Origin of the sequence: Salegentibacter maritimus (assembly GCF_016236975.1) — a bacterium.
In the GTDB taxonomy this organism is placed as follows: Bacteria; Bacteroidota; Bacteroidia; order Flavobacteriales; family Flavobacteriaceae; genus Salegentibacter; species Salegentibacter maritimus.
The window spans coordinates 115343-173013 of record NZ_JAEHNY010000008.1; the positions used below are offsets into that span (position 1 = coordinate 115343).

Sequence of the window (57671 nt, forward strand, 5' to 3'; positions counted from 1 at the left end):
TTTCACGGGAAGGATAATGTTTGTTCCACTGAAGTATATTTTGCTCCTGAAGCGCTTTGGCACAGGCTTCGGTTAAGCTTTTTATTTCGGAGAGGTCGGTTATGCTTGCTTTTCTAATCATTTCTTAATTATAATAATAAATAAAAGTTCTTTGCTGAAATTTATAGAAAATTATTACATTTGCTCTCCAATTGGGGGATTAGCTCAGCTGGCTAGAGCGTTTGGCTGGCAGCCAAAAGGTCATCGGTTCGACTCCGATATTCTCCACAAAACCACCGTTTTTCGCGGTGGTTTTTTTATTTCTAAACTTTTATTTTTAAAATATCGAGAGCTTGTTGGATCTTGCCGATCTTGCATCATGAAGATCTAAATTCAGCATAAAAAAGGAAGTTGACTTAGAAGGGCTCATGGCGTCAAGCTGGTCTTCTTTCAGCTTTTAACTTGTTTAGCTTTTCAAAATCTTAGATTCTAAACTAAATTCAGAATGACGATTTATAAAAAAACGATCTTAAAAATTAATTCAAGACCGTTTTTGGTGAAAACATACTTTAGAAAAGCCTAAGAGTCGGCTTCATCATTATCTATATATTCATCTTTTAAGTCCTGGACGCTAGCAGCTAAAAACTCTGATGTCCTGTTTAAAACATGCTGAAACTCTTTTGATAATTCATCTTTATTCCACGGATGGGAAATACCAAAAACGTGATCGGCATTTTCAACTAAAAGCAATTTTGAAATTGCACTCCATTCAAATAAATTCCCGGCATCTGCAATAGAAACTGTAGTGTCGTTACTACCGTGCGCAATGAAATGAGGAATGTCTAATTTCTTAGCCGATTTTTTAATGTTTAGCCGCTCCCTATTTTCCCTAAAATTTTTGTAAAACTGATAATGATGGGGTAATTGCTGCCCTGTGCGGGTGTTTGTTATGTATTGCACACCTTTTTTCTCCCAGGCCTCCAGCTCTTTTTCTTTTGGAAAACGCGAGGCAAAGTCACTTACAGCGGCAAAAGTAATAAGTTTATTAATCCTTTCTTCTTCGGCAGCTTTTATAACCGCAATTCCACCGCCCCTTGAATGCCCAATTAGATTGATGCTCTTTACGTCTATTTGTTGTGCTTCCTGAAAATCTGGTGTTAAAACCCAGTCTATAACACTTTGTAAATCGTCTAGCTCTTTAATATAGTTGTTGTCTCCAAAAGCCTCTATATTTAAAAATTCGGTGGGATTATCGGGCGAAGTGCCATTGTGGGAGAAATTAAATTTTACAAAGAAATAACCTTTTTCGGCATAAAATTCTCCCATTTTATTCCAGGCTCCCCAATCTTTAAAACCTTTGTAGCCGTGGCAAAAAATAACGATTGGTTTTGGTTTTTTATCGTCCTTAAAAATCAGGTCAATTAAGATCGGCTTATTATGTTTTCCATCAATCTGCAGATTGGTTCTTTTTGTAATTTCCATAGACATTTATATTTCTTTTTCCTTGAAAGGAACCTGTGGATCGCAAATTTCTGTAATTAATTTTTTTAATTCCATTTCAAATGCATCCAGTGTTTCTTTATTTATAGCAGTTTCTTTATTTTTTGTTCTCGGTTTATCTTTTTTTGCGAATTTCAGGAACCCATTTTTTAAATTTTTAAACGAAATTATCCCTGCTTCAACTGGAAAATCCAGCGAATTCTGGTCATGTATCATTTTGGTGTATGCCAGTACCTGAAAACTCTTGCTGTATTTATCATAATCTGAAGTGAGATCTTCCCAATCTACAATTTCAATTTTATCCTGGGTTACCTTTCCCGTTTTATAGTCAATAATTCTGGTAATACCGTTAGTATTTTCTACTCTATCTACTTTTCCGCGCATAAATATCGGAAAATCAAGCTTCCCTATCTTAATTTCAGATCTTAAGTTTTCCTCAATTTTTAAGATCTTAATTTCTTCATTTTTAAGTCGTTCCAGTTCCTGATTTAAGAAATTACGAAGATAGCGTTTGGCCACTTCAAAAATCAATAGGTTTTTCCCCTGGTTAAGCGGCCCGTTTAAATAAGATTTTTTAAACTGAAGCGCGATTTCTTTCTCAATTTTTGCTTTAAAAGCTTCAATATCCTGTGCCGTAAGAAACTTATTCTCGAGGGGCTTGTAGAAGTTTTCTAAACTATCGTGCACGACAGTGCCCAGGGTGTTATAGGCTACCGTTTCCTCTACTTCCTGGCTGTCTCGAACGCCAAGTACGTACTGTCGGTAAAAATCCAGGGGGTTTCTAATATATGAGGTTAGGGCGGAAGGTGAGAAACCGTAAGCAGCAAGCGATTTTATTTTCTCAATAATTTCGGGCGTTTTCTTAATCTCGCGAAGTTCATTTTTAATAGCCGGTACTTTGGGGCTTACCGTGGTGTGTTTAAGCTGGTGTGCCGGCTGTTTTTCAATTTCCAATTGCGTGAGAAACCTGCTCTTTTCGCCCGAGTTTAAACCGTCGGTTTCTGTGTTGTAAAGCAAATGTATGTTTTCTGCCCGCTGTAAAAGCCGGTAGAAATGGTATGTATAAACAGCATCTTTTTCTTTGTATGTTGGAAGTTTATAAGTTTGTTTTAAATCGAATGGAATAAAAGAACTCCCCGATTTTCCCGAGGGCAAAACCCCTTCGTTAACCGAACAAACTATTATATTTTTAAAATCTAACGCACGTAATTCCAGCATTCCCATAAGTTGTAGGCCTTTAAAGGGTCTTCCCTGAAAATCCAAATTTTGAGTGCTTATTGTTTCTTTATAAAATTGGTAAAGTGAGCTAATACTTTTTAAATGCGGATAGGCTTTATTTAAATTTTCCAGTTTGTTAAATAACACGTGAAAATGGTATAAAAATTCCAGGGCAAGCTTACGTCCGCTACTCTTTAAATGACTTTTAATCTGGTTTATCATCTCCTGAAAAGCTTCCAGAGCTTTGGAAGGCGAATTCTCCCAGTTTGTAAAACAAGCTTTTACTACAGACTGTGCGGTACCTGAAAAAGCATTTATAATTTCTTTGGAAGATAAGTTTACTGTATTTTCTGACTGAATTTTTTCTATAAAATTCCGGTTTTGTTGCTTTAGTATTTCGTTTAAGGCGGGATGATTGATTACCGAAATAACATCTTTATAATAATAGGCTGAAGCTGTATGTTGATGAATTTGAAATAACTTATCAAAAAGGGAAGCTATGGGTGCGTTCTTAAGCGGGAACCCCATGGTAATATTCAAATCTTTTACATTTGGCGGCAAACTGTTTAGTACTGGAAGTAGAAGGTCCTCCTGACCCAAAACCACGGCGGTTTCCTGTAGGGTTTCTTCGTCTAATTCTGCCAGTAATTCCCCCAAATATTTAGCCTGGCCAACATTTTTAGGAATTCCGGTAAGTTGAATTTTTTTTGGTTTGTGATATTCACTTACCTGCAGCTTTGCCTTCCTTTTTTTGTAAACCGGCCAATCTTTCAAATACTGATTTATAAAAAGGGACGCATCATGTTGCCGATCTTTAACAAAAACCTCGTCGAGGTCCCAATAGATTTCGGCTATATCTTTTTCAAGTAAATGCTGAACAATTTGTTGTTCTGCTGTATTTAGTGCGTTAAAGCCAATGAAAACGTGTTTAGTGGGATGATTTTGAGCATAATCAATTATTTTTTCTGAAGCCAACCGGTAAATTAGTCCCTGGTAGGCGTTATTTTGGGAAAGTAACTCCTTTTTTAGTCCATCGTAATAAGTGGGCAAACTTTTCCAGAAGGCCAGGTAATTATTTATGAGCTCTGTTTTGGGCTCCTGAATAGACCAGTGTTTTAAGTCCTGAATGTCTGCCAGGTAATTAAAGAAGCTCTTATGGTCTATTAAGTAGCGATCAATTTCATTAAAATCGTGGATTAGGCTTTGGGCCCAGGCGGTAAAGGTTTCAAAATCTTCCTGTGCCTCTTCGGGAGTAACTGATTTATAAACCTTGTAAAACTCAAATAAGGTTATTGTATTATCTACTGTTTTTGCTTCCGAAATAATTTCGGTAAACTCTTCAATACTATAAACTTTGGGCGCAAAAATATGATACATGCCTAATGCCGAAAGTTCTTTAAGTAAAAAGCTTCCCGCTCGTTTGCTGGGAAGTATAAAAGTTATTTCTGAAATATTTTCTTCGGAAGAGATAAGTTCTTTAAGAACTTTTGAAATAAAAGATACCATAGCATAAAAATAAAAAACGCCCCGGAATCCGGGACGTTTTTGTAACATAAATATCCAATCTAATTGGAAGATTATTTATTCCATAGAAGAATCAGAATCTTTTACTTCTTTATTCTTATCTAAAGAAATTTCAACCCTACGGTTATCCTGTCTTCCAGCGGCAGTACTGTTAGTAGCAATTGGTCTTGATTCACCATAACCTTCAGAAGTCAATCTGCTGCTTTCTACACCATTTTCTTCTAACCAGGCTTCTACTGATGCGGCACGCTCACGAGAAAGTTTCTCGTTATAATCGGCGTTACCGGTACTATCTGTATGCCCTTCAATATGGAAAATTGTGTTAGGATATTCGTTCATAATGTCTGCAATAGACTGAAGTGCTTCTTCTGAATCGTCTCTAATCGTAGCTTTGTTCAGGTCGAACAATACAGTTTTAGAATATTCATTCAATTCAGAAATAACTTCTACGTCTGGCTCAGGACATCCGTTGTTAGCTGCAGTTCCAGCAACTTCAGGACAATCATCGTCTTTATCTAAAACACCATCACCATCCATATCTTCGTAAGGACATCCGTTGTTTTCAGCAGGACCTGCTTCGTTAGGACAGTCGTCTTCGTTATCGGCAACTCCGTCTCCATCGGCATCAGGACACCCGTTCATTTCAACAGAACCAGCTTCTTCAGGACATTCGTCTTGTGGATCTGGAACTCCGTCTCCATCAGTATCAGGACATCCGTCAAATTCAGCTAAACCAGCTTCATCGGGACAGTTATCCATACGGTCTTCAATACCGTCTCCGTCAGTATCAGGACATCCGTTAAATTCAGGTAAGCCTGGAGTTTCAGGACATTCGTCGTCTTTGTCGTAGATTCCGTCACCATCAGAGTCGGTACCACCAAACATGAATTTTATACCACCGGCGTGTTGAAAGTGGGTTGCACCATCATTATCAAAAACGTGCTTGTAGTTTGATTCAAGTGTTAAGGCAATGTTGTCGTTAAACCAGAAGTTTAAACCTACTTTACCGTTAAGTGTCGCTGCACTAAGGCCTGAAATTGGAATATCACCATTATCAGCAATGTTAGTGTAACCACCACCAATACCAACAACAGGATCAATCCAACCATCGTTTAGTAATGCTCTTAAGCTATAGTTGAAAGACCCATCAACAGCATAGTATGCCATTTGGGAAACTCCCATATCACCATAATTTTCAATTTGGTTTAAAGAACCCGCAAGTTCAAAAACGAAACCGCTTCCAATATAGCGTCCTACAGATAATCTTGATACAGAAGGTAAAATATTCCAGTGATCTCCTGTATTAAAATACTCGTCGAAAGTCCCTCCTAATGGAGCATCTTCACCAGTAGGGTAAAAATCTACCGCATTGGTCTGGACACCAATAGCCCAGGGATTGTTAGCATCCTGTGCCTGCACCGAAGTGATACCCAGAACCAACATTGTAGCGAATAAAATTTTGCTAAGATGTTTCATATTCAATAGTTTAGTTTTAAGTGTTAATTGTTAACAAAAGTATACCGTTGAAGCTTATCAACAAAGCTTAAAATAATAAAGTTTTCTTAATAATCCCTTTGATAGTCTGCTTTTTGAGAGCTTTTTAAGAATTGTAGACCTTTATTTTTGATAAATTTTCATTACAGTTTTCCCCCTAAAACACTATCTCTTAAATTACTCCTAATTCTTTCCCAACCCTTGTAAATGCTTCAATAGCTTTATCTAAATGCTCCTGCTCATGCGCTGCCGATAGTTGTACTCTAATTCTTGCTTTTTCTTTAGGAACAACCGGGTAAAAGAACCCAATTACATAAATACCTTCTTCCAGAAGTCTATCGGCCATTTTTTGCGATAATTTGGCATCATATAACATTACAGGGACTATAGCCGCTTCACCATCAATAATATCGAAACCTGCATCTTTAATTCCCTGTTTGAAGTATTTGGTGTTACTTTTTAGTTTTTCACGTAGTGTATTATCGTTTTCCAACATATCAAAAACCTTGAGGGATGCGCCCACAATGGCCGGTGCCAGTGAATTTGAGAACAAATAGGGTCTTGAACGTTGTCTTAATAATTCTATGATTTCTTTTTTCGCGGTGGTGTAGCCTCCCATTGCACCACCAAGGGCTTTACCCAGGGTTCCTGTAATAATATCTACTCTATCCAAAACCCCTTTTTCCTCCAGGGTACCAATACCTTTTTCACCAATAAACCCGGTAGCATGGCATTCGTCTATCATAACCAGGGCGTCATATTTATCGGCCAGGTCACAAATTTTGTCTAATGGAGCTACAAGGCCATCCATAGAGAAAACACCGTCGGTTACAATAATTTTAAAGCGAGCACCTTTTTCGTTGGCTTCCTGAAGTTGTTTTTCCAAATCGGCCATATCACCATTTTGATAGCGATACCTGGCTGCTTTACATAAACGTACCCCATCAATAATAGAGGCATGGTTTAGTGAATCTGAAATTATCGCGTCTTCTTTGGTTAAAAGTGGCTCAAAGATTCCGCCATTGGCGTCAAAACAAGCAGCATAAAGAATAGTATCTTCTGTTCCGTAGAAATCGGCTATTTTTTGTTCTAATTCTTTATGAATATCCTGGGTTCCACAAATAAACCTAACACTAGACATACCAAAACCGTGACTGTCCATAGTATCTTTTGCGGCTTTTATAACCTCTGGGTGGGAGGATAATCCTAAATAGTTGTTAGCGCAAAAATTAATCACTTGCTGCCCGGTAGAAATATTGATTACCGCATCCTGAGGGCCGGTAATTATTCGTTCTTTTTTAAAAAGACCGTCTTCTTTAATTTGCTCGAGTTCTTTTTCTAAATGTTGTTTTATCGATCCGTACATAATTCTATTTTTTTTACAAACTTACATTTCTTTTATACAAGGCGCACATTTAGCCTTTTATTTGTATACACAAGATTTTTACTGTTTACCGTATAACCCATGTCCTCCAAAACCTTAGCATAATTATTAATTTGTTTTTCGTGGGTAATATTAAACTTCCCGGTTTTGTAATCTATAATGTCCACTTGATTTCCCGAAAAATTAATTCTATCTGGTCTTAGCCTTTTGCCATCGGGAGTTAAAATATCCCGTTCATTATAATTTTTTGCTTCTTTGGTATAAAATGATAAAAGTTGTGGATGATTGGTGATTTCATAAAGTAAGACCTCTATTTTTTCTGCCGAATCTTTAGTAATTACACCTTCATTTACCGCCTGTTCAACAACCGGTTTAACCTGTTCTTTATAGTTGATTTTTGCCAGTAACTCGTGTAAAATTTCTCCTTTTTCAATCGCTTCTTCTTGTTTGCTGTCCCAAAGCATTCCCGATTTCGTAACGATATTAACCGCTTGATTTTGTGTTGCAGAAGAGTAAAAACTTTCTAAAACAATATTTTTAGAATTTGTTTCTTTTGAAGTATCAGGATTTGCTATTTCCCCAAATTCATAGGTGTTTTTATTAACATCCCACTTTCCGATTTCTTTTAAAAAGCCAATTAATAAGCCTGATGTCTTATGAGCTTTTTCATTGCCTTTTGCATCTATTTCCTTTTTGCTTAAAAGATAGAGTTGTTGCGAGGCACGCGTGCAGGCTACATACAGAACATTTAGTGTATCCAGCTCTTTTTGATAAATTAAGTTGGAGTAAATGTTTGAAGCCTTTGGACCCCAATTTAGCATTTTGTCTGTTGCGCTTAAATAGTTTACAGGAATATCATCTAAAGGTGGTTCCATGGGAAGCCAAACTGAATCCATTCGTGTGCTTTTGGAATCTGAATTTGCATAGGGGTAAATTACCACCGGGAACTCCAGGCCTTTAGATTTATGAATGGTCATTATTTGTACAGCATCTTCAGCTTTAGGAACCACTATACTTAAATTTTCTACCTCCTGTTTCCATAAATCAATAAAATCGGCTATTCCGGCAGTAGCCTTTTGCGTACTTTCAAAGATAAAATCAAGAAAAAACTGAACATAAGCATTAGAAGTCTTTACAAGTGAGAAACATCTAATAATATACTCGGCGGCTTCGTAGACAGAAAGTTGCTGTATTTCGTCCAGGTTAAAATTGATATTATAGTCTTTTAACCAATTAAAAAATAGTTTTCCGTCTTTTGGCAAATTAGCCGAAATAATAGGGTAGCGGTCTTCTATTTGTAGAAAATTGGCAAGAAAATCAAAAAGTTCAAGTTTTAAGTTGTTGTCTTTAGGATTTAGAGAGAATTCCAGTAAATGAGCAATAAAATTTACCTCCGGCGAATTCCCCACAAGCAAAGTTTCTGATGAAACCACCGGAACTTTATGTTCACTTAAATAATTTGCAATCGTAACCCCTTCTTTCTTTTTACGGGTTAAGATGCAGATATCCCCTTTTTTAAAATTCTCATGCTCCAGGTTTTGAATGATTTCCAGAATTTTTTCTGGATAGATCTCATCTTCTTCTGTAGAATTTTCAGCCTCTATAAAATCGATGTTTACATAACCAAAGTCTCCTGCCTGCGGACTTTGATTGCTTTCCTTGAATAAATTAGAGTAAGAAGGGTTTTGTAAAGTGCCCGCTGCATAATTAAATAAACTATTGTTGAAGTTTACAATTTGGCTTCCGCTGCGATAATTATTGGGAAGGTTTTCTACCTGCTTTTCTATACTAAAGGGGTTTGTATCCAAACACAGGTCTATAAATTGCTCGGCTTTTCCACCGCGCCACCTGTAAATTGATTGTTTAGCGTCACCTACAAGCATGGCATTGGCAGAATCCTGCGCGTTTTCTGAAGAAAGCTTATGGTCTATTAGAGGGATAAGGTTTTCCCACTGCATCTGTGAGGTATCCTGAAATTCATCTATAAAATAGTTTTGATAACGTTCCCCAAGTCTTTCGTAAATAAATGGAGCTGGCTGGTCTTTAACCTGGGCACTAATTTTAGGATTGAATTCTGAAATAAGAATTAGGTTTCGCTCTTTTTTTATAAGCTCTACTTCCTGGTTTATCGCATTGAGTAGCGAAAGTTGGGTTAGGTTCTTTTTGATGGCTTCTAGAAAATCAAGATTTAGATAAGCTCTTTTAGAAAGCTCAAAAAGGCTAACAATAAGTGGCTGAATACCGTCTAATGAATCTTTTACAGCTTGATTTTTATTAGATTTAGCATAAAGGGGGTCGCTTTCCAGTTTTATCATCCAGGCTTTTTCAAAGCCATCTATAGTTTTTTGATCTCTTAATTTTACAAAGTGTTTATAAACCAAACCACGACTAAAGTCTTTTTCTTCAATATTATTGCTTTCAACAAGCTCAAAAAATTCTGAACTGGTTTCTGCAATAATAGCTTTGGTTTTTTTAATTTCTAAACTGATTTTTTCCTTGAATTTTTGAAAATCTTCAGTAGTTTTTCCTTTGAGTTTTTTTAAGGCTTCCTGGTGGTTTTCCCCAATGAGCAATTCAGAAATTTCAAATAAATCTTTAGCAATATCCCAGCTTTTATCATCATCGGTTTTATTGATGGCAAAAGCCACCAGAACCTTTGTGAGATCTTTATGAGTCCCAGCTTTGGCAATAAGTTTATCTACTGCCTCTAAAAGAATTTGTCGCGTATTAAGTGCGATCTCAAAATTTACAGGTAAGCCTAGATCTTTGGCAAAAGTTCTAAGAACCCGGTGGGTAAACCCATCTATGGTAGATACTTCAAAGGCCGCGTAATTGTGGATAATGCTTTTAAGGATTTTTGCAGCTTTAACTTTAAGTAACACCTCAGTTAGCCCGGTTTCTTTAGCAACAGCTTTAAAGAGCGGATTATTTTCAGAAGTCGTCTCTTCGTCAGTAAAGCTTCTTAAGCTACTAATAATTCTAGACTTCATCTCATCTACCGCCTTGTTGGTAAATGTGATGGCCAAAATGTTTCTATAAGCGTCGTTTTTTTCGCTTTTAAGTAATAAAAGTAAATATTCCTTGACCAGGGTGAAAGTTTTTCCCGATCCTGCAGAGGCATTATAAATGGTGAAATTGTTTGTCAAAAAAAGAATTTGGTATTTGTGAGTTTTTTCAATTTTAAAGGTAAAATAAAAATGTTTGTTGGTTTATATAGGCTTTTAAGTATTTTATAACACTAAAATGTTTTGATTAAATCGCTTAATACCTAAATTTGATCGAATTTAATACTAATCACTAAAAAAATATATTCAAATGGCTTTTGAGTTACCAAAGTTAAAATATGCTTTTGATGCATTAGAACCACATATAGATGCGAAAACCATGGAGATTCACCACGGGAAGCACCACGCAGGTTATACCAGTAAATTAAACGCTGCGATTGAAGGTACAGACCTTGAAGGAAAGACTATAGAAAATATCCTTGAAAATCTTGATAAATCGAATAATGCTGTAAGAAACAACGGTGGAGGTTTTTATAACCATAGGTTGTTTTGGGATATTATGTCTCCAGATGGTGGAGGAAAACCAGAAGGCGAACTTGCTAAAGCAATAGATGCCGCTTACGGTTCTTTTGAAGCTTTCAAAGATGAATTTTCTAAAGCAGCTGCAGGACAATTTGGTTCTGGATGGGCGTGGCTTTGTGTTCATGAAGGCGGAAAAGTAGAAATTTGTTCTACTCCAAATCAGGATAACCCTTTAATGCCAGGAATTGGGTGTGGAGGAACTCCTATCTTAGGATTGGACGTTTGGGAACACGCATATTACCTAAACTACCAAAACCGTCGCCCAGATTATATTGACGCTTTCTTTAATGTTATTGACTGGAAAGAAGTTGGAAGCAGATATGCTAAACAGAAATAAAAAATAGTTATTTCTATAATATTAAAAAGGCCGCCATTAGTGCGGCCTTTTTTATTGGTGCCGCCAAAGGCTGTAATACCTTGAGGTAGTATACTTAATTTTATCAATAAAAAAAGGCGGGAATAAACCCACCTTTTTTTGCCCCAAATCTACCATGAACTTAACCTACTTATGTTATGGTGATTCTAAAGTAGAGTGAATAAATCTTGATTACAAGTTTTTTAGATGAAAGGGCTATTTTCTTGTTAAAGTATTGATAGTGAGGGGGAATTGTAAGAAAAAATGAATTTTATGTACGTTGTATCGTGGGAAAAACTTTTTGGATGAAAGCTTTAGAAAATACAAAGGGCATAAAAAAAGGCAGATCATAGATCCACCTTTCTTTGCCCCAAATCTACCATGAACTTAACCTACTTATGTTTATGGTTCTGCTAATGTATGTAAAGTTTGTCCTGCTAGAAATCATTTTAGATGAAAGGCAGAAATACTAGTTAAAATGCATTTAGTAGGCTCTACCCTCGTTACCTTCATAAAAATTAATGAAAGCTCTATTCACAACCCGGTTACCTCCAAAGGTTGGATAGTTCCCTGTAAAATACCAATCTCCAAGATTTTTAGGGCAAGCCTTATGTAAATTATCTACAGTTTGGTAAATCACTTTTACCTTGGCATTTACATCGGTATCGCAAAGCAATTCTGAAATTTTATCTGAAATCTGTTCATCAGTAAAAGGTTCGTAAATTTCTTTTACAAAATTTTTCACTTCTTCATCGGCCAGGTTCACCTGTAGTTTACATTTTTCATATACTTTTTCTACGATATCATACTGGTTGTTATCTTTTAGAAGCTCTAGTGCTGCTCTAAAAGCTACAAGACCTTCCAGGCGTGCCATGTCAATTCCATAACAATCAGGATAGCGAATTTGCGGTGCTGAAGAGACTACTACAATTTGTTTGGGGTTTAACCTGTCCATCATTTTAATGATGCTTTTCTTTAAAGTGGTTCCCCTTACAATGCTATCGTCTATAATAACCAGGCTGTCTTCGGGTTTAATCACTCCATAAGTTACATCGTACACGTGGGCTACAAGATCGTCCCGGCTACTGTCTTCTGTAATAAAAGTTCTAAGCTTTACGTCTTTAATCGCAATTTTTTCGGTACGTAACCTATGAGCCAGGATTTCTTGCAATCTGGCATCGGTTAAAGTTTCTTTTTCGGCAAGAATAGCGTCATTCTTTTGCTTGTTAAGTTCGTCCTGTGCGGCTTCCACCATTCCATAGAAACTTGTTTCTGCTGTATTTGGAATAAAAGAGAAAACGGTATTTATGGTGTCGTGGTTTATAGACTTTAATACTTCGGGCATCAGTAAACGCCCAAGCATTTTACGTTCTTTATAAATCTCGGCATCACTTCCTCGTGAAAAATAAATACGCTCAAATGAACAGGCTTTTCGTTCTAAGGGTTCTAGAATTTTCTTAATATTTACCTCTCCACTCTTTTTGGTAATAATAGCATTTCCGGGAGGCAGCTCATGTACATCGTCAAAATTTACGTTGAAGGCAGTTTGAATTACCGGTCTTTCTGAAGCCACAACTACCACTTCGTCGTCTTTATAGTAATAGGCAGGCCTTATTCCGGCGGGATCTCGTAAAACAAAAGAGTCTCCGTGACCAAGCATCCCGGCCATCGCATAACCACCATCCCAGTTTTTGGAAGACTTTCTAAGAATTTTAGCGAGGTTTAATTTCTCTGCGATAAGAGGGGAAGCAGCTACTTTTGAAAAGCCTTGCTTTTTTAATTTTTTATAAAGTTTTTCTACTTCAGAGTCCAGGAAATGGCCAATTTTTTCCATTACGGTAACGGTATCTGCTTTTTCTTTTGGGTGCTGCCCAAGTTCTACCAGGTTATTAAAAAGCTGGTTTACGTTGGTCATATTAAAGTTTCCTGCCACAATTAGATTACGGTGCATCCAGTTGTTTTGTCTAAGGAACGGGTGTACACTTTCAATACTGTTTTTCCCGAAAGTTCCGTAGCGTACGTGCCCAAGGTAAACTTCACCTACATAAGGAATGTTCTTCTTTTGTAGGGCAACATCATCGGCATATTCGGGATTGGCTTTGATTTCGTCATTAATCCTGCCATTAATTTGTTCAAAAATATCCTGAATTGGCTGGGCTTCGTTAGATCTAATTCTACTAATATAGCGATCTCCGGGAGCGGTATTTAACTTGATATTGGCAAAACCGGCACCATCCTGGCCGCGGTTATGCTGCTTCTCCATCATTAAATACATTTTGTTTATTCCGTAAAAGGCAGTACCATATTTTTCTTTATAATACTCCAACGGTTTTAACAATCGTATTTGGGCAATCCCACATTCGTGTTTTAAGGCGTCACTCATAATTAAAGGATTTGAATCCTGTTTTATATAAAAAATGCCCTGAAAATTCAGGGCATAGGTTTAGGTTAATGCTATTTCAAACTGAGTTAATTTTTTGAACTCTTCAAGGCGCGAATCAACTTCTTTGCCTGAAAGCTCTTCCATTCTTTCGGTGCCGAATTTTTCAACACAGAAAGAAGCAAGGTTAGCCCCGTAAATAATAGCGTTTTTCATATTTTCAAAACTAATATTGCCAGACTTTGAAAGATAACCTGCAAAGCCTCCTGCAAATGTGTCTCCGGCGCCTGTAGGGTCAAAAACCTCTTCTAAAGGAAGGGCGGGAGCAAAAAATACCTGTTCTTCGTGGAATAATAATGCGCCGTGTTCTCCTTTTTTTATCACTACATATTTAGGCCCCATGGCAGCGATTTTTTTAGCAGCTTTTGCTAAAGAGTATTCTCCCGAAAGTTGCCTGGCTTCTTCATCATTAATAGTAATTACATCTACTTTGCTAATTACTTTCATCAAGTCTTCCAATGCATTGTCCATCCAAAAATTCATGGTGTCAAGAATGGCCAACTTTGGAGATTCTAGTTGTTCCAAAACGCTAAGCTGAACCAATGGATGTAAGTTGCCTAGCATTACAATCTCGGCATCTTTATAGTTAGCTGGTACTACCGGTTTAAAATCTGCCAGAACATTTAGTTGTGTGTCTAAAGTATCTCTGGAGTTAAGGTCGTTATGGTACCGGCCGCTCCAAAAGAAAGTTTTTCCACCGGGAACTACTTCAATTCCGTCTATATTTATATTGTTTTTAGTAAGCAGGTCCAGATATTCTTGTGGAAAATCGTCTCCCACAACAGATACTACTGCGCTGTCTACATTAAACTGTGAAGCCGAAAGCCCAATATAGGTTCCTGCGCCTCCAAGAATTTTATCGGTTTTTCCAAATGGAGTTTCAATAGCATCAAAGGCTACAGTGCCTACAATCAGTAATTTACTCATAGTTTTATTTAAAAAATGTGCTGCAAATATACAGTTTGTTTTTCAAGGGCTCAATCAAAATTACCCGATAATAGCGATTTAAATAGCAAGTATTCCGTATGAAAATACGCCTGGGTTTTTAATAATGCCTTTTAGGGCTTGCTTTAAAGGAACTTATCAAAAAATAAAGTTGAATCTAACTTTGTTGAAAACCTTCATCTATTAATAGTTTTTTTTCTTTTGAGGCCGCTACCGCTAAAGCATCACAACGTTCATTTTGTGGATGGTTGTTATGTCCTTTTATCCATTTAAAACTTACAGTGTGTTTTCGAATTTCTTTTAAAAGTTCTTTCCAGAGATCGGCGTTCTTTCGGTCTTTAAAATTTTTCTTTTCCCAACCAAAAACCCAATTTTTGTTTACGGCATCGGCCACATATTTTGAATCTGTAAAAACAATGGCTGTAATGCCGGGCTTTTTTAGCTTTTTTAAAGCATCAATTACCGCGAGTAATTCCATCCTGTTGTTGGTAGTGTGTTTAAAGCCTTTTGCAAATTCCTTGCGATAGCTTTTTCCTACCCATTCCATTACAATGCCGTAACCACCGGGGCCCGGATTTCCCCTTGCAGCACCATCGGTATAAATGTGCACCTGGGCTGTTTGCATTAATGCGATTTCTTTTGAAGTAATTGTTGAATAATTTCCGGAAAATGCTTGTATTCTAATTCGTGTATTTTTTCGGCAAGCGTTTCAGGAGTGTCGTCTTCTGAAATGTTTGTTTTAGCCTGAAAAATCACTTCTCCTTCATCGTAGTTTTCATTTACGAAATGAATGCTGATGCCGCTTTCTTTTTCCTTATTTTCAATAATGGCTTTATGCACATTCATACCATACATACCTTTTCCTCCATATTTTGGAAGCAGGGCAGGGTGAATGTTTATAATTTTACCGGGAAAGCTTTTTAAAATGTCCTGGGGAAAAATCCACATAAATCCGGCTAAGACAATTAAATCTGGATTTATATCTTCCAAAATATGCAGAACATCATAACTATTGTAGAGTGCGTCCCTATCAAAATGAAGCGCCTTAACATTTAAATTGTGGGCTCTTTTCAGCACTTTGGCCGACCGTTTATTGGAAAAGACCGCTACAACACTGGCATGAGGCGAGTTTTTAAAAAATTTAATAATATTTTCGGCATTGGTTCCGGAGCCGGAAGCAAATACAACTATTTTTTTTTGGTTAAAATCGGTTGGAGTGCTCAAAATAAGCTTGTTAACAATTATTAGAGTGTAAAATTAAGTCCTTTCAATGAAATTTATGTAAATTACAGCCACATTTTTAAAGTAAAAATCGGTTTTAAAATAAAGTTTTTTATTTTTGCCACCTAATCAAAATTTAAATAAAAATATTATGTCAGACATTGCATCAAGAGTAAAAGCGATTATCGTTGACAAATTAGGTGTTGACGAGAACGAGGTAGTTAATGAAGCGAGCTTCACAAACGACCTGGGTGCTGATTCATTGGACACTGTGGAATTGATCATGGAATTCGAAAAAGAATTCGACATCCAGATTCCTGATGACCAGGCTGAGAACATTGCCACAGTAGGTCAGGCAATTTCTTATATTGAAGACGCAAAAAAATAAAAAGAGTATAGACCATATGGAGTTAAAGCGAGTTGTAGTAACGGGGCTAGGAGCCCTAACCCCCATTGGTAACAATATTGAAGAATATTGGGAGGCTTTGGTAGCTGGAAAAAGTGGTGGTGCACCTATTACCTATTTCGATACTGAAAAATTCAAGACCAAATTCGCTTGTGAACTCAAAAATTTTGATCCGCTGGATTTCTTTGATCGCAAGGAAGTAAGAAGGCTGGACAGGTTTGCCCAATATGCCATCGTAGCTTCAGACGAAGCCATAAAAGATTCCGGCATCAACCTGGATACCGTAGATAAGTATCGGGTTGGTGTAATATGGGGGGCCGGAATTGGCGGATTGGAAACATTTCAGAATGAAGTTATAAATTTTGCTGAAGGGGATGGTACTCCAAGATTTAATCCTTTCTTTATTCCTAAGATGATTGCAGATATTGCCCCGGGTAATATCTCTATTCGTCATGGGTTTATGGGTGCAAATTACACTACTGTATCGGCCTGTGCATCGGCGGCCAACGCCATGATAGATGCCTTGAATAATATTAGGCTGGGGCATAGTGATATTATTGTATCTGGAGGTTCTGAAGCAGCGGTAACTTTGGCCGGTATGGGTGGTTTTAATGCTATGCATGCGCTTTCTACCCAAAACGACAATCCGGAAACGGCATCAAGACCTTTTGATGCTACCCGCGATGGTTTTGTTTTAGGAGAAGGTAGTGGGGCGCTTATTCTGGAAGAATATGAGCACGCAAAAGCCAGAGGAGCTAAGATTTATGCAGAAGTACTTGGAGGAGGTTTGTCTTCTGATGCTTATCATATGACGGCACCTCACCCTGAAGGAAATGGAGTGGTTGCGGTTATGGAGAATTGTCTAAGAAATGCAGGTATGAAGCCTGAAGATGTAGACGCCATTAATACGCACGGAACTTCTACTCCTCTAGGAGATGTGGCCGAATTGAAGGCTATAAGCAAAGTGTTTGGTGAACATGCCAAGACAATAAACATCAATTCAACAAAATCAATGACCGGGCATTTGCTGGGTGCTGCCGGAGCGGTAGAAGCTATTTCGGCAATTTTATCTATGCAACACGGTATAGTACCACCTACTATTAACCACGAGCATAAAGATGAGAATATTGATCCTGAATTGAACCTTACTTTAAACAAAGCTCAGAAACGAGATGTAAAAGTTGTTATGAGTAATACGTTTGGGTTTGGAGGGCACAACGCTTGTGTTTTATTTAAAAAGTATGATGAATAACCAAATATATTATGGGTGTTATTCGAAATATATTAAATTCCCGCTCTGGTAAAGGCGGGAATTTTTTTTCGGTTTTACATAAAATACTTGGTTTTAGGCCCAAGAACCTGCTTCATTACGAGAAGGCGTTTACCCACCGCTCCCTTAATATGAAAGATAAAAAGGGTAATGCTATAAACTTTGAACGTATGGAATTCCTGGGAGATGCCATATTAAGTGCGGTTATAGCTTCTCATCTTTTTAAAGCAGTCCCCGGGGGCAATGAAGGTTACCTCACCAAAATGCGTTCTAAGGTGGTTAGCCGGAAGCATTTAAATGAGCTGGGCAAAGACCTTAAGCTCATAGACCACGTACAAACCAATATTCCTAAAAATCAATTTGGCTCTAATATTCATGGAAATTTATTTGAGGCTTTAATTGGCGCCATATATCTTGATAGGGGATATAAGTATTGCAAACGCTTTATATACGAGCGTGTAATAGATCCTTATGTTGATATAGAACAATTGGAAGGCCGCGTAATAAGTTACAAAAGTCTTTTTATAGAATGGTGTCAAAAAGAAAAACGAGAGTTTGATTTTGAGGTTTATGAAGATACGGGCAATGACGATGTTAAACATTTTGCCGTAAAATTGAGGTTAGACGATAAGGTGGTGGCCAAGGCCAGAGCCACTTCTAAAAAGAAGGCAGAAGAAAAAACGGCAAAAAGAGCTTATTACGCGCTTCAAAATAAAATTACTTAAAATCATGAAAATTACTATAAACTAAAACGTTTTCGTATGTAATCGTAAAGTTTTGAAGAGATAAAGCTTCATTTTTCTCAATCTTAATCTTATCTTTAGCCTTAAATTAAAAGCTATGCAATTGCATAAAACGCTGCTTGAAGATGTTGAGGAAGACGATTTTGGATTAATTGCACTTTATGGTGATTTAGAAGATTATAAGATGGCTTATTTGCTAAATAAGTATCTTAAACTTCAATTAAAGAGAGAGCGCAGGGATTTAGATTTTAACCATAAACAGGTTAAAGCCTTTTATGCTCATTATTCTTTTAAAGACCTAAAAAATTTTAGATCTTATCATCTGGTGGCTAACAAATTTAAAGGAGAATCCAAAAAAGTATTAAGTTCAGGTTCATTGTTTGAAGAAGAAGAAGTTAGACCCCTGCAGGTAAACCTGGTGCCTGAGTATAAGAAGGTTGATTTCTTTCTTAAAATAGATGAAGAACTTAGTGAAAAAGACCTCAATTTACTTGTTAATGCCATAAGCCAGATACCACCGGTTAGAGCAGTTTATAAAATTGACACAGATTTACTGAAATCCAAACAAAATTTAATTTTTGAATAATGCCAACAAATAAGAAGACTAAAATAGTTGCTACCCTGGGACCGGCAACTAGTTCCAAAGAAACTTTAGATAAAATGCTCCAGGCCGGAGTAAATGTTTTTAGAATTAATTTTTCCCACGCCAATTATGATGATGTAAAAGAACGCATCCAAATGATTAGGGACCTTAATAAGGAGAAAGGTTACAATGCCGCTATTTTGGGAGATCTACAGGGCCCTAAACTTCGTGTTGGGGTAATGAAAGATGAAGTGGTTGTTGCCGAAGGCGATGAAATTGTTTTTGCAACCGGTAAAGAATTTAAGGGAACTGCAGAACGCGTTTATATGAATTATGAGACTTTTCCGCAAGATGTATCAGCGGGAGAGCGTATTCTTTTAGATGACGGAAAACTTATTTTTGAGGTATTAAGTTCTAATAAAAAAGATGAAGTTAAAACCCGTGTTATTCAGGGCGGACCTTTAAAATCTAAAAAGGGGGTGAACCTTCCAAACACTAACATCTCACTCCCCGCATTGACTGAAAAGGATGTGAAAGATGCGATTTTTGCCTGTGAGATGCAGGTAGATTGGATAGCACTATCTTTTGTACGTCACGCCGAAGATTTAAAGGAACTTCAGGAGTTAATTAAAAAGCATAGTGAATACAAAATACCTATTGTAGCTAAGATTGAAAAGCCTGAAGGTGTAGCCAATATAGATAAGATCGTAGCCTATTGTGATGGTCTTATGGTAGCCAGGGGAGACTTAGGTGTAGAGATACCTGCACAGGAAGTTCCTCTTATTCAAAAGAAATTAGTACTTACGGCTAAAAAAGCCCGAATCCCGGTAATTATTGCCACACAAATGATGGAAACCATGATCACCAGCCTTACCCCAACCAGGGCCGAGGTAAACGACGTGGCCAACTCTGTTATGGATGGTGCTGATGCGGTAATGCTTAGTGGGGAAACCTCGGTAGGACAATACCCGGTACAGGTAATTCAAAAAATGGCACAAATTCTGGTATCTGTAGAGAACTCGCCATTGATTAAAGTTCCTCACGACCCGCCACACGTACGTACCAAGCGGTATATTACAAAGGCGGTTTGTTACCACGCGGCACATATGGCCAACGAAATAAAAGCAAAGGCTATTTGTACCCTAACCAATAGTGGTTATACAGCCTTCCAGATTTCTGCCTGGAGGCCCGAAGCACATATTTTGGTGTTTACCTCTAATAATAGAATCTTATCACAACTAAGTTTACTTTGGGGGGTGAAGGCCTTCCATTACGATAAGTTTGTAAGTACCGATGAGACCATTGAAGATATTAACCGAATTGCAAAAGAAAAATCTTTTGTGGAAACGGGCGACTTTACCATTAACCTGGCAGCAATGCCTATAGGTGAAAAAGGAATGGTAAATACCTTAAGGGTTTCAGAGATAGAATAAGTTCTAGCTATTTTAAAAAGTAAGCCACGAATACATAATTAGTGAATTCGTGGCTTTTTGTATTGACAGCGACAATGGGCATAATGTCCCGAGACAGTTTAATCTGTAAATTTTTACTACTAAATTTAGAAAACAGGTTTCTACATTATTCGTATTTGGAATGATGGTTTATGCAGTCCAAAACGAAATTTTAAAACTCAAACTTTAACTGCACTTCTATTTTCTTTTCCTCCTTTGGTTTCTTTTCGTTCTTGTCCGTATTTAAATTGGAAAGCGAAATTCCCAAAAGTCGAACCGAATCTTTCATCTTTTCCTGATATAATAATTCTTTAGCGTTTTCAAGGATTAATTCTTTGCTGGAAATATAAAATGAAACGGTCTTGCTGCGGGTTTGTTGGGTAAAATCACTGTACTTAATTTTTAGGGTAATAGTTTTACCGGCAACCTTACTTTTTTTAAGTCGGCGTTCTATTTCTTCGGCGATATTTTCCAGCCTTTCCAACATAAAGATTTCCGAAGAGATATTTTCATTAAAAGTGCGTTCGGCACCCAACGATTTTCGTATGCGGTTTGGTTTGACCTCGCTTAAATGAATTCCGCGAACTACGTTAAAATAATGCGCACCGCTTTTCCCAAATTTTTCGGTTAGATATTCCAAGCTTTTGGTTTTTAGGTCTTTCCCGGTAAAAATGCCCAGCTTATACATTTTTTCGGCCGTTACTTTTCCCACGCCATGAAACTTCCTGATATCCAAAACCTCTAAAAAGGCTTCAACTTCCTCAGGGTTCACCGTTTTTTGCCCGTTTGGTTTATTAAAATCACTGGCGACTTTCGCAATAAACTTATTGATAGAGATCCCGGCCGAAGCATTTAAACCTGTTTTCTCTTTAATTTTCTCCCTAATTTCTTTCGCGATAAGGCTGGCGCTGGGATTTCCTTTCTTATTTTCGGTAACATCCAGGTAAGCTTCGTCTAAAGAAAGCGGTTCCACCAAATCTGTATATTCATAAAATATCTCCCTAATTTGCTGCGAAATTTCGCGGTAACGGTCAAAACGGGTTTTTACAAAAATTAGATGCGGGCAGTTGCGTTTTGCAATTACGCTGCTCATAGCGCTTTTTACGCCATATTTGCGAGCTTCATAACTTGCTGCACTAACAACCCCTCTTTCTGAAGTTCCGCCCACAGCAATGGCCTTACCTAGTAATTCGGGATTGTCCAGTTGTTCTACCGAAGCGTAGAAGGCATCCATGTCTATATGAATAATTTTGCGAATGGGAAGTTTTTGGCTCACTTTACAAATTTAGTGAAACTTCAACTTGTCGTGATATAAGAGACAGCAAATTGAATAGGTAAACTTATCTCCTGTGCAGGCAGGAATTTCTTTTTAAAATTAATTTTAGGTGAACCTTCACCCTTTTAACCAGGTATGCTTTCTTAAAGTTTCGTTAGGGCATAGGTAGAGATGGCTTATTTTGTTTATATTATTTATTGGCACCGCCAAAGGGTCTAATACCCCGAGGTAGTTTACCGAAAGCTATTATTGTTGCCAAAACAAATTAGTAACCAATTAAAAAAAAGAATACAATGCCAAAAACAGCAATAATTTTAGGAGCTACCGGACTTACCGGAGGAATTTTACTTCAGCAATTACTGGAAGACGAGCGCTATGAAAAGATTAAACTTTTCTCAAGAAACTCAGTAGAAGTAAAACACCCTAAAATTGAGGAACATTTAATAGACTTATTCAAACTGGAAGATTATAAAGATAAATTTAAGGCAGATGAGGTTTTTTGCTGTATAGGTACCACCAAAAGTAAAACACCAGATCACGAAACCTATACACGGATAGATCGCGGAATTCCAATTACCGCTGCGAAATTGAGTAAAGAGAATAATATTGATACTTTTCTTGTAATTTCTGCGCTGGGTGCCAATCCTAAAAGTAGGGTGTTTTATAATCGTACCAAGGGGAAGATGGAAAAAGAAGTCTTGGCGCAGCAAATTAAGAATACCTATATATTGCAGCCTTCGCTTATTACCGGTGAGCGAAAGGAGAGTAGGAGTTTTGAAAAAATAGGAAAAATAATGCTGAATTTTATTAATCCGTTTTTTCTTGGAACTTTACGAAAATATAAATCTATTTCAGCTGAAAGTATTGCCAAAGCCATGGTAGCCATTGCCAATTCACCTGAATTGGACGTGCAAAGAATACCTTCAGATGAAATTAAAAACATAGCACATAAAAATTAGATGCAGGAAATAGAACGTAAATACCTTGTCACTTCAAAAGATTTTAAAAGAGAAGCTTTTAAGAACTTCTTTATAAAACAAGGGTTTTTAAATAAAGATCCGCAGCGAACGGTTCGGCTAAGAATTACCAACGATACCGCTTTTTTAACGATTAAAGGAAAATCTTCGAAAAGTGGATTATCCCGATTTGAATGGGAAAAGGAAATTGATATTAAAGAAGCTGAAGCTCTTTTTAAGCTTTGTGAACCGGGTATTATAGAGAAAACCCGGTATTTGGTCCAAGCCGGGGAGTTTGTGTTTGAAATTGACGAATTTTATGGAGATAACGAAGGTTTAATCGTTGCCGAAATAGAACTTAATACAGAAGCCGATTCTTTTAAAAAGCCAGATTGGCTGGGAAAGGAAGTTACCGGAGACGTAAAATATTACAATTCGCAGTTAAGTGAAAAGCCTTTTAAAAATTGGTAGTCCTCACGTTATGAGAAAATTAATATACATATTCGTATTACCGCTTTTACTGGTTTCCTGTAACGAGCTACCCAAACAAAAACGTGGCTATCCGCGGGTTGAAAAAGGTGTGGAGGAGAGATCTAAAATCAATATAGATTCCGTAGAAAATGATCTAAAGCAAAAAGGCTATCAAACCTTTAGGTATAAAGCCGATGACACCACCTATTTAATGCAACAATATTATATGGTTTTTCTAAAAACCGGAGAAAATAGAAGTCAGGATTCTACCGAATTAGCTCGTTTGCAAAAGGAGCATTTGGCCTATTTAAGCAAGATGGCTAGTGAGGGCTATGCCAGTTTAATGGGGCCTTTTGGCGGTAACGGGGAAATTCGTGGAATTGCAGTTTATAATACCGCCACCCTGGAGGAAGCCGATAGTTTGGCCAGGCAGGACCCAATGGTGAAAGCTGGTAGGCTGGAGGTTGAGGTTAACCCGTGGTGGACCGCCAAAGGCGGAAAATTAAACTAAATTTTAATCAATTGAATTTAAAAATTTGAAGTATGAAGATTGAGCAAATAGATGAAGTTACCAAAGGATTTTTTAAGGCTGTAGAGTCTGGGAAACAAGCAGGGAAGATAGAATACACCTGGGCCGGAAAGAATAAATTTATAGTAGATCACACCGAAGTGAACCCAGAGTTTAAGGGAAAAGGTGTTGGTAAGAAATTGGTACAGGCAACGGTAAATTTTGCAAAAGAAAATAAGTTAAAAGTAATCCCTCTATGTCCATTTGCTAAAAGTGTGATTGAAAAAACATCGGAATTCCAGGAAGTACTTGCTTGATTTTTAATGATGTAACTATGAATAGTAACTCCCTTCCTGATTTAAAATTGATGTATTGTGATTTACATTATGACTTTGAATTGATAACTTCAATTATATCCGCCTTTTGCAATACCCCAGATTGTCTCCAAAGTTGCTGGCCATTTTTAAATAGAATCATGGTGGGAACTCCACGAACCTGATATTTTCCTGCCAGTTCCTGGTTTTTATCTACATCTATTTTTACAATTTTTACTGTATCGCCTAGTTCGGCTTTTACTTCTTTTAGAATTGGCGCAAGCGTTTTACAGGGGCCACACCAGGTTGCGTGAAAGTCGACCAATACGGCCTTTTCACCTTTTATAATATCATTAAAATTACTTTTCATAAGTCTTGGATTAAGCTTTTTTAAAGCTACTAAATTTCGTGCTTTAGTCGAAACCAAATTGTTTTTATAACAAAAAACAGCCACGAAATTCATCCCGTGACTGTCTTTTCAACAATTAACAAAAATTCAAAAAATTATTGCCAGCCTCCACCAAGGGCTTTATATAGGTTTACTATTGCGTTTAATTGATTGTACTCTGCATTAATTAAATTTAACCTTGAATTTAATGCGTTTTCTCTGGCGGTTAAAACTTCAAGATAATTGGCCAAACCATTATTCAGCAGTTCTTCTGAGTATCCGGAAGCTTTATTATAGGCTTCATATTCATTATTTAGTATTTCAATACGTTCTGTACTGGCAGTGTAATTAGAAAGTGCATCAGAAACTTCCCTACCGGCTACCAATATGGCTTTTTTAAAGTTCAGCAAAGCTTGTTGTTGCTGAGCCTGGGAAACTTCATACTGAGTTCTTATTTGCCTCTTGTTAATGATAGGTTGTAATAAAGACGCTCCTAAATTGGCAAAAAGAGAGTTTGCATTTAATAATTTATCTAACTCTAAACTTTGGAAACCTCCCGAGGCAGTTAACCTAAGAGAAGGGTAGAAGTTTGCCCGTGCTGCATTGGTAAGCTCAAAAGCGTTAATAAGCCCATATTCTGCGGCAATTACATCAGGCCTGTTTCTAAGAAGTTGAGAGGGTACACCGCTATTAAGCGAAGTGTTAATACGTTGCCTTGATAACTCACTTCGTTTTATATCCTGAGGCCCTTCGCCCAACAGAATGGCAAAAGAGTTTTCAAGCAAGCGAATTTGATTTTTAAGCTGTACCACTAAAGCTTCGGCTGTGTGCAACTGTGCCTTGGTTTGTTGTACACCAACCTCGGTAACATTACCGGCTTCTTTTAAAGCCTGTGTAGTTTCAAGGCTGCTTTTTCTATATTCAAGAGTTTGCTCTGAAATTCTAAGTTGTTCGTCCAGGCTAAGTAACTGGTAATAGTTACTGGCAATACTGGCAATAAGCTGTGTTTTAACCGCTTTATGGGCGGCTTCACTTTGCAAATAAGCAGCAGTAAAAGCCCGATCGTTACTTCTTATTTTCCCCCATATATCTGCTTCCCAGGAAAGGTTCCCGGTTACATCATATTGCGTGATGTTTCCGTTGAAAAAGGAACCAAATTGACTGTTTCTGGACAATATTTGGTGACTTACAGAAGGCCCTGCGCTTAAGGTTGGAAAATAACTTGCTTTCCCTTGCTTTACGTAAGCTTCAGCTGCCAGCATTTGCTGAATAGCAATTCTAATATCAATATTGTTTTCCAGCCCTTCTTCAATATGGCTTTTTAAAATAGGATCGGTGAAAATCTCCTGCCAGGAAATCATCGCAATATTTAAAGAGTCTTGCGGAAGTTTATCTGTTCTATAGAGTTCTTCCGAAATTTCTTCCAATTCAGGACGTTCGTACTCCTTGGCTGCAAAGCAGGAAACCAGTAGAAATGGTACGGCTCCTGCTAGCAACAATTTATATATTCTATTTTTTTTCATTTTTATACTTTTTCAGAAATTGATTTCTTTTCTGTTTGGGCTGCTTCCGGTGCTCCCGAAATTTTTTCTTGTAACCATTGGAATATGATATAGAGAATAGGGATTACAAAAACACCTAGAAGGGTTCCTATCAATAAACCTCCTACAGCTCCTGTACCAATAGAACGGTTTCCAGCTGCTCCTGTTCCGCCTGCAAAAACCAAAGGCAGTAAACCAATAATAAATGCGAATGATGTCATTAAAATTGGTCTTAACCTAACCTTAGCACCATCTAGTGCGGCATTTACAATAGAAAGCCCTGCTTTTCTTCGTTGCATGGCAAATTCTATAATTAGAATTGCGTTTTTAGCAAGCAATCCAATTAACATAATCAAAGCAATTTGGAAGTAAATATTTACCTGAAGTCCGGCAAATTTGGTAACCAAATAGGAACCCATTACTCCTACAGGCAGCGAAAGTAAAACGGCAAAAGGAATAAGATAACTTTCATATTGAGCTGCAAGAATAAAATACACAAACAAAATACTTAAAATTAAAATAAATGTAGATTGGGAACCAGCCGATATTTCTTCACGTGTAAGTCCGCCATAATCTATGGAGAAGTTAGATGGTAAAGATTCTGCACTTACTTCCTGAACAGCAGCAATAGCGTCTCCCGAGGAATAACCAGGGGCCGGAGCACCGTTTATGGTTGCCGAGTTAAATAAGTTAAACCTTGTTACAGATTGTGGCCCATAAACTCGCTGTAAACTCACAAATTCACTTAAAGGAGCCATTTCTCCAGATTCGTTCCTTACATAAAGAGAGTTTAGATCATCTGTACTTGCCCTATCTTCTGGGAAAGCCTGAACATATACACGGTATTGTTTACCAAACCTAGAGAAGTCTGCAGCGTATATACTTCCAATATAGCCTTGTAAAGTAGAGAATATGGTAGAAATACTTACACCGGCCTCTTTAGCTTTGGGGATATTTAGCTCCATCTCGTATTGTGGGTAGTTCGTATTGAAAGAACTTTGTGCATACTGTATTTCTGGCCTTTGTGAAAGGGCAGCGATATAATTTTGCGTTTGTTCATCCAGTTCCTGGAAGCTACCTCCCGATCTATCCAATAGTTTTGCTTCAAAGCCTCCGGAAACTCCAAAACCTGGAATACTGGGAGGGGAGAAGAATAGCATTTCTGCATCGGTAAATGAAGCTCCAATTTGGAATAGCTGTGCCTGTATAGATTCTACAGAGAGATGATCTTCTTCACGCTCACTCCAATTATCTAATTTAACAAAACCAAGCGCAAAGTTACTTCCTGCTCCACCAATTAAACTAAATCCATTTACTAAAGAAACACCTTTAACTCCTTCAATTTGCTGCGCTTTCTTTTCTAATTGTGATGTAATTCCTACCGTTCTATCCAGGGATGCTCCTGCCGGTAATTCTACATTTACAAACAATATCCCCCTGTCTTCATCTGGAACAAATCCAGTTGGAGTGGTTTTAGCTGCCCAAATAATTGCCACAACCGAGGCTACAAGCGTAAGGCCTGTAATCCATTTATGCCTATTTAGAAAGGATAGTGAATTTACATACTTATCTGTAGTTACTTTAAAAGCTGTATTAAAAGAGCTGAAAAATCGTTGTAAAAAGTTCTTTTTCTTATACTCTTCATCTTCCCGGGGTGGTTTTAGGAAGATTGCACATAGTGCCGGACTTAAAGTTAAAGCGTTTACCGCAGAAATAGCAATGGCTACAATAAGGGTAACCCCAAATTGTTCATAGAAAACTCCGGTAGGCCCGGTAATAAATGTTACCGGAATAAAAACTGCACCCATTACAAGTGTAATAGAAATAATAGCTCCGGTAATTTCGTCCATAGCTTTTCTTGTGCCGGTTAAGGCATCTTTGGCCCCTTCTTCCATTTTTGCATGAACGGCTTCTACAACCACAATGGCATCATCCACAACAATACCAATGGCGAGAACGAGAGCAAAAAGCGTTAAGAGGTTTATGGAGTATCCAAAAAGGTTTAGGAAAAAGAAGGTACCTATTATGGAAACCGGCACGGCAATAGCCGGAATTAATGTAGACCTAAAATCCTGAAGGAATATAAATACTACAATAAATACCAGTATAAATGCTTCTATAAGAGTAACTATTACCTTGTCTATAGAGGCTGTTAGGAACTCGTTGGTATCAAAATTTATATACACCGAAAGGCCGGTTGGAAACTCCTTTTCCATTTCTTCCAGCTTATCGTGTATATTTTCAATAATTTCCTGGGCATTTGAACCTGGTGTTTGGTATACTGCCATGGCCACACCCGGCTTTCCGTTGGTGTATCCAATAACATTGTAGCCTTCAGCATCAAGTTCAACTTCTGCTACATCACCCAACCTTAAAAATTGACCATTATCAAGTGCTTTAATGATGATATCTTTATACTGGTCTTCGTTTTGATACCTTCCGCTATAGCGCAGTACATACTCGAAAGCCTCGGCATTGTTTTGACCCAGAGAACCGGCAGCCGCTTCCTGGCTTTGTTCATTTATAGCTCCAATAACATCGGAAGGAATTAAATTGTATGCCGCCAATTTTTCTGGCTGAAGCCAAATACGCATGGCATATTTCTTAGATCCAAAAACATTTACATTACCAACTCCTTTAATACGTTGTAATTCTGGAATAACGTTAATGTTAAGATAGTTTTGAATAAAAGTGGCATCGTATTCTTCATTTTCTGAAAGTACTGTGAAGAACATCAATGCACTGGTTTGTTCTTTTTGAGTGGTAACACCAGATTGCGTAACCTCCTGTGGAAGTAAGGGAGTGGCCCTGGACACCCTATTTTGTACGTTTACCGCGGCAATATCGGGGTCAATACCTTGTTCAAAAAATACCTGAATGCTGGCACTACCATTATTACTGGCAGTTGAGGTAATGTAATCCATTCCTTCAACTCCATTAATTTGCTCTTCAATAGGAATAATAACACTTTCCAGTACCGTTTGAGCGTTGGCACCGGGGAAGTTTGCACGAACCTGTACGGTTGGCGGAGCAATGTCTGGATATTGGGTTACCGGAAGCGTTGAGATTCCCAGAATACCCAGTATCACTATTATAATGGAAACAACCGTAGATAATACCGGTCTTTCTATAAATTTCTTTAGCATCTTAAAATCTTATTTAAATACTCTATTAATGGAATTCGCAATACTGTCAAAAGGAATTTCTTGCGGTTTTATAGGGGTGTTGTTTCTCAATTTGGCAACGCCCTGGGCAACAATTTTATCGTTATTTTCCAGTCCTGATTCAACAACTATAAAATTATTTACCCTTGCGGTTTCTTTAATTGTAGTAGAAACAGCAATGCTATCGCCCTGAACTTTGTAAACATAGGTTTTCCCTTGTTGTTCAAAACTTGAAAGTTCGGGTATTAAGAGCACATCTTTATAAGTTTTTGGAATTCGAATCTTACCGCTATTTCCGTTGGACAATAGTTGGTTGGGGTTTGGGAATTTTGCTCTAAAAGTAACCGAACCTGTTGAAGGATCAATTTGTCCCGAAACAGTTTCTATTTTACCTGTTTCGTTATATTTCTCGCCGTTAGCAAGGATTAAAGAAACTTCAGGAAAATTGGCTATTTTTTCTGCAATAGTATTTCCCGCAGTTTCCTGAATAAAACTCATATAATCTTTTTCATTCATAGAAAAGAAAGCGTAAACCTCATCGGTTTGGGAAACGGTTGTAAGTGGAGTAGGGTCGCCTGGAGAGACCAGGGCTCCATTTCTATAATTAATATTGCCTACATAACCATCTACCGGACTTTTAATATTGGCGTATCCTATACTGGCAGCAATACTATTGTAATTGGCCTCTGCCTGAGAAAGTTTCGCTTTTGCAGTCTCTAGCTGTACCTTACTAATAATATTTTTTTCAACAAGGGGTTTTAGTTTTTCTACTTCTACCCGGGCTGCATTTACATTGGCCTTTGCAGCTTCGGCATCGCCAGATAAAGATTCGGTTTCAAGTTTAAACAGGAGCTGTCCCTTTTTAACTTTTTCTCCGGCATCAACCAAAACATTGGTGACATATCCGGGTACCTTTGCACGTACTTCACTATTTACAACACCTTCAATACTTGTTGGATAAGAAGTGTGTCCGGTAACTGTTTTAGTAGGTACGCCTATTACGGGAAAAGGCCTTGGCCCCTGGGCTCTTTGTTGTGCTTTGGTGCCATCTGAGCAAGAAGTAAAAACTCCCGCACTTAGTATAAAGAGACTAAAATAAATTATCTTTTTCATTGCTATGCTTATCTAGTTATTTGTTTATATTTTCTTTTAATTTATTTACTGCTGCGATTGCTTCCTCCAGAAAAGTGAGTAAACTTCTTTGAAATTCCAGGTCAAAATTATCTTCATTATCCAGCTTGTTCATTTGGGTTTTATATTCCAAAACCTCTAAGTGAACCGTTTTTTGAGCTTCCCATTTGGCGGTCATTTCATCAATGTAATTCAACATTAAATCTGGTTTTACAATAAAATAGCGTTTGCGATCCCCGGCTTTTGTGTAGTATTCCATACGGTTTGTTGCCTGTAAATGATCTAAATGCGTAGAAACAGTACTTTTACCTGCGTTTAAATTAGTAACAAGCTCGTCAAAAGTAATTCCCTTTTTTCCTGTAATAATAGCCGTAGAGAAAATTCTTGCCGCTACTGGGGCTAACTGGTGTTCTTTTTCTAATTGAACGCCCAGTTTTTCAATAAGTCGCTTTTTTTGCTTTTCTAATTCTGTAATATTCATTATTGGAATTTGAGGCTGCAAAAATAATATTTGGTTCCGAATAAACCGAACCAATAAGTTTTAAATATTTGTTAAATCGCGTCAGGCAAGGATTTAAGGAAGTTTAATTCATTAGATTTTAGCACGAATCCGGCGCGAATCATACTACGTTTCTCCTGATAATTCAAGAGACTTTCGGCATGTCCTTTAAACCACTCCAGCATCAAATAGATGTTTGAAGAATTAAATGGTTTGTACATTAAACGGGTTTGTAGCGTACCATTCCAGTCTTTTGTACCTTTTAACAACATTAAATCTATATATAATTCGTTGGGTATAATGTTGTAAGTGAGGTTAAGTTTTCCATAGCCTATATATTCCATTAAATCGGCATTATCTTCATATTTAAAAGGAACCCAGGCCTTAAGGCTTAAAAGAAGTCTTTCGTTTAATGCTGTATGATATCCCAGGGAAACTTTATTCCAGCTTCTGGAATAGATGCTATCACGACCATTAGATTCGTGTTCTATTTGAAAGAATGCCATGCCGGCTAAATGATCGTTTTGGTTATAAATAGGTTTGCCAAGCGCAATTCCGGGCTTAAAGTTAATCTCTCTAAATGGACTGGAAAATTTATAAATATTCCAAAAAGCCTTTTGGGTATAGGTAAGAAACAAATGCGTGTCAAAAGGAAGGGTATTTCTGGTAATTAGGGCTTTAAAGCTAATTTGATATTTTGCATCGGCAGTTTCTGACGAGACCTCTTTATTGGTGGGGATGCCGGATATAAAATAATTATCCTTATGAATAGAAAAAACAGGCATTTTTTCTAGTGTATCATTTATTTTATCGCGAGACAATCTTTGGGAATAGCCCTGAAACGTATAAAAAGTGAAAAGGATTATTAAGGAAAAGCTGTATTTACTATTCATTTTCAATTGAGGTTAAAGGATTAAAACAATTCACTCTATATTAAACCCTTATTTTTTGGAAAGGTTTACAATGAATGTTAGAAGCCACAGCGATTACAGGAATACGCCAATAGGTTTTTTGGTACCGGTATAAAAACAAAAAACTGGCTAATTTTAATTCTTATAAATTCCTATTTCTAATTTTCCATTTTTATTCATTTTAGCCCGGTACATGCCTGCAGTATTAAATTCCATAGAAACATTTCCCTGGTGATCTATCGCGATAATCCCGCCACTACCTCCAAGTTCCGGATTCTTTTTTTGTATTACTTCTTTTGCAGCCTGTGCAAGACTCATTTTTTTATATTCCATAAGTGCAGAAATATCGTAAGCTACCACACCGAGAATAAAAAACTCGCCCCAACCGGTTGCAGAAATCGCTGCGGTTTTATTGTTGGCATAGGTGCCGGCTCCAATTATGGGTGCATCGCCTATGCGCCCCCATTTCTTATTCGTCATTCCCCCGGTTGAGGTTCCTGCGGCCAGGTTACCGTTTTTATCTAAAGCGGCACAACCTACCGTCCCAAATTTTGAATCTTTAATAAATGGATCTACAAAAGCGGTCTTGCCATCGTGGTCCAGTTCTGTTTTTTCGGTGTTTTTTGCTTTTAAACGTTCCAGGCTTTTAAATCGGTTTTCGGTATAGAAATAACCCGGATCTACAATTTCCAGGCCGCGTTCGGTTGCAAATTGCTCGGCACCTTTTCCCGAAAGCATGACGTGTTCGGAGTTTTCCATCACTTCCCAGGCTAGATTTATAGGATTCTTCACGGTAGTTACTCCCGATACTGCCCCGGCATTTAATGTTTGCCCATCCATAATAGAAGCATCGAGCTCATTTTTACCTTCGTTAGTGAAAACCGCTCCTTTTCCGGCGTTGAAAAGTGGTGAATTCTCCATGATATTTATAGTTCGCTGTACAGCCTCAATGGCAGTTCCGCCATTCGCTAAAATTTCATGGCCGGTTCTTATGGCTTCTTCCAGCTTGGCTTTATATTCCTGCTCCAGGGAATCGCTCATATTTTCTTTTAGAATAGTACCTGCTCCCCCGTGAATTACGATGCCAAAATTCGCTACGGAATCCTGTTGTTTTTCGGTATTATTGGTTTGTTTCGTTTCAGGTTCCTTATTAGTGGAGGTATTGCAGCTTAAAAAAAGTGATAAACTAAACAGTAGAATGATTTTTTTCATAAAATGGTATTTTTCCTTCCAAGGTAGGCATTTGTATATTTTGTATTTGCGCCAGGGATAGCAGCGTAAATCCCACAGGCGCAACAAGCGCCGAGGAATTGCAGCGAATAGCCCTTTAAGGCGCCCAAAAAGATAAGGAAATTGCCCTTTCTTTTGCGCTTTAAGTTGTAATTTTAAACAATATAATTATAAAATCATGGCAGTAAATAAACCTTTTAACCTTAATAAATGGATAGAGCAAAATCGAGAATCGTTAAAGCCACCGGTTGGTAACCGAAACCTTTATAAAGAATCTGAAGATTATATTGTGATGGTGGTGGCCGGGCCAAATGCGCGCAAGGATTACCATTATAACGAGACCGAAGAGCTTTTTTATCAGCTAGAGGGCGAAATTGAAGTGCATATTCAGGAAGATGGAAAGAAGAAAACAATGCAATTAGGGCCGGGAGATATGTATTTGCATCCGGCAAAAGTTCCGCATTCCCCGGTTAGAAAAGAGGGGTCTATTGGTCTGGTAGTGGAAAGAAAACGTGTACAGCTAGATGCAAAAGATGGGTTGTTATGGTTTTGTGATGCGTGTAACCATAAGTTGTACGAAGTTTATTTTCCGTTAAATGATATTGAGCGCGATTTTTTAAAACATTTTAAACATTTCTACGGAAGTAAAAAGTTGCGTACCTGTGATAATTGTGGCGAAGTGATGCCGGTAGATGAAAGATTTGTGATTGATACAGAATAGTCTTTAATTTTGTTATTTTAGCAGTAAACACACAAAAGAACAGATAAAATTTACAACTTAATGAGTGAAATAGCAGAAAAATTCGGAATTAAGCAAGCTTTAAATGATCTTGGATTGCAGGAAACCAACAACGGAACCTCTACCGGAAAAGATTTTTTTAGTAGCGGTGATGTGATTGAATCGTATTCTCCGGTAGATGGTGCGCTTATTGGAAAAGTAAAAGCCACGAACAAAGAAGATTATGAAAAGGTAATTAGCACAGCTACTGCAGGTTTTAAAGAATGGCGTACCTGGCCGGCACCGCAGCGAGGAGAGGTGGTTCGCCAATTTAATGATGAATTAAGAAGGCTAAAAGAACCTCTTGGTAAATTGGTTTCTTACGAAATGGGAAAGTCATACCAGGAAGGTTTGGGCGAAGTTCAGGAAATGATAGATATCTGTGATTTCGCAGTTGGACTTTCACGCCAATTGCACGGATTAACCATGCATTCTGAACGCCCGGGGCATAGAATGTACGAGCAATACCATCCGCTTGGAGTGGTTGGAATTATTTCGGCGTTTAATTTTCCCGTTGCTGTTTGGTCCTGGAATACTGCTTTAGCCTGGGTTTGCGGAGATGCTTGCGTTTGGAAAGGATCAGAAAAGACTCCGTTAACTTCTGTAGCCTGTCAAAATATTGCTGCTCGAGTTTTTGCTGAAAATAATGTGCCGGCAGGGATTTCTTCATTGATCACCGGCGATTATAAAGTGGGTGAAATGATGACCAACGATAAACGGGTGCCGTTAATTTCGGCTACGGGTTCTATTAGAATGGGAAAAATAGTTGCCCAGGCCGTTGCCGCCAGGTTGGGGAAATCTTTGCTTGAATTAGGAGGAAATAACGCCATAATCGTAACCCCAGATGCCGATATTAAAAATACGGTAATCGGTGCTGTTTTTGGAGCTGTGGGTACTTGTGGGCAGCGTTGTACATCTACCAGAAGATTAATTATTCACGAATCTATTTACGATAAAGTAAAAGATGCTATTGTAAAAGCTTATAAGCAACTGCGTATTGGAAACCCATTAGATGAAAATAATCACGTGGGGCCGCTTATTGATAAAGATGCTGTGAAAAATTACCAGAACGCATTGGATAAAGTAGTTGAAGAAGGCGGTAAGATTTTAGTTGAAGGCGGTGTGCTGGAAGGTGAAGGTTATGAAAGCGGTTGCTATGTAAAACCGGCAATTGCCGAAGCTAAAAATGATTTTGAGATTGTGCAGCACGAAACTTTTGCGCCGGTACTCTACATTATGAAATATTCTGGAGATGTTTCTAACGCCCTGGAATTGCAAAATGGGGTAGTGCAGGGGCTTTCTTCAGCAATAATGACCAACAATTTAAGGGAAGCAGAGCGTTTTCTTTCGGTAGAAGGTTCAGATTGCGGGATCGCCAATGTAAATATAGGAACTTCAGGTGCTGAAATTGGGGGAGCTTTTGGCGGTGAAAAAGAAACCGGGGGCGGCAGAGAATCCGGTTCTGATGCCTGGAAAATATATATGAGAAGACAAACCAATACAATTAATTATACTACCGAGCTGCCTTTGGCACAAGGGATTAAATTTGATTTGTAGTATTTAATAAAAGAATCGTCACCCTGAACTTGTTTCAGGGTCTAATAAATATATAAAAATGACTTAACTTCTGAAATAATCTCGATGCTTCGGGACAGAATGACGAAGCAAGCTTGATTGGAATTATAAACCAAAAAAACCTCACAGCATTAAAAAGCTGTGAGGTTTTTTTCTCAGATTTTAGCACTTTCAAAAATAGGCCTTCCATAATATTTTTATATTTTGGGGTCATCCAAAAAAAGATGAGCAATGAGTAAAATTGATGATGAAACAATAAAACAGGAACATCAAAAACGGCAGGAGAATTTTGAAGAGGAAGATGTACATGGGGTGCTGGAAGATGAGGAGGAAATAAAATCTAAATTTGAAAGTAAAGGGAAATTGCAGCGATATGTAGATGATGCGCAATTACTTTTTAACTTATTACGGGATTACGCAAGCGGAAATTACCGGGAAGTCCCTTTTAACGTAGTTGCGGCTATTGGAGGAGCTTTACTATACGTGCTTTCACCATTAGATCTAATCCCAGATTTTATTCCAATTGTTGGGTATTTGGACGATGCGGCAGTAATTGCGTTCTGTCTAAATCTAATTGAAAAAGACCTGATTACCTATAAAGTATGGAAAGCAGAGCGTGCCTAAGATTTTATATCGCATTAAAATCAATAAAAGTAGTTTTGCACTATTATGAAAAAGCACAACCCTAAATCATTTATGAAACATACAATTTTATTTTTTGCCTTATTAATTCTAACATCCTGCGGAGTTCAGAAAGTTCCACTAAATGAATTACATACTTTGGAGCCAGTCAAACTTTACGAAAATTCAAATGATTTCCTAAACAAACAACCGATGGAAAAGGAATTAGGAATTTTGGTAAAAGACAAAAGCGATCAACACATAACTACAAAAGGAATATTTGACTTAAAAACTGGTGAAAAAAGCAAAAATGGAATTTCAGCTTGGGCTATTGAATACAATAAAGATCATTATTTCAACTTGGGATATTCAACCGATGTGAACCATTGGGGTTCTTATGCCAAATTTGACATCGAAGGAAAATATTGTGCTATAATCATAGACGAAAATTCACCGTATATTCTCAAATCAACGAGCCAAACTTATGGTGGAGGACTTGCAGGCGGTTTAATCGCTGAATCACTAAAATGGGGAAAAAATTGGAAAGACGAAGAAGGTAATAAAAAAAGAATTTTATTTATCGACACAGAAGATATCCATAACAAAATGATGAGTCGGAATGAAAGCGCTCACGGAAATTATTTTACGAAAAAACAATTTAAGAAAATATTGGATGAGACAGGAACAGTTTTAACTGACGAAAAAATAAAAGAAATTGAATTTCATAGAATAATCGAACTGATTAAAAGTGCTAATGAAAAATAACTATGCAACAATGTATCCTATGAAAAGCCCTAGTAGACTTCTTTAAAGTTAATGTTTTATTTTTAATTACCTTATATTGTTGATTTTAAGGTGTTAAATCGTTAATGATTGCGGCTAAATACTTAATCGAAATTCAATATTTTTAGCTAAATTTATTTTAAGCAGACAAAACCTGGTAACCCAACCCGCATCTAGCCATACTCAGAATTGTTGGCAGCAACGGCAGAAATTTTCACTAATTAACTACAACAATTATGAGAAATTTTCTTATTAGTTTGTGAACTAAAAAAACAGTTTAAATTCAATTCTCCTATTTTATAAATATCTTTGGAACTATGTATAGAGAAAAATTAAAATTTATAGACCTCTTTTGTGGAATTGGAGGTTTTCGCATTGCATTTGAAGAAGCCTGTGAGGAAAATGATATTCAACCACAATGTGTATTCTCATCCGACATTGATAAATTTTGTCAAGATTCTTATGAAGAGAATTTTGGAGATAGACCCTTTGGAGATATAACTAAAGTTGATGAAAAAGATATTCCAGATCACGATATACTTTTCGCAGGTTTTCCTTGTCAACCATTTAGTATTATTGGGCAAAGAAAAGGTTTAAACGATACAAGAGGAACTCTATTTTTCGACATTGCACGAATAATTAAAGAAAAGAAACCAAAAACATTTATTCTTGAAAATGTTAAACAATTAGTTGGCCACGATAAAGGAAAAACTTTAAAAGTAATATTACAAACTTTAAAGGATTTGGGCTATCAGGTTCAATATAGTGTTTTAAATGCTTTAGATTATGGATTACCGCAAAAGAGAGAAAGAGTTGTAATTGTAGGACATCGTGAACCAATTATGTTTACTTATCCCGACCCAATAAAGCCTTACAAGCCATTAAATGAAATCTTAGAAAAAAAAGTTGACAAAAAACACCTTGCTTCTGACTACATAAGAAAAAAAAGAAAAGAAAGCCATAAATCTTCATATTACCCTTCAATCTGGCACGAAAATAAATCTGGAAATATTTGCTCTTATCCGTATTCCTGTGCTCTAAGAGCAGGAGCTTCGTATAATTATTTACTTGTAAACGGAGAGAGAAGATTGACCCCAAGAGAAATGCTGCGATTACAAGGATTTCCTGATAGTTATAAAATCGTTGTAAGTGATGGGCAAGCGAAAAAACAAGCTGGAAATGCTGTTCCAGTTAATATGGTCAAAGCGGTTATAGAAAAGCTTTTACCTTACATTGCATCTTCATTAGATCAAACTTCGGTTTTAAGAGAATATGATTTAAAATATAACCCCAGCTAAATGAGTAAAAAACAATCTCCCAAACTACGAACAGTAAATAAATCTATCGCGGCATATCCACTAAATGACTTTAACAATGAATTCCCTTATATCCTTGGTCAAGAAATAGTTTATTTGCTTGCAAGTAAGGGAAGAGCTGAATTAGAAGGCTCTGAATGGGAGCAAATATTTGCCATTTGTATTGGAGCAGAATGGAAACCTTCAAATGTAGGTTTAGATGATGTGGTTATGGGAAATACAGCTTGGGGTGCGAAAACGGTTAAATCTGGAGTAAAAGATTTCAGAAACTTAAAACAAATTCGATTAATTTCTGGAAGAAATTCTCCAATTTACTCTTATGGTGGAACAATTGACACCTCTGCTGATCCTAATATAATTGGTGAACAAGTTTTAGAAATATGGAATGAACGAGTTTCTGCTATTAGAGAAAAATACAAGCATTTAAGAACAGTAGTTTTGGTAAAATCAAATGACCTTTCACAAGTTGCTGTTTTCGAATTTGATACTATTAGATATGACCCAGAATTATATGATTTTAAATGGAATCCAAGAGGTAATTTAGAAGGATTTGAAAAAAATGCAGATACAAAAAGATTTACATGGCAGCCTCACGGCTCCCAATTTACTATTCACGAAAATGTTCCTGCGCATACTTTAATACTTAAAATTAAACAACCGGAAAAACTTGATAAGGAAAAGATTCTAAAAGCAATTGGATTCGAAAAATCTTGGGTTACAATCGAAAGAAAGTAAAAAACCTAAGACAGTTAATTGCCAATAAGCGACAGTTTTAGAAAGAAAATAAATAACCTACCAACAAACCAATATTAAGCCCACAAATTTGCGTTCCAACTCTACCAATTGGTAATAGACCACTACTTAAAAGTCAATTTTCGTCAAGCTGAACTCGTTTCAGCTTCTAACATGTCATTTGATTATCAACATATTAGGTCTCCGAATAAATTTCGGAGCAGGCTCTGAACTAAATTCAGGATGACGATTTTGATTTTTCAGACAGCCTCCTATTTTATAAATTTTTCAAATGATTATAGCCTTCCGTTGGCTTCTACCCATTTAAAAGTATATTGATCTTCCGGGATAGCCATTCTTCCTGCAATTCTTCGCATTCTGTCTGGCAATTTCATCAAATAATCCCTTGCTTTTTCGGCCTCATCGGTTAATGAGCGCATTTTATCTATCTCCCAATAACCGTTTAGTTTTTCAAGGATTTCTATATAATCGTAGGTTGTATAAACGCCAAGTCTTTGTGCTGCGTTCGAGAAATTTTCAAAAGCTTCGGCAATACCCTGGCCGCTTTCTCTTAGAAATTGAGCCGGCATTACTATTTTTTTCTTCATCATATCGTGAAAAGCCAGCATCATTTCACTGGGGTCATGTTCAAAAATTGTTTTTACGAATTCCCGATAGGCCATATAGTGCCTCATCTCATCTCCTGCGATGATATTACACATTTTCCCCAGCATTTTATTGCCTTTCTTTTTAGCCAATTGCCCAACTCGCTTGTGAGAAATATTGGTTGCTAGCTCCTGAAAACTGGTATATACAAAGTTTTTGTAAGGATCGCGACCGGTACCAATATCAAAACCATCGTTTATTAAATACTGTGTGGTCTTTTCAATCTCACGCATATTTACCCTTCCTGATAGGTAGAGATACTTATTTAGGGTGTCTCCGTGGCGGTTTTCTTCACCGGTCCAGTGGCGAACCCATTTAGACCAGGCGTTTTCCTCACCGCGCATTTTCCCATGCTGTTCTACCCCTTCCATATCCATAAGCCAGGACTCATAAGTAGGTAATGCTTCTTCGGTAACCATATCGGCCACTAAAACTACCCAAAAATCGTATTCAAGCTCTTTTGCTTCTTCCCTAATTTGGGTAATTTGATCCATATAATTTTCTCCCTGTAAGTTTGGAAGAAGATCTGTGGGTTGCCAAATATCTTCTACTGGAATAAGATATTTTTCAATGAAATCGTCTACCTGTTTTTCAACGGTATTCATTACTTCTAATCTAATATTGTCGAGGGCCATTTCAGTTTGTTTTGAAGCAGAAATCTAAAAATTCTGCCGGTATTAATCAACTCTTAAGCAAGAATTGGATTTAAAATATGCTGTTTAAAAATTTTTACTTGCAAATAAAGCCTAAAATCCTAGAGTTACAAAGATAAAAAGAGAAAAGGCATTTTGTGGTAAATTCGTCTTAATTTCTGCCTTTTTCACTTGGATAAAATTTATAAACAGGTTCACTTTGCCAAATTTCTTTTGTATTTACTTCCATAGCCGAGAGCTTGCCCTTAAAGGCAGCACCGGTATCTAAATTCCAAACACTGGCTCGTTTTATGGGAGTGGTTTCATTGATTCTGGTTACCGGGGTGTGTCCAATAAAAATTTCATCAAAAATTTGAAATCGTTTTGGATAATTTGTATCGTTTGGGCTAATAGACCCATCCATAGAGAGTGCCATTTCCCACAAAGTTCTATCCCAATAAAATCCTGTTTGGTGGTATTCCTGTTCCGGGCCGTGTTGATTGGTAAACCCGGCATGTACAAAAAGCCTGTTTTCCTTGTCTATATAGTAATTTAGCATCTGATTGTAAAACCTGAGATGTGTTTCTATTTCTTCTGAAGAAAAATCTCTGTACGCATCAATACTGGATTGCCCGCCGTGCTGCAGCCATTTTTTATTGAATTCCCCGGTTTCCAGCCATCTATGAGTAAGATCATCATGATTGCCGCGTAAAAAAATACAGGTATTTTGTTTTGCGAGATCTATAAGGTAAGAAACCACGTTGGCCGAATCGCTCCAGCCGTCTACATAATCGCCCAGAAATATTAACTTATCGCTTGGGGTTACCTCTATTTTTTCCAGTAGTTGTATTAAAGCTTTTAGCCCGCCGTGAATGTCTCCAATAGCAATATTTCTACCCATTTTAATTGTATTTTACTTTTCTTAAAATTCGCATACTTTCTTTATAGTAATTATAAACTTCCCGACTGTATTCTTTTAAATATGGTTTTGCTTCTTCCAGCTTATCTATGGCTTGCTCAAAATTATTTAAATAACATAGCAAATAGGTGGAAGGTAAATTTTTAAGGTCTTTTTTTTGTTGATTGTTTAGTTTAAGCTTCTTTTTTAGTCTTTCAACCAGGCTATTGTTTGTGTTGTAAATATGATAAAGTGTCTTTTTGTCGAACTTTGGTGGTTCAAACAAAAGCTTACTTTCAATATCGTAACTAACATTATCTTTAAAGTTTATAATAACTTCTTCCAACGGATAAAATTTATACTTGTCGTGCAGGCCTAACTGCACATATTCAAGGATTTTAAACTCGTTGTTAGAAAGGCTAATGCTTACCTGGTCCATATCTGAATAGAACAATTTCACCTGTTCGTTAATTAGCTCTATATCTACCCTGGAGTAAAAAGTTTCGTCTTGTGATTTTATCTTTTTTCCGGCCCAACAAACCACAAAATATTCTTTAAAAACTTTATAAGTAGCGTTATAGTCTTTTCTTTTTTGAAGAAAATCGAATACTCCGTCCAGGGTTAACTCAATATTGTTGTGGGAATGTTTTTCTATGGCCGCAACTATTTCCGAGTTCACATTTTTAATTTTTACATCAAAAACCTTGGGCATACTAATGCTTCCTTCCCTAAAAAAGACCGAACCCCCATAATATTTCCAAATGTTCTTTTTAAGCGAACATATTTTTCCATGATTTGGTCTAATACTTACCAGTCCAACAACCAGTTTACCTGGTAGGTGCGGAAAAGGGATATTCTCGTAAGAAATTAAAGGCGGATTGCTTAAATAGGCATTTACGAGATTCTGAATTTTGCTATCGTCAAAAAAATCAGTGCCAACAATACTATTGTCTTCATCTCTTACGCCAATAACGATATAAGAATTGTTTTCGGGGTTAGAATTAGAAAGGGCGCAAACGTGTTTTAGGAATTTGGCTTTTCCTTCTTTCTCACCAATATTAAGCTTCAGTTTTTTGTCATAAAAACTGTTCTCATCGTTGTGAGCAAGTAGATTTTTTATTAAAAGCCGTTTGTTGATCATAATTTATTTGTCGTTTCTACTAAAAGTTAGGCTCCCTTCCTTATTAGTTTTTGTAAGTATATATATCATAAATTATATTTTTCAATTGTAACATAGCCATTGTTAGACTGTTATTTTTATTGTGCAAAACCTGAAATCCCCCCTCTTTTAATGCACCTAGACGCGTTTTTGTTTTTTAGCATGCCATTTTGGTAATCAATGCTATCTTAGTAGGTTTTTTTAGTCACTAAAGTAATTATAAGTAAGTAGCCTAACTTTAAACATGTCGTTTAAAGTCGTGTTAAATTTAGTTAATCTCAGGTTTAAGATATAATTTCTTTCAATGTGCTGCGTTTTGCTCACTAAACAATTAATTAACCTAATTAAGATACAAACAATGAAAAACCTTAAGTTAAAAAGTTTATTGCTTGCAGCAGTAGTTGCCTTTGGATTTACAAGTTGTAGCGATGATGATGAAAATGGAGGAGCAGAAGGAAACGCCCAGTTAACCCTTAGAATGACAGATGCTCCCGGTGATTACGACCAGGTTTGGGTAGATGTGCAGGACGTGATGATTAAAACTGAAGCTCCTGTTGGTGAAGAGGAAGCTGAATGGGAAAGCCTTGCCAACGTAGAAGCAGGGCGTTATGATCTTTTACAATTAACCGGAGGGGTCTCTCAGTTATTGGCCGATGTAGAAATTCCGGCTGGTTACCTTGATCAGGTAAGATTGATTTTAGGACCCGATAATGCTGTAGTGGTAGATGGAGTAGAAATTCCTATGGCTACCCCAAGTGCACAGCAGTCTGGTTTAAAATTAAAGGTAGAGCAAGAGCTTGAGCCAGGGGAAAGCTATGAATACCTTTTGGATTTTGATGTAGATGAATCTGTGGTAACCACAGGAAACGGAGGTTATATTCTAAAACCGGTAATTAGAATGATGGCGATGGCCAATACGGGTTCTATTGTGGGCGAAATACATCCTACCGAAACAAAGTCTTTAGTAAAAGCCCAGAATGCAAGCTATACCATTTCGGCTTATACAGATGAAGCTGGAAACTTTGTATTACACGGTGTTCCCGCGGGAACTTATAAAGTAACCGTTACTCCAGATGCTGAAACTGGCTTGGAGGTGAAAACAATAGATAATGTTAAAGTAGAGGAAGACACTCCTGTAGATCTTGAAACAATTTATTTGGAATAGATAAAATTATTCCTATCTAAAAAAAGAGCGGCTAATAAAGGCCGCTTTTTTGTTTTTTAACCATACATTAACAGCCTATACGCTAATAATTTTCCAATTTGCGACACGAATTTAAGGTCTTTAATACGAATAAAATGATAGATAACAACGCCTCTGTAGATATAGCGAGTTTAAATGAAAAAATTGAGAGGGAGAGCGCTTTTGTAGATTTGCTAAATACCGAAGTAAACAAGGTAATAGTTGGGCAAAAGCACATGATGGAGCGCTTGCTTATTGGTTTGTTAGGGCAGGGCCATATTTTGCTTGAAGGTGTTCCCGGTTTAGCCAAAACACTTGCTATCAATACGCTTTCTAAGGCTGTTCACGGTAGCTTTAGCAGAATTCAGTTTACACCAGATCTTCTGCCGGCAGATGTTGTAGGAACACTAATCTACAACATGAAATTAAATGATTTTAGTATTAAAAAAGGACCCATTTTTGCCAATTTCGTATTGGCTGATGAGATTAACCGGGCTCCAGCCAAGGTACAATCGGCTTTGCTGGAAGCTATGCAGGAAAAACAGGTGACTATTGGGGAAGAAACATTTATCTTAGATAAACCATTTTTAGTAATGGCCACCCAAAACCCGGTAGAGCAGGAAGGTACCTACCCATTGCCTGAAGCGCAAGTAGACCGTTTTATGTTGAAAACCGTTATAGACTATCCTGAAATTAACGACGAACAACTAATTATGCGTGCCAACTTAAAGGGTGAATTTCCAAAGGTGAACCCTGTGGTAAGCATAGAGCAAATTTTGCGTGCGCAGCAAACGGTGCGGGAAGTGTATATGGATGAAAAAATAGAAAAGTATATCCTGGATATTATTTTTGCTACCCGTAATCCCGAAAAATATAATTTAAAAGATCTAAAACCGCTAATAAGCTTTGGTGCCTCCCCGAGGGGAAGTATTAACCTGGCCAGAGCTGCAAAATGCTATGCGTTTATTAAGCGCCGTGGGTATGTAATTCCCGAAGATGTACGAGCTGTTGTTTTAGATGTACTTCGCCATAGAATTGGAATCACATACGAGGCCGAAGCAGAAAATGTTACTTCAGAGGATATTGTAAACAAGATAGTAAACGAGATAGAAGTTCCGTAGAAAAAAGTTAGCAGTATCCAGTTGCGTTGGTAGCTGTACTGTTAAATACTAACTTGTATACTGCATCTACTTATCTATATTGAATACTGCAAACTGAGACAGCATACTGCACACTAAAAAATGGATACCAAAGAGCTCTTAAAAAAAGTAAGAAAGATTGAAATAAAAACCCGGCGTTTGAGCGATCACGTTTTTGGCGGGGAATATCATTCTACTTTTAAAGGTCGTGGAATGACTTTTAGTGAGGTGAGACAATACCAGTTTGGGGACGATGTTAGAAATATAGACTGGAATGTTACCGCTCGTTATAACGAGCCTTTTGTGAAGGTTTTTGAAGAAGAACGTGAACTTACCATGATGCTTATGGTAGATGTTTCAGGTTCTGAATTCTTCGGAACAAAAAATCAGCTAAAAAAAGAGGTTATTACCGAAATTGCAGCCACTTTGGCTTTTTCGGCCACCCAAAACAACGATAAGATTGGGCTGATGCTTTTTTCTGATAAAATAGAGCTTTATATTCCGCCTAAAAAAGGGCGGTATCACGTATTGCGAATTATAAGGGAGTTAATAGAGTTTAAACCACAATCTAAAAAAACCGATATAGCGGCGGCCATAAAATATCTTTCTAACGTCATGAAGAAAAAGGCCATTGTTTTTATGCTTTCTGATTTTATGGACGATGAGTACCAGCAAACCTTAAAGATTGCAGGTAATAAACACGATGTTACCGGGATTAGGGTTTTTGACCCGGCTGAGGAGGAAATCCCTAATTTAGGCCTTGTACAAATGTTGGATGAGGAAACCGGAGAGTTAGTAACGGTAAACACCGGTTCAAAAGCGGTTAGAAGGAATTATGCCGAATATTATCGAGGTCGCGCAGCTTATTTTAATGAAAGTTTTACGCTTAGTGGTGCCGGGGTGATCAATAACCGAGTAGACGAAAGTTATGTGAAGAAATTATTGGGTTATTTTAAAAGAAGAGGCTAGAAAGAATGAAGGAAAAGTCTTTAATAACTAAATTTAAGTTTGGGGCGGCAAGTTTGCTGCTTTTCTTGTTGTTTCCTTTTTTGTCTTTTGCACAGCAAGCAAAAGTAAATGCTGGAATAGACTCTACTTCTATAAAAATTGGCGAGCAAATTATCTTTAGTATTGAAGTAGAAACCGATTCTACCAATTTGGTAGTTTTTCCTGAAGGACAAACTTTCAAGCCTATGGAAATGGTGGAATCTTTAGGGGCCGATACTACCACGGTTGAAGATAGGTTTAAACTTTTAAAAAAATATTCGCTTACTCAGTTCGATTCGGGAGCTTACACTATCCCGCAGCAAAAAGTAATTATTCAAAACCGGGAATATTTAACCGATTCTTTTAGGCTTGAGGTAGCCAATGTAAAGGTAGATACCACCCGGCAGAAAATGTACCCTATAAAACCGGCAGTAGATGTGCCGAAAGGCTTTGAGTTTCCAAAGTGGATTTGGTGGCTTCTGGCCGCTCTGGTATTGCTTGGTGTTGCTTTTTATTTCTTCAGAAGAAAAAAGAAAAAGCAGGAAGAAGTGCCTGAATTACCTCCATACGAACAGGCAATGCTTGAGTTAAAACAGCTTGACGACTCTTCTTTATTGCCCGATAGGGAAATAAAGGAGTACTACTCACAGCTTACTTTTAGTGTTAGGAAATACCTGGACAGGAAGATTTACGACAGGGCACTGGAGAGCACTACTTCAGAGCTTATTGCTTATCTGGAATTAAGAAAAAAAGCAGGGGAATTAAGTTTAAAAGATACGTCTATAGGCAATCTTCAGCAGTTATTAAAACGTGCCGATTTGGCCAAATTTGCTAATTCCAGGCCCGATGTGATTACCGCAAAAAGCGATAGGACCAAAGTAGAACATTTTATAAAAGATGTTAGGCAGGTGGTTCCTGAACCAACCGAGGAGGAATTGATGCAGGACGAGAATTACCGAAAGGAAAAACTACAGCGTAAAAGAAGAAATAAGATTATTGCAATACTTGGGGGAGTAATAGTTGCAGCACTTGTGGTAATTACGGTGCTTATAAATACTAAAGGTTTTGACTTTGTAAAAGATTCGGTTTTAGGGAATGAAACCAAAGAATTACTGGAAGGTGATTGGATTAGAAGTGAGTACGGTACGCCCCAGGTTAGCATTATCACTCCCGAAGTTTTGGTAAGAAAAACGGTAGATCGTAATGATGAACTCCAGGAAATGTTATTGGGCAGTGAAACCTTTGATGCGGGAACGCTTGAAGGAAATTTATATACCTTACTTATTACCGGGCCTGTAAACCCACAAGGCGATTTCGATTTGCAAAAGGCCGTAGATGGTATTTATACCTCCCTGGAAGCCAGAGGGGCCAGGAATATTATTATAAAGCAGGAAGATTTTTCTACTATAAATAATACCGAAGGAATAAAAGTATTTGGAACTTTTAATCTTGAAAACCCGGTAACCGGCGGGCCGATTAAAAAGGAATATGCCATTTTAAATTTTGGTGCCAATGGCGGTTTTCAACAAATTATGGTAGTCTTTAATGAAGGAGATGAATATGCCGAAGAAATTTCACAACGTATTGAGAATTCGGTTCAATTAAAAAATTAGGTTAAGTAATGTTTGCTAATTATACATTCGAAAATCCAGAATTTTTCTGGTTGTTATTGCTGCTTTTGCCGGCAATAGCCTGGTATTTCTGGAAGCGTAAAAAGCAAACTCCAGAACTTAAAATGTCTAGCGTTAAAGGTTTTAAAGTAAAGCAATCCCTGCTTTCAAAACTAAAACCTGTGCTTTTTGTATTGCGCTTACTGGCTTTGGCGCTCTTAATTACTGCTATGGCAAGGCCAAGAACCGTAGATGTTACCACGCAAAGTAGCAATATTCGAGGAATAGATATTGTGATGGCCATAGATGTTTCAGCAAGTATGCTGGCGCGTGATTTTGAGCCTAACCGACTTGAGTCTGTAAAAGAAGTTGGGGCCGAATTTATTGAAAACCGCCCAAATGATAGGATTGGTCTAGTGCTTTTTGCCGGTGAGAGTTTTACTAAAACACCAATTACCAGCGATAAGAGTATTGCTTTAAGGGCTATAGAGGAAATTGAGTATAGCAATGTTTTACAAAATGGTACGGCAATAGGTTCTGGTTTGGCAACTGCCGTAAATCGGTTAAAAGATAGTGACGCCAAAAGTAAGGTAATTATTCTATTGACCGATGGGGTAAACAATTCAGGGTTTATAGACCCTAAAATAGCCAGTGAACTCGCAGTAGAATTTGGGATTAAAACTTATACTATAGGAGTGGGAAGTAACGGCAATGCATTGACACCGGTTGGAACTTTACCTAACGGAAGATTTCAATACGGGATTCAAAAGGTAGAAATTGACGAAGCTTTATTACAACAAATTGCCGCAGATACCGGAGGCGAATATTTTAGGGCTACCAATAATGAAAAACTGGAAGAGATTTATGAAGAGATAGATAGCCTGGAGAAATCTGAAATTGAAGAATTCAGGTATTATAATTATACCGAAAAGTTTAGGCCTTATGCTTTGTTGGCATTGGGCTTACTGCTTTTTGAAATAATCTTGCGATACACCGTATTTAGAGGTTTTATTTAAAACTTGAATGGAAGTTTAATGATCTTAGAAGAGAAAATATATTTATGGTTTTTACTGCTTATACCGGCGGTCCTTCTGTTGTACCTTATTTTTAGGATATGGCAAAAACGCGCCCGTTCTAAATTTGCCAGGCCAGAACTTTTAAGCTATTTATCGCCTAACAGGTCTTCTTTTAAACCTTTGCTAAAGTTATTGCTGGTTTTATTGGCATTGGGCGCCCTTGTAATGGGACTTGTAAACCCTAAAATAGGTTCGCAATTAGAAACCGTAAAGCGTGAAGGCGTGGATATTGTTTTTGCGGTAGATGTTTCTAAAAGTATGGAGGCAGAAGATATTGCTCCAAACCGCTTAGAAAAATCGAAGCAATTAGTTCGGCAAATTATTGGCGATTTAGGAAGTGACCGTGTGGGGATTATTGCTTATGCCGGTAGTGCTTTTCCGCAACTGCCAATCACCACAGATTATGGTGCTGCCGAAATGTTCCTGGAGAGCCTAAATACCGATATGATTTCTTCCCAGGGTACGGCGATTGGAGATGCTATAGACCTTGCCATTGGTTTTTTTGATGATAATCAACAAACCAACCGGGTTATGTTTATTCTTAGTGATGGGGAAGATCATGGAGGAAATATTGAAGATATGGCCAGGCAGGCTTCAGAGGCCGGGATTAGAATTTATACCATTGGAGTAGGTACAACCAAAGGCGGGCCTATCCCTATAAAAAGAAATGGTGTAGTTCAAAATTATAAAAAAGACAACCAGGGAGAAACGGTAATAACCAGGTTAGATCCTGGTGTTCTTCAAGAGATTGCAAAAGAGGCCAATGGTCAATATATCGATGGGAGTGTCACTGCAGAAGTTACCGAGAAAGTGCAGGAAGAGTTACTTGGCATTGAAAAAACAGAATTTGAGGCCAAGCAATTTGCCGATTATAAATCGCAGTTTCAGTGGTTTGTTGGTTTGGCAATTTTATTGCTGTTGTTAGATATATTTATGCTGGAAGGTAAAACCGGCTGGATAAGAAAACTTAATTTATTCAACGAAAAAAGAAAAACGGGGGAGTGAGCTAATGAAAGGTTCTTTAAGACACATATTACTCGATAATAGCGGCTTGAAGGTTTTGGGGTTTTCCCCTAAACTCAAATTGTCCCTTTTCTCAGTACACCCCATAGGGTATCTGAGAACTAGTATATTTTTAATTTTTGGCTTTTTGTTTTCATTTCAGGTTGTTGCCCAACAACAAAGCGATAAAGATAGAGAGCAAGCCCGGAAAGAGGCATTAAAATTTATGAAGGAGGCCGATGAAGCCCTTGGTGAAAACAATTTTCCCGAAGCAGAAGCTGCTTACAGGAAAGCCATCGCAAAAGATCCTGAAAACAGTACTGCCAGATATAATATGGGAAATATGTATTATACCCGCGAAAATTCACCGCAGGCAGCACAACGATTTAAGCAGGCTGCCGAGGTTGCCGATACAAAAGAAGCAAAACACAAAGCAAACCATAACCTTGGAAATGCTTTTATGAAGCAGAAAAAGTATCAGGAAGCTGTTGAGGCTTACAAGGATGCTTTAAGAAATAAGCCTACCGATGATGAAACCCGGTATAATCTGGCCTTAGCTAAAAAGATGCTGGAACAGCAGCAACAAGATCAAAACCAGGACGGAGGCGATAACGAAAATCAGGATCAGGAGAACCAGGACGAGGAGAATCAAGATCAAAACCAGGATCAGGAAAATAAAGAAAACCAGGAGAATCAAGATCAGGAGAATCAGGGAGAAGGAGAGAACGAAGGAGATAAGGATCAACAAGATAAAGATCAGGAAGAGCAGGAAGGCGACCAGGACGAAAAAGAACAGCCAGACGACGGGCAGGGAGACCAGGAGGAAGAAGATAAACAACCTCAACAAGCCCAACCTCAGCCGGCGCAAGGACAGTTGTCTCCAGAGCAAATACAGCGTTTGCTACAGGCAATGAACAATGAAGAAAGAAAAGTACAGGATAAAATAAATGCAGAAAAACAAAAAGGTGCCAAAGTGAAATCTGAAAAAGATTGGTAAAATTTTTGATATATTTCTTGCCAAAATCATACTTATCTTAAAGAAAGGGATTTTACAGATGAAGTTGAAATTTTTAATACTCAGTGTTATATTTTTTACCGGCCTTGGTTTGCAGGCCCAGGTGAAATTCGAGGCTAAAGTGAGCAAGAATAAACTAGGGGTAAACGAACGTCTTAGGATAGATTTTGAGATGAACCAGGATGGTGATAACTTTCGTCCACCTTCTTTTGATGGATTTACCGTGGTTGGTGGGCCAAACCAGGCGGTGAGTAACCGTTGGATTAATGGAAACCGCACTTATTCCAAAACTTATTCCTATTACTTACAACCTAACTCAAGGGGTAATAAAACCATTGCCCAGGCCGAAATTACCGTAGATGGCAAGGTTTATAAAACAACACCTATAGATATCCAGGTAACCGCAGCGGTAGATAAGCCTATGGATGGGGATAATTCAGAATTAATAGCTTCAGATAATTTACATTTGGTGGCAGAAGTTTCTGATGCAACACCCTATTTAAATGAAGGGATTACGGTAATTTATAAACTCTATGTGAGTCCGCGAATTAGCGTTAGTAATTTTAGAGAGGTAGATAGTCCTAAGTTTAAAGATTTTTGGAGTCAGAATATCGAAATAAGGGAATTAAGGCCCGAAAATGGAGAATATCAGGGAGAGCCTTATCGTTATGTAGTCCTTAAAAAAGCAGTGCTTTATCCGCAAAAAACCGGAAAATTGGAGCTAGAGCCACTTACCTTGTCGGTTTCGGTAGATGTGCCCAGTGACAGGCGTGATATTTTTGGAAGTAGGATTTATAAAACCATCAATAAAACGGTGGCAGCCGGCACCAGAACCATAGATGTAAAAGCCTTACCGGGGAACAAACCCGCCGGATTTAACGGTGCGGTTGGAAAATTCAGCCTGAATGTAAGTACGAATAAAGACCAACTAAAAGCTTCAGAATCTTTAGAGGCCAAAGTGGAAATTAGAGGAAATGGAAATTTAAATTTATTTGAATTACCGGCGCTGGAAGTACCTTCTTCATTAGAAATGTATAGTCCCGAAAGAATAGAAAACGTAACCACTACGCTTAATGGGAAACAGGGAAGTATAATAGACAACTACACCATTGTGCCAACAAGAAAAGGGCAATATCCTATAAAACCCCTTAATTTCTCTTATTTTGACCCACAAACCGAAACCTATAAGAGCCTGTCTTCCCAGGAAATTATAATAGACGTAGAAGAAGGCCCAGCGTTGGCGGGGGGGAATACTATTGCTGGAAACAATAAGCAAGCTTTAAACCTTCCTTCAGAGCAATTTAGGTTTATAAAAACAGCTACTAATTTAAAACCTTTAGAGCAGCAGGCATTTTTTAGGTCCTGGACCTTTTGGGGGTCTTTAGTTCTGCCTTTTGCTGCAATTCCGCTAGTTGTTTTATTCGGAAAAAGAAGAGAGGCCAAAGCAGCCGATGTTACCGGAAGCAAAAGGAAGAAAGCCGATAAACTGGCTCGAAAATATCTTTCGGAAGCAAAGAAGAACCTTGGTGATCAACAAAGTTTCTATGAGGCTTTAGAGCGAGCTATGCATAATTATTTAAAGGCGAAGTTACATATACAAACCTCTGAAATGAGCAAAGAAAGGATTTTAGAGATTTTGAATGAAAAAAATGTAGCCAGTGAAACTTCAACAGAATTTATAGCGGTATTAAAAAGTTGCGAGTTTGCCCGTTATACACCTGCCTCTAATACAGCGCAGCACGAAGATTATGATAAAGCGGTGAGGGTAATTTCAAAACTTGATAAAGATTTGTAGTATGAAAAAACAGGTATTGATATTGCTCCTATTTTTATCTTCTTTGGCGCAGGCCCAAAATACAGCGCTTTTTGAAGAGGCCAATGAAGCCTATGCCAATAACGATTTTGAAACTGCGGTAAGCAAATACGAAAAGATCCTTGAAAACGGAGAGACTTCGGTAGCGGTTTATTATAATTTGGGAAATGCATACTATAAGCTAAATAATGTAGCGCCCAGCATTTATTATTTTGAGAAAGCGCTCCAGTTAGACCCTACTGATGAAGATGTACAAAACAATATAGAGTTTGCACGAAGCATGACTATTGATGATATTCCGGTAATAGAGGAAACCGGTTTTCAAAAGACTATTAATAGCTTTATCTCTACTTTCTCATACAATACCTGGGCCTTTATAGCTATTGCTTTATCGGCGATTTTTGTGGTGTTGTTTCTACTCTATTACTTTAGCAGGACATCTTTGCAGAAACGCATTTTCTTTGGCCTGGCGATGTTTGTTTTCGTATTAGGGGGTATGTCGGTTTTTTTCGCATTTCAGCAACAGGAAATTCAGTTTAATAATCAATTTGCGATTATTTTTGCTGACGAAGCCCCGGTAAGAAACGAACCTTCACAAAGGGGCGATGCGGCATTTAGTCTTCATGCCGGAACCAAGACCAAGGTGCTGGAAGATTATCAGGGGTGGTTTAAAATAGAGCTTTCTAACGGCACCCAGGGCTGGATAGAAGGCGATTATTTGAAGCAACTATAAATTGTATCAATATTAGTTTAACATTAAAGTATGACTTTTTCTTTTTAGTTAAAAACATTTCTCATTATTTTTGCCGCTATGAAAATGTGGGCCTACATTCTAAGTTTTATTTTTATGGCATTTATTGCTACTCCAACCATTGTGGCCTATATTGATAATTCTGTAGACATATCGTTTGCCTTTAATGTAAATGAAGAAGAGAGTTCTTCTAAAAATCAAATCAATCTTGAATTCAATCTGGAAAAGCATAATTCTAATTATGCCAGCATACAATACCTACAGAGGAATACATTTATAAAAGATTATTATTCACATAGCTATCCCAGCGTTTTTTTGGATGTTATTTGCCCGCCGCCCAAACAGGCCTAATCTAATTTAAACCTTTTCTGAATTTTTATAAAGCTTATGCAATTTTTGCAAAGAGCCTGCTGTGATTTAATTGTACATGCAGGATAAAATTCTAATCAATTATTTTTTTAAAATTAGACTAATAGGTCAATTCAGGGATGCCCAAACTTAATATTAAGGGTGTGTTCCTGAAATGTTTTGATCTTCAAAATAAAAAAGCGTTTTATGTTTAAACATCTAAATAAAGATTTTCCGGCGAGTATTGTAGTGTTTTTTGTGGCCATTCCCTTGTGTTTAGGAATTGCCCTTGCCAGTGGAGCCCCATTATTTGCAGGTTTAATTGCCGGTATGGTTGGTGGTATTGTGGTGGGAAGTATTTCTAACTCTCAACTTGGGGTAAGTGGTCCCGCTGCCGGCCTGGCTGTAATTGTACTGGGAGCTATTCAATCTCTTGGTAGCTATGAAATATTTTTAGTGGCTGTTGTAATAGCCGGACTTCTTCAAATTATTATGGGAGCTTTAAAAGCGGGAATAATTGGATATTATTTCCCCTCTTCGGTAATTAAAGGGATGCTTGCCGGTATTGGTATTACCATTGCTATTTCCCAGATTCCAAATGTGCTTGGCTTTTCGGCCGATTTGGAGATTTTTTCTATAGACGGCGGTATTGGTGCTGCCCTGGCGAATATTGCAGATAACCTTCATTATGGTACTTTACTAATTAGTTTCGTTGCCCTGGGGATTCTATTGTTATGGGAAAAAGTACTTACTAAAAAAAGCAAGATTTTTAGTATTGTCCCCGGTCCCTTAGTTGCTGTTGCTATGGGGGTGGTTTATTATCTTGTGGTAGATGGGCCTACTTTTGGAATTAAAGATTTTCAATTGGTTTCTGTACCTGTACCCGATAGTGCAGCTTCTTTTTTTGGACAATTTTCTATACCCAATTTTGCAGAAATTACTAACCCCGAAGTTTGGGTGGTTGCAATAACTATAGCAATAGTTGCCAGTTTAGAGACTCTATTAAGTGTAGAAGCTATAGATAAAATAGATCCACTAAAAAGGACTACAAATACCAACCGTGAGCTTTATGCACAGGGTGCTGGTAATATGGTATCGGCACTTATTGGAGGTTTACCGGTTACTCAGGTAATTGTAAGAAGCTCAACAAATGCACAGTCTGGAGGAAGAACAAAGATGTCTGCCATTTTACACGGTTTCCTAATTCTGTTCTCTATTATTGCTATTCCAACGGTATTAAATATGATTCCTTTAGCCGTTCTTGCCGCCGTACTTTTACTGGTAGGCTACAAGTTGGCTAAACCGGCTTTATTTAAGCAGATGTTTAAATTAGGGAAAGGTCAGTTCCTTCCTTTTATAATTACAATTCTTGGAGTGGTGTTTTTAGACCTTCTTATGGGAATAGGGCTGGGTCTTGCTGTAGGTATAGGTGTTATTTTAATTAATAGTTACAAGAACTCCCACTTTTTACATAAAGAGGGGTACGATATTAACGATGGTAATTATAAAATTACCCTTGCCGAAGAACTTTCTTTTTTAAATAAAGGAGCCATTTTAAGGGAGTTAAATGAAATACCAAAAGGGGCAAGCGTTTTAATTGATGTTAGGCAAACTAAGGTGCTGGATTATGATGTTCTTGAAATTTTAGATGAATTTGCAATAAAAGCCAAACGTAAAGATATTACTATTAAACTGGTATCTGGTAAAGGGGAAGTTACAAATCCCAATAGTTTCAGGAGGTATTTCGGGTTGGACGTACCGGTATAATCCCGGGAGCTAGAAACAACTTTGTTTGTGGTAAGAGGAGGTTTTCCTGGCTAGGCCTCCTCTTTTTTGTTTTCAAAAAGATCACTTTCTTTGTCTAGTATCTTCCTGTCTCTTGCTTCCCTAAGAATAGAAGGGAGCAGCATAGGAGCAATAACTTTAACCGGGTTGTAAAGCTTCGATTTTTCAAGGCTTTCTTTGCTAACCAGATTAATCTCTTCGTTCGTAGCAGCAAAAAACATAATTATTACACTGGCAATAAATGTCATTTTTAGGAGTCCGAAAGCGCCACCCAGTAATTTATTTACAATGCCTAATGCCGCAAAACCGGCTACTTTAGTTAAGATTCTACCGGCTAGTGAGATTAGGAAAACAATAAGGATAAAGGTGATGGCAAATGCAATTAGGTTTATGTATTCTGAATCCCAGTTCATATTTTCAGCAAAGAAATCACTTAAAATATAGGAGAAATGAATAGCCCCGTAAATTCCGGCTACTATACCCACAAGAGAGGCAATTTCAGCTAAAATCCCTCTAAAAAAACCTCTAACGAGTCCGTAAAGTAGAATCAGGGCCAGGACAATATCTATTGTGTTCATTTTTCAAATATAGTAAAATACCGGTGGTGGTCTTTAGGCATGCAGTGACAAATAGGGCTAGAGATAGTATTAAGAATAAGGCCAAATATTTTAAGTCCTGGTATGGCTTCATTTCAAAAAGGAAGATATTATCTTTGTGGCATGACACGAGACGAAAATTTGAAAGATAGATGGGAGGGTTTGCAAAAGAAACTTTCTTATCAGTTTGCCGATGGGGAATTAATGGATTTGGATGCGATAATTTATGTTATTGGTGTGCAGGAATTAGGGCAGCCGCATAGGAGGTTTAAAAAAGACCATAAAATAGACCTAATGCACATTGCCATTTGCCGTTTGTTAGAACCTTATGGCTATTATGAGTTTGATTATTTTGATGAAGATGGATGGCCGCATTATAAAACTTTAGAACAGTTGCCCAGTCTTAAACCGGGAGAACAATCGGTTTTAATGAAAGAGGCCATTGTAAATTATTTTATCAATAATCAATATATAGATTAAAGTAGCTATGTGCTGCCTAAAACTACATTTTTACTAAATTTGCCCTTTTGAAAAGAAAAAGATCTCATGATAGATAAAATTAAGCAACATATAGCTGAAGTAGAAGCTTTTAAAACCGAGTCGGCCAAAGAAGTAGAAGCATTCAGAATTAAATATCTCGGTAAAAAGGGGATTTTAAACGATTTCTTCGCGTCTTTTAAGCAAGTGCCAAACGAACAGAAAAAGGAGTTTGGGCAAACTATAAATGCCCTTAAAAAAGCTTCAGAAGCTAAAGTTGCAGCCTTAAAAGAAAACCTGGAAAGCAAGCAGGAAGAAAAAGGAATTTACGGAGATCTTTCAAGGCCCGGCGAGCCTATCGAAATTGGAGCCAGGCATCCTATTTCTATTGTTAAGAATCAAATTATTGAGATTTTTTCCAATATAGGTTTTAATGTTTCTGAAGGACCGGAAATGGAAGACGACTGGCATAACTTTACAGCCCTTAACCTTCCTGAGTACCATCCGGCACGTGATATGCAGGATACGTTCTTTATTCAAACAGATCCCGATATTTTACTGCGCACCCATACTTCTTCTGTGCAGGTGCGATATATGGAAAACAATCAACCGCCAATTAGAACTATTTCTCCGGGACGCGTTTTTAGAAACGAAGCCATCTCGTCACGTTCACATTGTATTTTCCACCAGGTAGAGGGTTTATATATTGATAAAAATGTGAGTTTTGCCGATCTAAAGCAAACTTTGCTCTATTTTACAAAGCAACTTTTTGGAAAGTCTAAAATTAGATTGAGACCTTCTTACTTCCCATTTACCGAACCAAGTGCCGAGGTTGATATTTACTGGGGCCTTGAAACTGAAACCGATTACCGAATTACGAAAGGAACAGGTTGGTTAGAGATTATGGGTTGTGGAATGGTAGATCCAAATGTGCTTAAAAACTGTAATATAGACCCTACGGAATATTCAGGTTTTGCCTTTGGTATGGGAATAGAGCGTATAGCTATGTTGCTGTATCAAATTGGGGATATTAGAATGTTTTATGAGAACGATATTAGGTTTTTAGAGCAATTTAAATCGTCGTTCTAGCTGCTTTAACCATAGCCTGGGATTATAATAATTGTAACTATGAAAAAGCTTGGGTTAATTATTTTAGGGGTACTTGCCCTTGCGGTTGTCATTATTTTAATAGCAGTAGAAATAATTGAAATTACATTAGGAAATATTTTATAAGCAGTTAGGCTTTCTTCCCAAAAATTGTTGAAAAAAGCCTAAAAATAAGGTTGAATACCAGTGAAAAAAGATATTGACATACCTGTAGTAGAAGAGGTGTACGTAGCCGCTGTAAAGGTTTATAATGAATCTTTTAAAGTAGAAGAGTGGAATGCCTATCTTATAAACAATAGAGACGAGGCCATTGAAATGGCTCTAATTGTAAGCAAAGGTTACGATGATAAAAAACAGACCTCTGTTATACGCCATAAGTTGGAAAAGCTTCCTTCTAAATCTTTTGCAAAAATTGAATTCCTTCAAGAAGAAGTTCTAAAATTGAACAACCAGTTTCAGGTAACTTTTTTCGCTGGTGGTAAAATGTTTGAAAAGAAATATATATTCAGAAAAAATAGCGTAAACGAAAAGGCATTACGTGAAATTCCTATTATTCCCAATAGAGGGATTCTAGCCGAATAAACCGCTTATGTAAGCTTTTCGGCTAGCTTTTTAATTACTTTTTTAGGGTTTTTACCTTCGTAAAGAATTCCGTACACAGCATTAATTATAGGTGTTTTTGCCCCTTTATCTTTGTTTATTTTATAAGCACTCTCGGTAGCGTAATAACCTTCTGCAATCATGCTCATTTCCATTTGGGCACTCTTTACGGTGTAGCCTTTACCAATCATATTTCCAAACATACGGTTTCGGCTAAATACAGAGTATCCCGTTACCAGAAGGTCACCAAGGTATGCAGAATCGTTAATGTTACGCTTCATATTGTGTACTTTCTTGATAAAGCGTTTCATTTCTTTTATCGCGTTACTCATCAACACACTCTGGAAGTTATCTCCATAACCTAATCCGTGAGCTATTCCGGCGGCAATTGCATAAATATTTTTCAGCATTGCTGCATATTCGGTTCCCGTAACATCGTCGCTTAGCTTACACTTTATGTATTCACTGCTTAAATTATCTGCAAGTAATTTGGCTTTCTTTTCATCGGTACAGGCAATAGTGATGTAAGAAAG

The 57671-nt window shown here is 37.5% G+C and carries 53 protein-coding genes and 1 tRNA gene (2 of these 54 running past the window's edge); 31 read left to right on the forward strand and 23 right to left on the reverse strand.

Going from position 1 to position 57671, the window contains the following annotated elements:
* On the reverse strand, window positions 1-121 hold the 5' portion of the coding sequence (locus I6U50_RS10145) for a GNAT family N-acetyltransferase (protein ID WP_198638753.1). The gene continues 413 nt to the left of window position 1, outside the view; the window shows 121 of its 534 coding nt (coding positions 1-121); its start codon is at window positions 119-121; its stop codon lies beyond the left edge, outside the window.
* A gap of 72 nt (window positions 122-193) precedes the next feature.
* Here I6U50_RS10145 and I6U50_RS10150 point away from each other — a divergent pair.
* A tRNA-Ala gene (locus I6U50_RS10150) sits at window positions 194-267 on the forward strand.
* A 291-nt stretch (window positions 268-558) separates the two neighbouring features.
* Here I6U50_RS10150 and I6U50_RS10155 read toward each other — a convergent pair.
* The 5 genes from I6U50_RS10155 to I6U50_RS10175 all read right to left on the reverse strand — a co-directional run bounded on the left by I6U50_RS10155 (window position 559) and on the right by I6U50_RS10175 (window position 10245).
* Window positions 559-1461, reverse strand: coding sequence for an alpha/beta hydrolase family protein (locus tag I6U50_RS10155; RefSeq protein WP_193711911.1), 903 nt, complete (start codon window positions 1459-1461; stop codon window positions 559-561).
* Between the two features lie 6 nt (window positions 1462-1467).
* A complete protein-coding gene (locus I6U50_RS10160; RefSeq protein ID WP_232805921.1) occupies window positions 1468-4251 on the reverse strand; it encodes a PD-(D/E)XK nuclease family protein in 2784 nt (927 codons plus the stop codon).
* A 27-nt stretch (window positions 4252-4278) separates the two neighbouring features.
* Entirely contained in the window at window positions 4279-5697 is a 1419-nt protein-coding gene (locus tag I6U50_RS10165; protein WP_198638754.1) for an OmpA family protein, read from the reverse strand.
* Window positions 5698-5887: 190 nt separating this feature from the next.
* Window positions 5888-7081 carry a glycine C-acetyltransferase gene (kbl, locus tag I6U50_RS10170; RefSeq protein WP_193711913.1) on the reverse strand — a complete coding sequence of 398 codons (1194 nt, stop codon included), beginning with the start codon at window positions 7079-7081 and terminating at the stop codon, window positions 5888-5890.
* A 32-nt stretch (window positions 7082-7113) separates the two neighbouring features.
* Entirely contained in the window at window positions 7114-10245 is a 3132-nt protein-coding gene (locus tag I6U50_RS10175; protein WP_198638755.1) for a UvrD-helicase domain-containing protein, read from the reverse strand.
* Window positions 10246-10414: 169 nt separating this feature from the next.
* On the opposite strand from I6U50_RS10175, the gene I6U50_RS10180 reads away from it, so the two are divergent.
* A complete protein-coding gene (locus tag I6U50_RS10180; protein ID WP_193711915.1) occupies window positions 10415-11023 on the forward strand; it encodes a superoxide dismutase in 609 nt (202 codons plus the stop codon).
* A gap of 502 nt (window positions 11024-11525) precedes the next feature.
* On the opposite strand, the gene I6U50_RS10185 is transcribed toward I6U50_RS10180, so the two are convergent.
* From I6U50_RS10185 to purN, 4 genes are all read right to left on the reverse strand, one after another.
* Window positions 11526-13424 (reverse strand): amidophosphoribosyltransferase, encoded by a 1899-nt coding sequence (locus tag I6U50_RS10185; protein ID WP_193711916.1) that lies wholly within the window; start codon window positions 13422-13424, stop codon window positions 11526-11528.
* A 60-nt stretch (window positions 13425-13484) separates the two neighbouring features.
* Window positions 13485-14408: a PfkB family carbohydrate kinase gene (locus I6U50_RS10190; protein ID WP_193711917.1), complete on the reverse strand. Its 924-nt coding sequence runs from the start codon at window positions 14406-14408 to the stop codon at window positions 13485-13487.
* A gap of 175 nt (window positions 14409-14583) precedes the next feature.
* Window positions 14584-15051: a ribonuclease HI gene (gene rnhA, locus I6U50_RS10195; protein ID WP_193711918.1), complete on the reverse strand. Its 468-nt coding sequence runs from the start codon at window positions 15049-15051 to the stop codon at window positions 14584-14586.
* Window positions 15051-15650 (reverse strand): phosphoribosylglycinamide formyltransferase, encoded by a 600-nt coding sequence (gene purN / locus I6U50_RS10200; protein ID WP_198628850.1) that lies wholly within the window; start codon window positions 15648-15650, stop codon window positions 15051-15053. Before purN ends, rnhA begins: the two co-directional genes overlap by 1 nt.
* A gap of 148 nt (window positions 15651-15798) precedes the next feature.
* On the opposite strand from purN, the gene I6U50_RS10205 reads away from it, so the two are divergent.
* From I6U50_RS10205 to pyk, 5 genes are all read left to right on the forward strand, one after another.
* Window positions 15799-16035, forward strand: a complete 237-nt coding sequence (locus tag I6U50_RS10205) for an acyl carrier protein (RefSeq protein WP_013069791.1) — start codon at window positions 15799-15801, stop codon at window positions 16033-16035.
* A 16-nt stretch (window positions 16036-16051) separates the two neighbouring features.
* Window positions 16052-17305, forward strand: a complete 1254-nt coding sequence (gene fabF / locus I6U50_RS10210) for a beta-ketoacyl-ACP synthase II (protein ID WP_193711920.1) — start codon at window positions 16052-16054, stop codon at window positions 17303-17305.
* A gap of 11 nt (window positions 17306-17316) precedes the next feature.
* Entirely contained in the window at window positions 17317-18048 is a 732-nt protein-coding gene (rnc, locus tag I6U50_RS10215; protein ID WP_193711921.1) for a ribonuclease III, read from the forward strand.
* A gap of 115 nt (window positions 18049-18163) precedes the next feature.
* Complete coding sequence (locus tag I6U50_RS10220; protein WP_193711922.1) at window positions 18164-18652, forward strand: IPExxxVDY family protein; 489 nt, start codon at window positions 18164-18166, stop codon at window positions 18650-18652.
* Complete coding sequence (pyk, locus tag I6U50_RS10225) at window positions 18652-20082, forward strand: pyruvate kinase (protein WP_198638756.1); 1431 nt, start codon at window positions 18652-18654, stop codon at window positions 20080-20082. The genes I6U50_RS10220 and pyk overlap by 1 nt, the downstream gene beginning before the upstream one ends.
* 190 nt (window positions 20083-20272) lie before the next feature.
* On the opposite strand, the gene dinB is transcribed toward pyk, so the two are convergent.
* Complete coding sequence (gene dinB / locus I6U50_RS10230) at window positions 20273-21376, reverse strand: DNA polymerase IV (RefSeq protein ID WP_198638757.1); 1104 nt, start codon at window positions 21374-21376, stop codon at window positions 20273-20275.
* A gap of 293 nt (window positions 21377-21669) precedes the next feature.
* On the opposite strand from dinB, the gene I6U50_RS10235 reads away from it, so the two are divergent.
* From I6U50_RS10235 to I6U50_RS10250, 4 genes are read left to right on the forward strand one after another with little or no spacing between them, the layout of a single operon-like run.
* Window positions 21670-22335 (forward strand): NAD(P)H-binding protein, encoded by a 666-nt coding sequence (locus I6U50_RS10235; RefSeq protein WP_193711925.1) that lies wholly within the window; start codon window positions 21670-21672, stop codon window positions 22333-22335.
* A complete protein-coding gene (locus tag I6U50_RS10240; protein WP_198638758.1) occupies window positions 22336-22803 on the forward strand; it encodes a CYTH domain-containing protein in 468 nt (155 codons plus the stop codon). It abuts the gene before it with no gap.
* A gap of 10 nt (window positions 22804-22813) precedes the next feature.
* Window positions 22814-23314, forward strand: coding sequence for a YciI family protein (locus I6U50_RS10245; RefSeq protein ID WP_198638759.1), 501 nt, complete (start codon window positions 22814-22816; stop codon window positions 23312-23314).
* 32 nt (window positions 23315-23346) lie between these two features.
* Window positions 23347-23628, forward strand: coding sequence for a GNAT family N-acetyltransferase (locus I6U50_RS10250; protein ID WP_198638760.1), 282 nt, complete (start codon window positions 23347-23349; stop codon window positions 23626-23628).
* A 67-nt stretch (window positions 23629-23695) separates the two neighbouring features.
* Here the strand turns inward: I6U50_RS10250 and trxA are convergent, their stop codons facing one another.
* The 7 genes from trxA to I6U50_RS10285 all read right to left on the reverse strand — a co-directional run bounded on the left by trxA (window position 23696) and on the right by I6U50_RS10285 (window position 32471).
* On the reverse strand, window positions 23696-23995 hold the full coding sequence (gene trxA / locus I6U50_RS10255) for a thioredoxin (protein ID WP_198638761.1): 300 nt from the start codon (window positions 23993-23995) through the stop codon (window positions 23696-23698).
* Window positions 23996-24129: 134 nt separating this feature from the next.
* Complete coding sequence (locus I6U50_RS10260; protein ID WP_193711931.1) at window positions 24130-25536, reverse strand: efflux transporter outer membrane subunit; 1407 nt, start codon at window positions 25534-25536, stop codon at window positions 24130-24132.
* 2 nt (window positions 25537-25538) lie between these two features.
* Window positions 25539-28700 carry an efflux RND transporter permease subunit gene (locus tag I6U50_RS10265; protein WP_198628838.1) on the reverse strand — a complete coding sequence of 1054 codons (3162 nt, stop codon included), beginning with the start codon at window positions 28698-28700 and terminating at the stop codon, window positions 25539-25541.
* A 9-nt stretch (window positions 28701-28709) separates the two neighbouring features.
* Complete coding sequence (locus tag I6U50_RS10270) at window positions 28710-29831, reverse strand: efflux RND transporter periplasmic adaptor subunit (protein ID WP_193711933.1); 1122 nt, start codon at window positions 29829-29831, stop codon at window positions 28710-28712.
* A 16-nt stretch (window positions 29832-29847) separates the two neighbouring features.
* Complete coding sequence (locus I6U50_RS10275) at window positions 29848-30330, reverse strand: GbsR/MarR family transcriptional regulator (RefSeq protein WP_227740414.1); 483 nt, start codon at window positions 30328-30330, stop codon at window positions 29848-29850.
* A 71-nt stretch (window positions 30331-30401) separates the two neighbouring features.
* Entirely contained in the window at window positions 30402-31241 is an 840-nt protein-coding gene (locus I6U50_RS10280; protein ID WP_198638762.1) for a phospholipase A, read from the reverse strand.
* A 153-nt stretch (window positions 31242-31394) separates the two neighbouring features.
* Window positions 31395-32471, reverse strand: a complete 1077-nt coding sequence (locus I6U50_RS10285; protein WP_198638763.1) for an isoaspartyl peptidase/L-asparaginase family protein — start codon at window positions 32469-32471, stop codon at window positions 31395-31397.
* Between the two features lie 196 nt (window positions 32472-32667).
* Here I6U50_RS10285 and I6U50_RS10290 point away from each other — a divergent pair, with 196 nt between their 5' ends.
* From I6U50_RS10290 to I6U50_RS10315, 6 genes are all read left to right on the forward strand, one after another.
* The gene (locus tag I6U50_RS10290; RefSeq protein ID WP_193711936.1) at window positions 32668-33210 is read left to right on the forward strand and encodes a 3-hydroxyanthranilate 3,4-dioxygenase; all 543 of its coding nucleotides are present in this window, start codon (window positions 32668-32670) and stop codon (window positions 33208-33210) included.
* Window positions 33211-33270: 60 nt separating this feature from the next.
* On the forward strand, window positions 33271-34824 hold the full coding sequence (amaB, locus tag I6U50_RS10295; RefSeq protein ID WP_198638764.1) for an L-piperidine-6-carboxylate dehydrogenase: 1554 nt from the start codon (window positions 33271-33273) through the stop codon (window positions 34822-34824).
* Between the two features lie 249 nt (window positions 34825-35073).
* Window positions 35074-35466, forward strand: a complete 393-nt coding sequence (locus tag I6U50_RS10300) for a YkvA family protein (RefSeq protein ID WP_193711938.1) — start codon at window positions 35074-35076, stop codon at window positions 35464-35466.
* Window positions 35467-35511: 45 nt separating this feature from the next.
* Complete coding sequence (locus tag I6U50_RS10305) at window positions 35512-36228, forward strand: hypothetical protein (RefSeq protein ID WP_232805922.1); 717 nt, start codon at window positions 35512-35514, stop codon at window positions 36226-36228.
* Window positions 36229-36563: 335 nt separating this feature from the next.
* Complete coding sequence (locus I6U50_RS10310) at window positions 36564-37544, forward strand: DNA cytosine methyltransferase (protein ID WP_198638766.1); 981 nt, start codon at window positions 36564-36566, stop codon at window positions 37542-37544.
* Complete coding sequence (locus I6U50_RS10315; RefSeq protein ID WP_198638767.1) at window positions 37545-38297, forward strand: hypothetical protein; 753 nt, start codon at window positions 37545-37547, stop codon at window positions 38295-38297.
* Window positions 38298-38590: 293 nt separating this feature from the next.
* Here the strand turns inward: I6U50_RS10315 and I6U50_RS10320 are convergent, their stop codons facing one another.
* The 3 genes from I6U50_RS10320 to I6U50_RS10330 all read right to left on the reverse strand — a co-directional run bounded on the left by I6U50_RS10320 (window position 38591) and on the right by I6U50_RS10330 (window position 41631).
* On the reverse strand, window positions 38591-39595 hold the full coding sequence (locus I6U50_RS10320; protein ID WP_193711939.1) for an acyl-ACP desaturase: 1005 nt from the start codon (window positions 39593-39595) through the stop codon (window positions 38591-38593).
* A gap of 169 nt (window positions 39596-39764) precedes the next feature.
* The gene (locus I6U50_RS10325) at window positions 39765-40493 is read right to left on the reverse strand and encodes a metallophosphoesterase family protein (RefSeq protein WP_198638768.1); all 729 of its coding nucleotides are present in this window, start codon (window positions 40491-40493) and stop codon (window positions 39765-39767) included.
* Window position 40494: 1 nt separating this feature from the next.
* Window positions 40495-41631 (reverse strand): ATP-binding protein, encoded by a 1137-nt coding sequence (locus tag I6U50_RS10330; protein ID WP_198638769.1) that lies wholly within the window; start codon window positions 41629-41631, stop codon window positions 40495-40497.
* Window positions 41632-42007: 376 nt separating this feature from the next.
* On the opposite strand from I6U50_RS10330, the gene I6U50_RS10335 reads away from it, so the two are divergent.
* From I6U50_RS10335 to I6U50_RS10385, 11 genes are all read left to right on the forward strand, one after another.
* Window positions 42008-42814: a DUF4382 domain-containing protein gene (locus I6U50_RS10335; RefSeq protein WP_198638770.1), complete on the forward strand. Its 807-nt coding sequence runs from the start codon at window positions 42008-42010 to the stop codon at window positions 42812-42814.
* A gap of 134 nt (window positions 42815-42948) precedes the next feature.
* Complete coding sequence (locus I6U50_RS10340) at window positions 42949-43953, forward strand: AAA family ATPase (RefSeq protein ID WP_193711943.1); 1005 nt, start codon at window positions 42949-42951, stop codon at window positions 43951-43953.
* 120 nt (window positions 43954-44073) lie between these two features.
* On the forward strand, window positions 44074-44940 hold the full coding sequence (locus I6U50_RS10345; RefSeq protein WP_193711944.1) for a DUF58 domain-containing protein: 867 nt from the start codon (window positions 44074-44076) through the stop codon (window positions 44938-44940).
* 5 nt (window positions 44941-44945) lie between these two features.
* Window positions 44946-46571: an LPXTG cell wall anchor domain-containing protein gene (locus tag I6U50_RS10350; RefSeq protein WP_198638771.1), complete on the forward strand. Its 1626-nt coding sequence runs from the start codon at window positions 44946-44948 to the stop codon at window positions 46569-46571.
* A gap of 8 nt (window positions 46572-46579) precedes the next feature.
* Entirely contained in the window at window positions 46580-47584 is a 1005-nt protein-coding gene (locus I6U50_RS10355; protein WP_198638772.1) for a vWA domain-containing protein, read from the forward strand.
* A gap of 18 nt (window positions 47585-47602) precedes the next feature.
* Window positions 47603-48649 carry a VWA domain-containing protein gene (locus I6U50_RS10360; RefSeq protein WP_198628815.1) on the forward strand — a complete coding sequence of 349 codons (1047 nt, stop codon included), beginning with the start codon at window positions 47603-47605 and terminating at the stop codon, window positions 48647-48649.
* 145 nt (window positions 48650-48794) lie between these two features.
* Window positions 48795-49643 (forward strand): tetratricopeptide repeat protein, encoded by an 849-nt coding sequence (locus I6U50_RS10365; RefSeq protein ID WP_232805923.1) that lies wholly within the window; start codon window positions 48795-48797, stop codon window positions 49641-49643.
* A gap of 58 nt (window positions 49644-49701) precedes the next feature.
* On the forward strand, window positions 49702-51456 hold the full coding sequence (locus I6U50_RS10370; RefSeq protein ID WP_198638774.1) for a BatD family protein: 1755 nt from the start codon (window positions 49702-49704) through the stop codon (window positions 51454-51456).
* 1 nt (window position 51457) lies between these two features.
* Window positions 51458-52207, forward strand: a complete 750-nt coding sequence (locus I6U50_RS10375; RefSeq protein ID WP_198638775.1) for an SH3 domain-containing protein — start codon at window positions 51458-51460, stop codon at window positions 52205-52207.
* Between the two features lie 114 nt (window positions 52208-52321).
* Window positions 52322-52576 carry a hypothetical protein gene (locus I6U50_RS10380; protein WP_198638776.1) on the forward strand — a complete coding sequence of 85 codons (255 nt, stop codon included), beginning with the start codon at window positions 52322-52324 and terminating at the stop codon, window positions 52574-52576.
* 204 nt (window positions 52577-52780) lie between these two features.
* A complete protein-coding gene (locus I6U50_RS10385) occupies window positions 52781-54340 on the forward strand; it encodes a SulP family inorganic anion transporter (protein WP_198628806.1) in 1560 nt (519 codons plus the stop codon).
* A gap of 50 nt (window positions 54341-54390) precedes the next feature.
* Here the strand turns inward: I6U50_RS10385 and I6U50_RS10390 are convergent, their stop codons facing one another.
* Window positions 54391-54936 (reverse strand): CvpA family protein, encoded by a 546-nt coding sequence (locus I6U50_RS10390; protein WP_198638777.1) that lies wholly within the window; start codon window positions 54934-54936, stop codon window positions 54391-54393.
* A gap of 141 nt (window positions 54937-55077) precedes the next feature.
* Between I6U50_RS10390 and I6U50_RS10395 the strand changes: the two genes are divergently transcribed.
* From I6U50_RS10395 to I6U50_RS10405, 3 genes are all read left to right on the forward strand, one after another.
* Window positions 55078-55434, forward strand: a complete 357-nt coding sequence (locus tag I6U50_RS10395) for a hypothetical protein (protein ID WP_193711980.1) — start codon at window positions 55078-55080, stop codon at window positions 55432-55434.
* A gap of 66 nt (window positions 55435-55500) precedes the next feature.
* Window positions 55501-56520 carry a phenylalanine--tRNA ligase subunit alpha gene (pheS, locus tag I6U50_RS10400; RefSeq protein ID WP_193711954.1) on the forward strand — a complete coding sequence of 340 codons (1020 nt, stop codon included), beginning with the start codon at window positions 55501-55503 and terminating at the stop codon, window positions 56518-56520.
* A 204-nt stretch (window positions 56521-56724) separates the two neighbouring features.
* A complete protein-coding gene (locus I6U50_RS10405; RefSeq protein ID WP_193711955.1) occupies window positions 56725-57120 on the forward strand; it encodes a hypothetical protein in 396 nt (131 codons plus the stop codon).
* Between the two features lie 5 nt (window positions 57121-57125).
* On the opposite strand, the gene I6U50_RS10410 is transcribed toward I6U50_RS10405, so the two are convergent.
* Window positions 57126-57671, reverse strand: the 3' portion of a protein-coding gene (locus I6U50_RS10410; RefSeq protein WP_198638778.1) for an NAD(P)H-dependent glycerol-3-phosphate dehydrogenase. Its footprint extends 450 nt past the window's final position; only the last 546 of its 996 coding nucleotides appear in the window; its start codon lies off the right edge, out of view; its stop codon occupies window positions 57126-57128.

Excerpts from the sequence above, each read along its gene's own strand:
- I6U50_RS10395 (WP_193711980.1), top strand. The coding sequence starts at position 55,078 with ATGACACGAGACGAAAATTTGAAAGATAGATGGGAGGGTTTGCAAAAG.
- I6U50_RS10290 (WP_193711936.1), top strand. The coding sequence starts at position 32,668 with ATGGCAGTAAATAAACCTTTTAACCTTAATAAATGGATAGAGCAAAAT.
- I6U50_RS10330 (WP_198638769.1), bottom strand. The coding sequence starts at position 41,631 with ATGATCAACAAACGGCTTTTAATAAAAAATCTACTTGCTCACAACGAT.
- pheS (WP_193711954.1), top strand. The coding sequence starts at position 55,501 with ATGATAGATAAAATTAAGCAACATATAGCTGAAGTAGAAGCTTTTAAA.
- I6U50_RS10325 (WP_198638768.1), bottom strand. The coding sequence starts at position 40,493 with ATGGGTAGAAATATTGCTATTGGAGACATTCACGGCGGGCTAAAAGCT.
- I6U50_RS10205 (WP_013069791.1), top strand. The coding sequence starts at position 15,799 with ATGTCAGACATTGCATCAAGAGTAAAAGCGATTATCGTTGACAAATTA.
- I6U50_RS10240 (WP_198638758.1), top strand. The coding sequence starts at position 22,336 with ATGCAGGAAATAGAACGTAAATACCTTGTCACTTCAAAAGATTTTAAA.
- rnc (WP_193711921.1), top strand. The coding sequence starts at position 17,317 with ATGGGTGTTATTCGAAATATATTAAATTCCCGCTCTGGTAAAGGCGGG.
- I6U50_RS10235 (WP_193711925.1), top strand. The coding sequence starts at position 21,670 with ATGCCAAAAACAGCAATAATTTTAGGAGCTACCGGACTTACCGGAGGA.
- I6U50_RS10350 (WP_198638771.1), top strand. The coding sequence starts at position 44,946 with ATGAAGGAAAAGTCTTTAATAACTAAATTTAAGTTTGGGGCGGCAAGT.
- I6U50_RS10340 (WP_193711943.1), top strand. The coding sequence starts at position 42,949 with ATGATAGATAACAACGCCTCTGTAGATATAGCGAGTTTAAATGAAAAA.
- I6U50_RS10275 (WP_227740414.1), bottom strand. The coding sequence starts at position 30,330 with ATGAATATTACAGAATTAGAAAAGCAAAAAAAGCGACTTATTGAAAAA.
- I6U50_RS10260 (WP_193711931.1), bottom strand. The coding sequence starts at position 25,536 with ATGAAAAAAAATAGAATATATAAATTGTTGCTAGCAGGAGCCGTACCA.
- I6U50_RS10375 (WP_198638775.1), top strand. The coding sequence starts at position 51,458 with ATGAAAAAACAGGTATTGATATTGCTCCTATTTTTATCTTCTTTGGCG.
- I6U50_RS10360 (WP_198628815.1), top strand. The coding sequence starts at position 47,603 with ATGATCTTAGAAGAGAAAATATATTTATGGTTTTTACTGCTTATACCG.
- I6U50_RS10185 (WP_193711916.1), bottom strand. The coding sequence starts at position 13,424 with ATGAGTGACGCCTTAAAACACGAATGTGGGATTGCCCAAATACGATTG.
- I6U50_RS10270 (WP_193711933.1), bottom strand. The coding sequence starts at position 29,831 with ATGAAAAAGATAATTTATTTTAGTCTCTTTATACTAAGTGCGGGAGTT.
- I6U50_RS10370 (WP_198638774.1), top strand. The coding sequence starts at position 49,702 with ATGAAGTTGAAATTTTTAATACTCAGTGTTATATTTTTTACCGGCCTT.
- I6U50_RS10280 (WP_198638762.1), bottom strand. The coding sequence starts at position 31,241 with ATGAATAGTAAATACAGCTTTTCCTTAATAATCCTTTTCACTTTTTAT.
- pyk (WP_198638756.1), top strand. The coding sequence starts at position 18,652 with ATGCCAACAAATAAGAAGACTAAAATAGTTGCTACCCTGGGACCGGCA.
- kbl (WP_193711913.1), bottom strand. The coding sequence starts at position 7,081 with ATGTACGGATCGATAAAACAACATTTAGAAAAAGAACTCGAGCAAATT.
- I6U50_RS10315 (WP_198638767.1), top strand. The coding sequence starts at position 37,545 with ATGAGTAAAAAACAATCTCCCAAACTACGAACAGTAAATAAATCTATC.
- I6U50_RS10165 (WP_198638754.1), bottom strand. The coding sequence starts at position 5,697 with ATGAAACATCTTAGCAAAATTTTATTCGCTACAATGTTGGTTCTGGGT.
- I6U50_RS10385 (WP_198628806.1), top strand. The coding sequence starts at position 52,781 with ATGTTTAAACATCTAAATAAAGATTTTCCGGCGAGTATTGTAGTGTTT.
- amaB (WP_198638764.1), top strand. The coding sequence starts at position 33,271 with ATGAGTGAAATAGCAGAAAAATTCGGAATTAAGCAAGCTTTAAATGAT.
- I6U50_RS10345 (WP_193711944.1), top strand. The coding sequence starts at position 44,074 with ATGGATACCAAAGAGCTCTTAAAAAAAGTAAGAAAGATTGAAATAAAA.
- I6U50_RS10180 (WP_193711915.1), top strand. The coding sequence starts at position 10,415 with ATGGCTTTTGAGTTACCAAAGTTAAAATATGCTTTTGATGCATTAGAA.
- I6U50_RS10305 (WP_232805922.1), top strand. The coding sequence starts at position 35,512 with ATGAAAAAGCACAACCCTAAATCATTTATGAAACATACAATTTTATTT.
- I6U50_RS10220 (WP_193711922.1), top strand. The coding sequence starts at position 18,164 with ATGCAATTGCATAAAACGCTGCTTGAAGATGTTGAGGAAGACGATTTT.
- I6U50_RS10300 (WP_193711938.1), top strand. The coding sequence starts at position 35,074 with ATGAGTAAAATTGATGATGAAACAATAAAACAGGAACATCAAAAACGG.
- I6U50_RS10320 (WP_193711939.1), bottom strand. The coding sequence starts at position 39,595 with ATGGCCCTCGACAATATTAGATTAGAAGTAATGAATACCGTTGAAAAA.
- I6U50_RS10190 (WP_193711917.1), bottom strand. The coding sequence starts at position 14,408 with ATGAGTAAATTACTGATTGTAGGCACTGTAGCCTTTGATGCTATTGAA.
- I6U50_RS10380 (WP_198638776.1), top strand. The coding sequence starts at position 52,322 with ATGGCATTTATTGCTACTCCAACCATTGTGGCCTATATTGATAATTCT.
- I6U50_RS10250 (WP_198638760.1), top strand. The coding sequence starts at position 23,347 with ATGAAGATTGAGCAAATAGATGAAGTTACCAAAGGATTTTTTAAGGCT.
- I6U50_RS10390 (WP_198638777.1), bottom strand. The coding sequence starts at position 54,936 with ATGAACACAATAGATATTGTCCTGGCCCTGATTCTACTTTACGGACTC.
- I6U50_RS10245 (WP_198638759.1), top strand. The coding sequence starts at position 22,814 with ATGAGAAAATTAATATACATATTCGTATTACCGCTTTTACTGGTTTCC.
- I6U50_RS10285 (WP_198638763.1), bottom strand. The coding sequence starts at position 32,471 with ATGAAAAAAATCATTCTACTGTTTAGTTTATCACTTTTTTTAAGCTGC.
- I6U50_RS10335 (WP_198638770.1), top strand. The coding sequence starts at position 42,008 with ATGAAAAACCTTAAGTTAAAAAGTTTATTGCTTGCAGCAGTAGTTGCC.
- I6U50_RS10310 (WP_198638766.1), top strand. The coding sequence starts at position 36,564 with ATGTATAGAGAAAAATTAAAATTTATAGACCTCTTTTGTGGAATTGGA.
- rnhA (WP_193711918.1), bottom strand. The coding sequence starts at position 15,051 with ATGCAAACAGCCCAGGTGCACATTTATACCGATGGTGCTGCAAGGGGA.
- I6U50_RS10155 (WP_193711911.1), bottom strand. The coding sequence starts at position 1,461 with ATGGAAATTACAAAAAGAACCAATCTGCAGATTGATGGAAAACATAAT.
- trxA (WP_198638761.1), bottom strand. The coding sequence starts at position 23,995 with ATGAAAAGTAATTTTAATGATATTATAAAAGGTGAAAAGGCCGTATTG.
- I6U50_RS10355 (WP_198638772.1), top strand. The coding sequence starts at position 46,580 with ATGTTTGCTAATTATACATTCGAAAATCCAGAATTTTTCTGGTTGTTA.
- I6U50_RS10265 (WP_198628838.1), bottom strand. The coding sequence starts at position 28,700 with ATGCTAAAGAAATTTATAGAAAGACCGGTATTATCTACGGTTGTTTCC.
- I6U50_RS10160 (WP_232805921.1), bottom strand. The coding sequence starts at position 4,251 with ATGTTACAAAAACGTCCCGGATTCCGGGGCGTTTTTTATTTTTATGCT.
- fabF (WP_193711920.1), top strand. The coding sequence starts at position 16,052 with ATGGAGTTAAAGCGAGTTGTAGTAACGGGGCTAGGAGCCCTAACCCCC.